This is a genomic window from Streptomyces sp. 549 (genome assembly GCF_030124175.1).
Lineage (GTDB): Bacteria > Actinomycetota > Actinomycetes > Streptomycetales > Streptomycetaceae > Streptomyces.
The window spans coordinates 113,601-170,299 of record NZ_JASKMT010000005.1; the positions used below are offsets into that span (position 1 = coordinate 113,601).

At 73.0% G+C, this 56,699-nt stretch carries 51 protein-coding genes and 7 tRNA genes (2 of these 58 cut by a window edge); 15 read left to right on the plus strand and 43 right to left on the minus strand.

All coding sequences use genetic code 11. The annotated features are described in order from the left end of the window. The 6 genes from QNO07_RS08175 to QNO07_RS08200 form a co-directional block, all read right to left on the minus strand. On the minus strand, positions 1-360 hold the beginning of the coding sequence (locus QNO07_RS08175) for a shikimate dehydrogenase (protein ID WP_283991008.1). 474 nt of this gene lie to the left of the window's left edge; 360 of the gene's 834 nt are visible here — the first part of the coding sequence; it begins with the start codon at positions 358-360; its stop codon lies off the left edge, out of view. Then, entirely contained in the window at positions 360-2,255 is a 1,896-nt protein-coding gene (gene mltG / locus QNO07_RS08180; RefSeq protein WP_283991009.1) for an endolytic transglycosylase MltG, read from the minus strand. Before mltG ends, QNO07_RS08175 begins: the two co-directional genes overlap by 1 nt. An 89-nt stretch (positions 2,256-2,344) precedes the next feature. Then, the gene (gene ruvX / locus QNO07_RS08185) at positions 2,345-2,809 is read right to left on the minus strand and encodes a Holliday junction resolvase RuvX (RefSeq protein WP_283991010.1); all 465 of its coding nucleotides are present in this window, start codon (positions 2,807-2,809) and stop codon (positions 2,345-2,347) included. Positions 2,810-2,855: 46 nt separating this feature from the next. After that, positions 2,856-5,525, minus strand: coding sequence for an alanine--tRNA ligase (alaS, locus tag QNO07_RS08190; RefSeq protein ID WP_283991011.1), 2,670 nt, complete (start codon positions 5,523-5,525; stop codon positions 2,856-2,858). Continuing rightward, a complete protein-coding gene (locus QNO07_RS08195; RefSeq protein WP_283991012.1) occupies positions 5,525-5,872 on the minus strand; it encodes a DUF6167 family protein in 348 nt (115 codons plus the stop codon). The genes alaS and QNO07_RS08195 overlap by 1 nt, the downstream gene beginning before the upstream one ends. A gap of 7 nt (positions 5,873-5,879) precedes the next feature. Then, positions 5,880-6,311 (minus strand): DUF948 domain-containing protein, encoded by a 432-nt coding sequence (locus tag QNO07_RS08200; protein WP_283991013.1) that lies wholly within the window; start codon positions 6,309-6,311, stop codon positions 5,880-5,882. A 222-nt stretch (positions 6,312-6,533) separates the two neighbouring features. Here QNO07_RS08200 and QNO07_RS08205 point away from each other — a divergent pair, with 222 nt between their 5' ends. Beyond that, the gene (locus QNO07_RS08205; protein WP_283991014.1) at positions 6,534-8,696 is read left to right on the plus strand and encodes an ATP-binding protein; all 2,163 of its coding nucleotides are present in this window, start codon (positions 6,534-6,536) and stop codon (positions 8,694-8,696) included. Positions 8,697-8,733: 37 nt separating this feature from the next. Here QNO07_RS08205 and rpsD read toward each other — a convergent pair whose 3' ends face one another. Further along, positions 8,734-9,345 carry a 30S ribosomal protein S4 gene (rpsD, locus tag QNO07_RS08210; RefSeq protein ID WP_283991015.1) on the minus strand — a complete coding sequence of 204 codons (612 nt, stop codon included), beginning with the start codon at positions 9,343-9,345 and terminating at the stop codon, positions 8,734-8,736. Between the two features lie 275 nt (positions 9,346-9,620). Here rpsD and QNO07_RS08215 point away from each other — a divergent pair, with 275 nt between their 5' ends. Next, positions 9,621-10,232: a DUF2470 domain-containing protein gene (locus QNO07_RS08215; RefSeq protein WP_349636816.1), complete on the plus strand. Its 612-nt coding sequence runs from the start codon at positions 9,621-9,623 to the stop codon at positions 10,230-10,232. Positions 10,233-10,278: 46 nt separating this feature from the next. Here QNO07_RS08215 and QNO07_RS08220 read toward each other — a convergent pair whose 3' ends face one another. The 4 genes from QNO07_RS08220 to QNO07_RS08235 all read right to left on the minus strand — a co-directional run bounded on the left by QNO07_RS08220 (position 10,279) and on the right by QNO07_RS08235 (position 14,451). Then, a complete protein-coding gene (locus QNO07_RS08220; RefSeq protein ID WP_283991017.1) occupies positions 10,279-11,643 on the minus strand; it encodes a replication-associated recombination protein A in 1,365 nt (454 codons plus the stop codon). 107 nt (positions 11,644-11,750) lie between these two features. Then, positions 11,751-12,398, minus strand: a complete 648-nt coding sequence (locus QNO07_RS08225; protein WP_502961799.1) for a vitamin K epoxide reductase family protein — start codon at positions 12,396-12,398, stop codon at positions 11,751-11,753. A 51-nt stretch (positions 12,399-12,449) separates the two neighbouring features. Then, the gene (gene hisS / locus QNO07_RS08230) at positions 12,450-13,724 is read right to left on the minus strand and encodes a histidine--tRNA ligase (protein ID WP_283991018.1); all 1,275 of its coding nucleotides are present in this window, start codon (positions 13,722-13,724) and stop codon (positions 12,450-12,452) included. Positions 13,725-13,737: 13 nt separating this feature from the next. Further along, positions 13,738-14,451, minus strand: coding sequence for an MBL fold metallo-hydrolase (locus tag QNO07_RS08235; RefSeq protein ID WP_283991019.1), 714 nt, complete (start codon positions 14,449-14,451; stop codon positions 13,738-13,740). A 228-nt stretch (positions 14,452-14,679) separates the two neighbouring features. On the opposite strand from QNO07_RS08235, the gene QNO07_RS08240 reads away from it, so the two are divergent. Next, a complete protein-coding gene (locus QNO07_RS08240) occupies positions 14,680-15,510 on the plus strand; it encodes a peptidylprolyl isomerase (RefSeq protein ID WP_283991020.1) in 831 nt (276 codons plus the stop codon). 238 nt (positions 15,511-15,748) lie between these two features. Next, positions 15,749-16,978 (plus strand): DUF349 domain-containing protein, encoded by a 1,230-nt coding sequence (locus QNO07_RS08245; RefSeq protein ID WP_283991021.1) that lies wholly within the window; start codon positions 15,749-15,751, stop codon positions 16,976-16,978. Positions 16,979-17,062: 84 nt separating this feature from the next. Here QNO07_RS08245 and QNO07_RS08250 read toward each other — a convergent pair whose 3' ends face one another. The 15 genes from QNO07_RS08250 to pgsA form a co-directional block, all read right to left on the minus strand. Next, entirely contained in the window at positions 17,063-19,687 is a 2,625-nt protein-coding gene (locus QNO07_RS08250) for a RelA/SpoT family protein (protein ID WP_283991022.1), read from the minus strand. A gap of 162 nt (positions 19,688-19,849) precedes the next feature. After that, on the minus strand, positions 19,850-20,410 hold the full coding sequence (locus QNO07_RS08255) for an adenine phosphoribosyltransferase (protein WP_283991023.1): 561 nt from the start codon (positions 20,408-20,410) through the stop codon (positions 19,850-19,852). A 4-nt stretch (positions 20,411-20,414) separates the two neighbouring features. Next, positions 20,415-21,575 (minus strand): protein translocase subunit SecF, encoded by a 1,161-nt coding sequence (gene secF / locus QNO07_RS08260; protein WP_283991024.1) that lies wholly within the window; start codon positions 21,573-21,575, stop codon positions 20,415-20,417. A gap of 1 nt (position 21,576) precedes the next feature. Continuing rightward, positions 21,577-23,376, minus strand: a complete 1,800-nt coding sequence (gene secD, locus QNO07_RS08265) for a protein translocase subunit SecD (protein WP_283991025.1) — start codon at positions 23,374-23,376, stop codon at positions 21,577-21,579. A gap of 115 nt (positions 23,377-23,491) precedes the next feature. Then, positions 23,492-23,950 (minus strand): preprotein translocase subunit YajC, encoded by a 459-nt coding sequence (gene yajC / locus QNO07_RS08270; protein WP_283991026.1) that lies wholly within the window; start codon positions 23,948-23,950, stop codon positions 23,492-23,494. Positions 23,951-24,111: 161 nt separating this feature from the next. Then, positions 24,112-25,176: a Holliday junction branch migration DNA helicase RuvB gene (gene ruvB / locus QNO07_RS08275; RefSeq protein ID WP_283991027.1), complete on the minus strand. Its 1,065-nt coding sequence runs from the start codon at positions 25,174-25,176 to the stop codon at positions 24,112-24,114. Between the two features lie 70 nt (positions 25,177-25,246). After that, complete coding sequence (gene ruvA / locus QNO07_RS08280) at positions 25,247-25,873, minus strand: Holliday junction branch migration protein RuvA (protein ID WP_283991028.1); 627 nt, start codon at positions 25,871-25,873, stop codon at positions 25,247-25,249. Then, positions 25,870-26,436 (minus strand): crossover junction endodeoxyribonuclease RuvC, encoded by a 567-nt coding sequence (ruvC, locus tag QNO07_RS08285; RefSeq protein WP_283991029.1) that lies wholly within the window; start codon positions 26,434-26,436, stop codon positions 25,870-25,872. Before ruvC ends, ruvA begins: the two co-directional genes overlap by 4 nt. A 262-nt stretch (positions 26,437-26,698) precedes the next feature. Next, positions 26,699-27,451, minus strand: coding sequence for a YebC/PmpR family DNA-binding transcriptional regulator (locus QNO07_RS08290; RefSeq protein WP_283991030.1), 753 nt, complete (start codon positions 27,449-27,451; stop codon positions 26,699-26,701). A gap of 84 nt (positions 27,452-27,535) precedes the next feature. Continuing rightward, complete coding sequence (gene pdxT, locus QNO07_RS08295; RefSeq protein ID WP_283991032.1) at positions 27,536-28,144, minus strand: pyridoxal 5'-phosphate synthase glutaminase subunit PdxT; 609 nt, start codon at positions 28,142-28,144, stop codon at positions 27,536-27,538. Between the two features lie 73 nt (positions 28,145-28,217). Further along, a complete protein-coding gene (gene pdxS / locus QNO07_RS08300; protein ID WP_502961803.1) occupies positions 28,218-29,066 on the minus strand; it encodes a pyridoxal 5'-phosphate synthase lyase subunit PdxS in 849 nt (282 codons plus the stop codon). A gap of 239 nt (positions 29,067-29,305) precedes the next feature. Next, positions 29,306-29,872, minus strand: a complete 567-nt coding sequence (locus QNO07_RS08305) for a hypothetical protein (protein ID WP_283991034.1) — start codon at positions 29,870-29,872, stop codon at positions 29,306-29,308. A 55-nt stretch (positions 29,873-29,927) separates the two neighbouring features. Continuing rightward, on the minus strand, positions 29,928-31,085 hold the full coding sequence (locus QNO07_RS08310; RefSeq protein WP_283991035.1) for a glycosyltransferase family 4 protein: 1,158 nt from the start codon (positions 31,083-31,085) through the stop codon (positions 29,928-29,930). After that, positions 31,082-32,104, minus strand: a complete 1,023-nt coding sequence (locus QNO07_RS08315) for a phosphatidylinositol mannoside acyltransferase (RefSeq protein ID WP_283991036.1) — start codon at positions 32,102-32,104, stop codon at positions 31,082-31,084. The genes QNO07_RS08310 and QNO07_RS08315 overlap by 4 nt, the downstream gene beginning before the upstream one ends. Beyond that, positions 32,101-32,907: a phosphatidylinositol phosphate synthase gene (gene pgsA, locus QNO07_RS08320; protein WP_283991037.1), complete on the minus strand. Its 807-nt coding sequence runs from the start codon at positions 32,905-32,907 to the stop codon at positions 32,101-32,103. Before pgsA ends, QNO07_RS08315 begins: the two co-directional genes overlap by 4 nt. 227 nt (positions 32,908-33,134) lie before the next feature. On the opposite strand from pgsA, the gene QNO07_RS08325 reads away from it, so the two are divergent. Together QNO07_RS08325 and QNO07_RS08330 are read left to right on the plus strand one after the other, a co-directional pair. Next, positions 33,135-35,333 (plus strand): elongation factor G-like protein EF-G2, encoded by a 2,199-nt coding sequence (locus tag QNO07_RS08325; protein ID WP_283991038.1) that lies wholly within the window; start codon positions 33,135-33,137, stop codon positions 35,331-35,333. 115 nt (positions 35,334-35,448) lie between these two features. After that, complete coding sequence (locus QNO07_RS08330) at positions 35,449-37,092, plus strand: AbeC-like domain-containing protein (protein WP_283991188.1); 1,644 nt, start codon at positions 35,449-35,451, stop codon at positions 37,090-37,092. A gap of 40 nt (positions 37,093-37,132) precedes the next feature. Here the strand turns inward: QNO07_RS08330 and QNO07_RS08335 are convergent, their stop codons facing one another. The 5 genes from QNO07_RS08335 to QNO07_RS08355 form a co-directional block, all read right to left on the minus strand. Further along, complete coding sequence (locus QNO07_RS08335) at positions 37,133-37,693, minus strand: HIT family protein (RefSeq protein WP_283991039.1); 561 nt, start codon at positions 37,691-37,693, stop codon at positions 37,133-37,135. 99 nt (positions 37,694-37,792) lie between these two features. Further along, positions 37,793-39,772: a threonine--tRNA ligase gene (thrS, locus tag QNO07_RS08340; protein ID WP_283991040.1), complete on the minus strand. Its 1,980-nt coding sequence runs from the start codon at positions 39,770-39,772 to the stop codon at positions 37,793-37,795. A gap of 191 nt (positions 39,773-39,963) precedes the next feature. Then, a tRNA-Val gene (locus tag QNO07_RS08345) sits at positions 39,964-40,035 on the minus strand. A gap of 39 nt (positions 40,036-40,074) precedes the next feature. Beyond that, positions 40,075-40,533 carry an SRPBCC family protein gene (locus QNO07_RS08350; protein WP_283991041.1) on the minus strand — a complete coding sequence of 153 codons (459 nt, stop codon included), beginning with the start codon at positions 40,531-40,533 and terminating at the stop codon, positions 40,075-40,077. Between the two features lie 78 nt (positions 40,534-40,611). Beyond that, positions 40,612-40,683 (minus strand) — tRNA-Val (locus QNO07_RS08355). 275 nt (positions 40,684-40,958) lie between these two features. Here QNO07_RS08355 and QNO07_RS08360 point away from each other — a divergent pair. Beyond that, positions 40,959-41,372, plus strand: a complete 414-nt coding sequence (locus tag QNO07_RS08360; protein WP_003959770.1) for an SsgA family sporulation/cell division regulator — start codon at positions 40,959-40,961, stop codon at positions 41,370-41,372. Positions 41,373-41,575: 203 nt separating this feature from the next. Continuing rightward, positions 41,576-42,136 carry a CGNR zinc finger domain-containing protein gene (locus QNO07_RS08365; protein ID WP_283991042.1) on the plus strand — a complete coding sequence of 187 codons (561 nt, stop codon included), beginning with the start codon at positions 41,576-41,578 and terminating at the stop codon, positions 42,134-42,136. 14 nt (positions 42,137-42,150) lie between these two features. Here QNO07_RS08365 and QNO07_RS08370 read toward each other — a convergent pair whose 3' ends face one another. Both QNO07_RS08370 and QNO07_RS08375 read right to left on the minus strand, forming a co-directional pair. Next, positions 42,151-42,339, minus strand: coding sequence for a hypothetical protein (locus QNO07_RS08370; RefSeq protein ID WP_283991043.1), 189 nt, complete (start codon positions 42,337-42,339; stop codon positions 42,151-42,153). A gap of 69 nt (positions 42,340-42,408) precedes the next feature. Further along, positions 42,409-42,891: a hypothetical protein gene (locus tag QNO07_RS08375; protein WP_283991044.1), complete on the minus strand. Its 483-nt coding sequence runs from the start codon at positions 42,889-42,891 to the stop codon at positions 42,409-42,411. Positions 42,892-43,073: 182 nt separating this feature from the next. Here QNO07_RS08375 and QNO07_RS08380 point away from each other — a divergent pair, with 182 nt between their 5' ends. Beyond that, complete coding sequence (locus QNO07_RS08380; protein WP_283991045.1) at positions 43,074-43,583, plus strand: DsbA family protein; 510 nt, start codon at positions 43,074-43,076, stop codon at positions 43,581-43,583. A gap of 54 nt (positions 43,584-43,637) precedes the next feature. Here the strand turns inward: QNO07_RS08380 and QNO07_RS08385 are convergent, their stop codons facing one another. The 3 genes from QNO07_RS08385 to QNO07_RS08395 all read right to left on the minus strand — a co-directional run bounded on the left by QNO07_RS08385 (position 43,638) and on the right by QNO07_RS08395 (position 46,435). Next, a complete protein-coding gene (locus tag QNO07_RS08385) occupies positions 43,638-44,468 on the minus strand; it encodes a GNAT family N-acetyltransferase (protein ID WP_283991046.1) in 831 nt (276 codons plus the stop codon). Positions 44,469-44,543: 75 nt separating this feature from the next. Continuing rightward, a complete protein-coding gene (locus tag QNO07_RS08390) occupies positions 44,544-45,353 on the minus strand; it encodes an aminotransferase class IV (protein ID WP_283991201.1) in 810 nt (269 codons plus the stop codon). A gap of 11 nt (positions 45,354-45,364) precedes the next feature. Continuing rightward, on the minus strand, positions 45,365-46,435 hold the full coding sequence (locus QNO07_RS08395) for a chorismate-binding protein (RefSeq protein WP_283991047.1): 1,071 nt from the start codon (positions 46,433-46,435) through the stop codon (positions 45,365-45,367). Between the two features lie 113 nt (positions 46,436-46,548). Between QNO07_RS08395 and QNO07_RS08400 the strand changes: the two genes are divergently transcribed. The 5 genes from QNO07_RS08400 to QNO07_RS08420 all read left to right on the plus strand — a co-directional run bounded on the left by QNO07_RS08400 (position 46,549) and on the right by QNO07_RS08420 (position 46,997). Further along, positions 46,549-46,621: transfer RNA gene (locus tag QNO07_RS08400), tRNA-Gly, on the plus strand. Between the two features lie 35 nt (positions 46,622-46,656). Further along, positions 46,657-46,730 (plus strand) — tRNA-Cys (locus tag QNO07_RS08405). Position 46,731: 1 nt separating this feature from the next. Further along, positions 46,732-46,803 (plus strand) — tRNA-Val (locus tag QNO07_RS08410). A gap of 20 nt (positions 46,804-46,823) precedes the next feature. After that, a tRNA-Val gene (locus QNO07_RS08415) sits at positions 46,824-46,895 on the plus strand. Between the two features lie 30 nt (positions 46,896-46,925). Next, positions 46,926-46,997, plus strand: a tRNA-Val gene (locus QNO07_RS08420). Between the two features lie 62 nt (positions 46,998-47,059). Here the strand turns inward: QNO07_RS08420 and QNO07_RS08425 are convergent. The 4 genes from QNO07_RS08425 to QNO07_RS08440 all read right to left on the minus strand — a co-directional run bounded on the left by QNO07_RS08425 (position 47,060) and on the right by QNO07_RS08440 (position 49,434). After that, complete coding sequence (locus tag QNO07_RS08425; protein ID WP_283991048.1) at positions 47,060-47,407, minus strand: TFIIB-type zinc ribbon-containing protein; 348 nt, start codon at positions 47,405-47,407, stop codon at positions 47,060-47,062. 51 nt (positions 47,408-47,458) lie between these two features. Continuing rightward, a complete protein-coding gene (locus QNO07_RS08430) occupies positions 47,459-48,475 on the minus strand; it encodes a phosphotransferase (protein ID WP_283991049.1) in 1,017 nt (338 codons plus the stop codon). A gap of 231 nt (positions 48,476-48,706) precedes the next feature. Continuing rightward, on the minus strand, positions 48,707-48,937 hold the full coding sequence (locus QNO07_RS08435) for a hypothetical protein (protein ID WP_283991050.1): 231 nt from the start codon (positions 48,935-48,937) through the stop codon (positions 48,707-48,709). A gap of 254 nt (positions 48,938-49,191) precedes the next feature. Then, the gene (locus QNO07_RS08440) at positions 49,192-49,434 is read right to left on the minus strand and encodes a DUF8836 family protein (RefSeq protein ID WP_283991051.1); all 243 of its coding nucleotides are present in this window, start codon (positions 49,432-49,434) and stop codon (positions 49,192-49,194) included. 237 nt (positions 49,435-49,671) lie between these two features. On the opposite strand from QNO07_RS08440, the gene QNO07_RS08445 reads away from it, so the two are divergent. Continuing rightward, entirely contained in the window at positions 49,672-50,892 is a 1,221-nt protein-coding gene (locus QNO07_RS08445) for a serine/threonine-protein kinase (RefSeq protein ID WP_283991052.1), read from the plus strand. Between the two features lie 85 nt (positions 50,893-50,977). Here QNO07_RS08445 and QNO07_RS08450 read toward each other — a convergent pair whose 3' ends face one another. The 3 genes from QNO07_RS08450 to cobT all read right to left on the minus strand — a co-directional run. Further along, positions 50,978-51,847, minus strand: a complete 870-nt coding sequence (locus tag QNO07_RS08450; RefSeq protein ID WP_283991053.1) for a TrmH family RNA methyltransferase — start codon at positions 51,845-51,847, stop codon at positions 50,978-50,980. A 65-nt stretch (positions 51,848-51,912) separates the two neighbouring features. Then, positions 51,913-53,136 carry a uroporphyrinogen-III C-methyltransferase gene (gene cobA / locus QNO07_RS08455; RefSeq protein ID WP_283991054.1) on the minus strand — a complete coding sequence of 408 codons (1,224 nt, stop codon included), beginning with the start codon at positions 53,134-53,136 and terminating at the stop codon, positions 51,913-51,915. Positions 53,137-53,216: 80 nt separating this feature from the next. Further along, positions 53,217-56,699, minus strand: the 3' portion of a protein-coding gene (cobT, locus tag QNO07_RS08460; RefSeq protein WP_283991055.1) for a nicotinate-nucleotide--dimethylbenzimidazole phosphoribosyltransferase. It continues 408 nt past the right edge of the window; 3,483 of the gene's 3,891 nt are visible here — the last part of the coding sequence; its start codon lies off the right edge, out of view — the gene reads right to left on this strand; the stop codon is at positions 53,217-53,219.

Here is a 56,699-nt window from a genome sequence, read left to right on the forward strand (position 1 = left end):
CCGCTCCACGCCGTGTTCACCCAGCGCGGCGAGGATGCCGGGCACGTCGGTGTTGTCGCCGACCCGGCGGCCGTCCTCGGTGAACACCACGGTGTTCACCGCCTCGACGGACGCCGCGGTCGCGCTCACCTCGTCCAGCAGCGGCAGCACGGCCCGCTTGAGCGGCATGGTGAGCGACAGGCCGGCCCAGGTCCCGTCCAGGCCGCCGAGGAAGGGCCCGATCCCGGACTCGTCCACCTCGAACCGCTCGTACGTCCAGTCGGCGAGGCCCAGCTCCCGGTAGGCGGCCCGGTGCAGTGCCGGGGAGAGCGAGTGGGCGATGGGTGAGCCGAGCACGGCGGCCCGGTGGCGCGCGGGCATCAGTCGCCGCTCCCCTGCGACTCCTCGCGCTTCTTGCGCTGCTCGGCGTTGAAGTCCGCCACGTGCCGCTCGTGCTCCTTGAAGGTGGTGCTGAAGCGGGTGTCGCCCGGCTTGACCGTGACGAAGTACAGCCAGTCGCCCTCGGTCGGGTTGAGAGCCGCGGTGATCGCCTGGTGCCCGGGGTTGTCGATGGGACCGGGAGGCAGTCCGGCGTTGACGTAGGTGTTGTACGGCGAGTCGAACCGGGTGTCGTCGACCGACACGTCCAGCGTCGAGCGGCCCATCGCGTAGTTGATGGTGGAGTCGAAGTCGAGCCGGCCGTTGGTCTCGGAGTTGCCCGGCTTCAGGCGGTTGTAGATCACCTGGGAGACCTTGCCGAACTCGTCCTTCTCCTGCGCCTCGGCCTGGATCAGCGAGGCGATGGTGAGGACCTCGTACGGGGTGCGTCCGACCTTCTCGGCGTCGGACTCCATGTCCACCTTGGTGAACTCGGCGTTGGCCCGCTTGACCATCTCCTTGAGAACGGCCTCCGGCTCGGAGTTCTTGGTGACGCTGTACTTGGAGGGGAAGAGGAAACCCTCCACCTTGCCCTCGGCCCACGGAGGCAGACCGAGGTCGGCGGACTCGGCGGCCTTCTCGGTGGTGCCCTTCGGGGACTCGGTGCGCTCGTCGATCATCTCGAAGATCTTCGACGCCCGCAGGCCCTCGGGAATGATCAGGCCGGACTGGCTCTTGGGGTCGAGCAGCAGCGCGATGGCCGACGACGCCGACATCTCCTTGCGGAGCGTGTAGCTGCCGGCCTGGATGGTCTGCGCCTTGCTGTCGCTGCCGGCCGCCGCCGCCACGAAGGCGTCGTGGCTCTTGACCACGCCGGCCTTCCTGAGGATGTTGCCCATGTCGGACACCGACGAGCCCTGCGGGATCTCCACCTGCACCTCGCCGCTGCCCTGGCCCTCGAAGTCCGGGGCAGCGGCGAAGCGGCTCTGGTAGAAGCCGTAGCCGTAGTAGGTGACGGCGCCGCCGCCGCCGAGCAGCACCGCGGCGACCACCAGGCAGGCGAAACCGTTCTTCCGCTTGGCGCTGCCGCGCCGGGACCTGCCGCCGCCTCCGTCGTCGCCCCTGCCGCCTCCGGCCGCGCCCTCGGGGTCGTCGCTGAAGAAGGCGGACTCGCCCTGGTCGGGGCCGGGATCCCAGTCGGTGTCGGCCTCCGCGCCGCCCTGCTCGTCGTCGCGGTCCGGCCGCCGCTGCGGCCGCTCCGGCTTCGGAGGCGGGTAGGCCTCGGGCGTGCCGTAGTAGTCGGGCGGCTGCTGCCCGTACGCGTCCGGCGGCAGCTGGTCGCCGTAGGGGTCGCCCGCGGCGGCGTAGGGCTGCTCCGGCTGCCCTACGCCTGGGGGGCCGCCCGTCGGGTCCGCGTAGGGCTGCTGCCGGTACTGCCCGCTGTCCTGGCCGCCGTAGTGCTGCTCTCCGTAGGAGGGCGGCGCGCCCTGCTGCTGGTTGCCGTAGGGCTGCTGCGGCGCCTGGGGGTCCTGGTAGCGCTGCGCGGGTCCGCCCTGGTACTGCTGCTGGCCGGCGGAGGGGTCGGGGTGCTGACCGTACTGCTGGGGCTGGTCCTGGCCCTCGTACTGGCCCTGACCGGGGTACTGGTACTGCTGCTGGGCGTAGCCCGCGTAGGGGTCCTGCCCGGCGGGCGCACCGTACGGACTCTGGCCGCCGGGCGCGCCGTACGGGTCCTGGGTACCGGAACCGTTCTGCTGCGACCAGTCGGACCGACCCGGCTGGGCGGTGCCGCTTCCGTCCCAGTCGCCCTGCTGCGCTCCCTGGAAGTCCCGGTCGCCGTACAGCGGATCCTCGGGATGCCATGGTTGGGAGCCGTGACCTCGGCCGTACTCGCTCATCGATCCCCTAAGCCGCGCTTCGGCAACCTGCCCTTACCCGTACAACGTTCGAACGGCTGCCGTTCGCGCGAGACGTTACCGTACTGCGATCAGACAACCACTTCGACGCACTGGCCCGGCGGTTCTCCCGACACCCGTTCGGTCTCCAGGGCACTCTGCAGAATCACCACAGCCGCTGCCTGGTCGATACGGGCGCGGCCCTTCTTCGCGTTCACTCCGGACGCGCGCATCGACCGCGCAGCGCTGACCGTACTCATGCGCTCATCGACCAGGCGGACCGGCACCGGTGCGATGCGGCGGGCGGTGACCTGCGCGAACGCGCGCACCTTGGCGGCTGCCGGCCCCTCCCGTCCGTCGAGCGAGCGGGGCAGGCCGACAACGACCTCCAACGGCTCGTACTCGGCGACGAGCTCGGCCAGCCGGCGCTGGGCGGCAGGCACGTCCCGGCCGCGAACCGTCTCGACGGGCGTGGCGAGCAGCCCGTCGGGGTCGCTGGACGCGACCCCGATCCGGGCGTCACCGACGTCCACCGCGAGCCGTCGGCCGCGCCGCATCAGGCGGCCCGGCCGGACCGCGGCCGCGGGACACGGCAGGCGGGACTCATGCGGACGCCGCCACCAGCCGCTCCACGGCGGCCAGCGCCTCGTCCACGGCGTCGGCGTCCTGGCCGCCGCCCTGCGCGACGTCCGGCTTGCCGCCGCCACCGCCGCCGAGCGCCTTCGCCGCGGCGCGCACCAGCTCGCCGGCCTTCAGGCCGCGCTCGCGGGCGGCCTCGTTGGTGGCGATGACCGTCACCGGGCGGTCCTTGACGACGCTGAACAGGGCCACGACCGAGGCGCGGTCCCCGGGGATCCGGCCGCGCACGTCGAGCACCAGCTTGCGCAGGTCGTCGGCGCCGGTGCCGTCCGGCACCCGGGCCGCGACGAGCGCGACGCCGTGCACGTCGCGGGCGTCGGCGGCCAGGCCGCCGGCGGCCTGGAGCACCTTCTCGGCGCGGAAGCGCTCGATCTCCTTCTCGGCGTCCTTCAGCTTGGCGAGCATGCCGGAGATCTTCTCCGGCAGTTCCTCCGGGCGGCCCTTCACCAGGTCGGTGAGCTGCGCGACCACGGTGTGCTCCTTGGCCAGGAACCGGTAGGCGTCCGTGCCCACCAGCGCCTCGACCCGGCGCACGCCGGACCCGATGGAGGACTCGCCGAGCAGCTTCACCAGTCCCAACTGGGCGGTGTTGTGCACGTGGGTGCCGCCGCACAGCTCCTTGGAGAAGTCGCCGATGGTGACGACCCGCACGCGCTCGCCGTACTTCTCGCCGAACTCGGCGATGGCGCCCTGCTTGCGGGCCTCGTCCATGCTCATGACCTCGGCGTGCACGTCCAGCTCACGCCCGAGCACCTCGTTGATCTGCTGCTCCACGTCGGCGAGCACCGAGCCGGGAACGGCGGCGGGCGAGCCGAAGTCGAAACGGAACCTGCCCGGTGAGTTCTCCGAACCGGCCTGGGCGGCGGTGGGGCCGAGAGCGTCCCGCAGCGCCTGGTGGGTGAGGTGGGTGGCGCTGTGCGCGCGGGCGATGGCCCGGCGGCGGGAGACGTCGATGGAGCAGAAGGCGGGGGCACCGACCGTGACCTCGCCGACCTGCACGACGCCCTTGTGGACCGTCACCCCGGCGACGGGCTGCTGCACGTCCCTGACCTCGACCACCGCGCCGCTGTCGAGCCGGATGCGGCCGGTGTCGGCGAGCTGACCGCCGCCCTCGGCGTAGAAGGGGGTGCGGTCGAGCACGATCTCGACCTCGTCGCCCTCCTGCGCGGCGGGCGAGGTGACGCCGTTGCGCAGCAGGCCGACGACGGTGGCCTCGCCGTCGGTGTGCACGTAGCCGGTGAACTCGGTGCCGCCGGCGGTGTCGGCGACCTCGCGGTAGGCGGAGAGGTCGGCGTGGCCGGTCTTCTTCGCCTGGGCGTCGGCCTTGGCCCGCTCGCGCTGCTCCCGCATCAGCCGCCGGAAGCCGTCCTCGTCGACGCTCAGACCCTGCTCGGCGGCCATCTCCAGGGTGAGGTCGATCGGGAAGCCCCACGTGTCGTGCAGCAGGAAGGCCTTCTCACCGGAGAGCCGGTCGCTGCCGGCGGACCGGGTCTCCGAGACGGCCGTGTCGAGGATGTTGGTGCCGGCCCGCAGCGTCTTGAGGAAGGCGGCCTCCTCGGCGAGTGCGACCGTCTCGATCCGCTTGCGGTCGGTGAGCAGCTCCGGGTACTGCTGGCCCATCGTCTTCAGCACCGTGTCGACCAGGTCGCCGACGACGGGCTCGGTGGCGCCCAGCAGGCGCATGTTGCGGATGGCGCGGCGCATGATGCGGCGCAGCACGTAGCCGCGCCCCTCGTTGCCCGGGGTGACGCCGTCACCGATCAGCATGACGGAGGTGCGCAGGTGGTCGGCGACCACGCGCAGCGACACGTCCGACTCCCCGGCGGCGCCGTAGCGCACCCCGGTCAGCTCGGTGGCCTTGTCCATGACGACACGCAGCGTGTCGGTCTCGTACATGTTGTGCACGCCCTGCAGGATCATCGCCAGGCGTTCCAGGCCGAGGCCGGTGTCGATGTTCTTGCTCGGCAGCTCACCGAGGATCGGGAAGTCCTCCTTGCCACCGCCGGCGCCGCGCTCGTACTGCATGAAGACCAGGTTCCAGATCTCCACGTAGCGCTCGTCGTTGACGGCCGGGCCGCCCTCCTCGCCGAACTCCGGGCCCCGGTCGTAGTTGATCTCCGAGCAGGGGCCGCAGGGTCCGGGCACCCCCATCGACCAGTAGTTGGGGCCCATGCCCAGGCGCTGGATGCGCTCGGCGGGCACTCCGATGACGTCGCGCCAGATGCGCTCGGCCTCGTCGTCCTGCTCGTAGACGGTGATCCACAGCTTGGACGGCTCCAGGCCGTAGCCGCCGTCGGCGACGGAGGAGGTGAGCAGGTCCCAGGCGTACCGGATGGCTCCCTCCTTGAAGTAGTCGCCGAAGGAGAAGTTGCCGCACATCTGGAAGAAGGTGCCGTGCCGGGTGGTGCGGCCGACCTCCTCGATGTCGGGCGTGCGCACGCACTTCTGCACGCTGGTGGCCCGCGCGTAGGGCGGCTTGACCTCACCGAGGAAGTACGGCTTGAACGGGACCATGCCGGCCGGCACCAGCAGCAGCGTCGGGTCGTCCGCGATCAGCGACGCCGACGGCACGACGGTGTGCCCGCGCTCCTCGAAGAAGCTCAGCCAGCGGCGGCGGATTTCAGCCGACTCCATCAGTGGTCCTCATTTCGGGTCGTTCGGTGGGTCGGGCCCAGCGCGTTCCGCGGCGGGGCGGAGGTGGTGCGGGGCAGTGCGGGGCTCGGCGCGGGGCGGCCGAGCGCGGGGGCGTCGGGGTCGGCGGCGAGTCCGAGCGCGTCGTTCAGTTCGTCCTCGCGCTGCACCATGCCAGAGCGTACGTCGGCGGCGAACTCCTTGAGCCGGTGGCCCGCGTCGACCGCCTTGTCCGCGGCCCGGGCCGCGAGCGACTCGGGGGTGAGGCTGCGCAGCTTGCGGTTGACCTTGGTGGTGGCCCAGACGCCTGCGGCGGCGCCGGCGCTGAACCAGAAGGCACGGCGGATCATGGGCTGATCAGTCCTTTCCCCGGCTGCGCCAACCGCCGCGACGAGCCTGCGGCACGGTCCGGCTGACGACCACGGCCGGGCGGCGCGGGGTTGTGTTGCGGCGGCCCAGGGCCCGGCGGACGCCGTACCCGAAGGCCGCGACCTTGACGAGCGGGCCGCCGAAGGCGGTGGAGACGGTGGAGGAGAGCGCCGACGCGTTCGCGGTGACCTCCTGGACGTCGGAGGCGATGGAGTCGACGCGCGCCAGCTGGTCCTGCGCGGAACGCACCGTCGCCGAGGCCTCGCCCAGCAGGGGGACCGCCTGCTCGGTCACTCCCGTCACCAGTTTGGTGGCGGCCTTGAGCGTCTGGGCCAGCCTCACCAGGACCACGGCGAGGAACGAGACCAGGATCGCCCAGAAGACAGCCACCAGGAGGCCGGCCACCTCTCCACCGGACACACTGCACCGCTTCCGTCGGTTGTTGTCGTCTTCCTGCGTTGATGCGCGACGCCACGCGCGGGTGCCGGCACGCCGGCTCACCGACTGCGACGGCGAGTCACGACCTTATCGCGCCGGGCGGCGGCCGCCGTAACGGTTAGTTCCGCGCCGCGGCCGCGGTCGCCGGGGCGGTGCCCGGCGCGGTTGTACGTTCCGCTCCACTCTCAGTACGCTCCGTGTCCCATGCGCCACTTCCCGGACTTCCCGGACTTCCCGGCCGACCCCCCACCGGCCCGGCTTCCCGGTCACGCCTGGGGCAACCTCCCCGCCGAGTTCAACGAGTTCGTCGGCCGCGGCCCCGAGCTCGCAGCGCTCGCAGACCGGTTGCGGCAGTGCCGGCTGGTGACCGTCACCGGGACGGGCGGGGTCGGCAAGAGCAGGCTGGCCGTCCGAGCGGCTCGCGATCAGCAGGATCGCTTCTGCGACGGCGTCTGGCTGGTGGACGCCTCCACCGTGCTGGACTCCGGCCTGCTCCCGCAGGCGGTCGCCGACACCCTGGGACTCACCGACGGCACTGACCGGCCGGTGCTCACCGTGCTCGGCGAGCACCTCGCGGGCCGGCGGGCGCTGCTGCTCCTGGACGGGGTCGAGCACCTGGTCGAGGAGTGCGCGGCCCTGGTCCACCACCTGCTGCGCGCGGCCCCCGAGCTGCGGGTGCTCGCCACCGGGCGGCGTCCGCTGGAGCTACCCGGTGAGCAGGTGCTGCCGCTCGACCCGCTTCCCGTTCCGGGCGAGGACGCCGTGGAACTGTTCACCCGTCGCGCGGCCGCGGTGGTTCCCGGGTTCCCCGCCGACGCGGGCGAACAGGCCGCGGCGGTCAGCGTCTGCCGGCACCTGGACGGCATCCCGCTGGCCCTGGAGCTGGCAGCGGGCCGGATGCGGGCGCTGTCGGTGACGCAGCTGCTGCACCGCCTCGACGACCGGTTCCAGGTGCTGACCGGGTCCGGCCGCGGGGTCCCGGCCCGGCACCGGACGCTGCGCACGGCCGTCGGCTGGAGCCACGAGCTGTGCACGCCGCAGGAACGGCTGCTGTGGGCACGGCTGTCCGTCTTCACCGGGCACTTCGGCCTGGAGGCGGCCGAGTACGTCTGCGTCGGACCCGACCTGGCGGAGGAGGACGTCTTCGAGCTGCTGGCCGAACTGGTCACCCAGTCCGTGGTGGTCCGCGAGCGCCACGCGGACGAGGTGCGCTACCGGATGCTCGACACCGTGCGGGAGTACGGCGCCGACTGGCTGGACGCCCTCGGCGGCACCGAGCGGATGCGCCGCCGGCACCGCGACTGGTACCTGGGACTGGCCACCTGGTGCGAGCTGGACTGGTTCGGTCCCCGGCAGCTGTCGATCAAGAAGCAGATCGACGCGGAGCTGCCGAACCTGCGGGCCGCGATGGAGTTCAGCCTCGACTGCGGGGAGGAGGCCCATCTCGGGCAGCACCTGGCGTCGTCCCTGTGGTTCTACTGGGTCGGCTGCGGGCGGCTGACCGAGGGCCGGCACTGGCTCGACCGGGCGCTGGAGGTGAGCTCCGCACGTCCCGGTTCCCGCCTCAAGACGCTGTGGGTGACGGGTTACGCCGCCGTACTGCAGGGCGACACGGCGGGAGCGGTGGCGGCGCTCATGGAGTGCCGGGAGGGCGCGGAGGCGGCCGGTGACAGCCTGGCCGCGGCGTACGCGGGGCACCGGACGGGCTGCATGGCGCTGCTGTCCGACGACATGCCGCGGGCCGAGCGGCTGTTCCGCGAGGCGCTGGAGAGGTACCGGGAGGCCGGCGAGCTCAACAGCAACGTGCTGATGGGGCAGGTGGAACTGGCGATGACGCTGGCCCACCAGGGCGATCTGGCGGGCGCGGTGGACCTCTGCGAGGACGTGGTGGAGGTGTGCGGCCGGTTCGGGGAGCGCTGGGCGCTGGCCTACGCGCTGCACGTGCTGGCCTGGGCGGCGTGGGCGGACGGCGAGGCCCGCCGGGCGTCGGACCTGCTGACCGAGTGCCTGGCCATCCACCACACGTTCGGCGACCTGCTGGGGCTCGCACTGAGCCTGGAGCTGTTCGCACTGGTGACGGCCGGGCTGGGCGACCCGGGCGAGGCGGCGCTGCTCCAGGGTGCGGCGGGGCGGCTGTGGCCGTCGGTCGGCCCGAAGCTGTTCGGTTCGCGCTACTTCCACGTCCCCCACCTGCGGTGCGAGGAACTGGCCAGGGCAGCCCTGGGCGACGCGGGCTACGAGCTGCGGCGCCGGGAGGGCGAGGGCCTGGACCTGCCGGCCGTGGTGCGCCGGGTGCTTCCCGGTGCGGCTCCGGAGGCGGAGACGTGCGGCAACCGAATGCAGGACTCCCCCGCCGCCCCGCGATGAGGCGGGGTGACGGGGGAGCCTGGAGAGCCGCTGAGCGTCAGCGGGCGTAGTACTCGACGACGAGCTGCTCGTCGCAGATCACCGGGATCTCCTTGCGGTTGGGGTCCCGGTCGAGCCGGAACGCCAGCGCCTGGAGGTTGACCTCAAGGTAGCGCGGGGTCTCACCGTCGAGGGCGTAGCCACCCTCGCGGGCGACCTGGAAGGGGTGCTTCGCGCGGCTGCGCTCGCGCACCATCACCACGTCGTCCGGGCGGACCCGGAAGGAGGGCTTGTCGACCTTGCGGCCGTTGACCTCGATGTGGCCGTGCACCACCATCTGGCGGGCCTGGTAGATCGTCCGGGCGATGCCCGAACGCAGGACGAGCGCGTCCAGGCGGCGCTCAAGCTCGATGATGAGGGCTTCGCCCGTCTTGCCGTCGACCTTCCGAGCGCGGTCGTAGGCACGGGCCATCTGCTTCTCGCTGATGTCGTACTGCGCGCGCAGGCGCTGCTTCTCCAGCAGACGGACCTTGTAGTCACTGTTCTGCTTGCGGCCCCGGCCGTGCTCACCCGGCGGGTAGGGGCGCTGCTCGAAGTACTTGACTGCCTTCGGGGTCAGCGCGATGCCGAGTGCACGCGACTTCTTGACCTTGGGACGCGACTGGTTCACGTGGAACGGACCTCCATGTAGGTTAGGTTAGGCTTACCTTAGCGGAGGAGAAACGCATGCTTCGACCGGGGATCCCCCTGCCCAGCACCGACCACGATGCCGGGACGGGTCAGCCGCGTCCCGTGGAAGAAAGCCCTCGGCAGCCGACCGCCGCCGAGCGTGTGCGTACCCTCGCGGAGTCCAGCCTATCGGCAACCCTGTCGATTTCGGGAATCGAGGTCGCGGAGACGGCCTTCTCGGGCCCACGGGTCCGCGCCGTGGATTCCGCCGGGGACGTGTTGCTGCAGGTCGCAGCCGACTCCCCGGCTGCCAGAGCCGCCACCCACGCCCAGGACGACGACCTGCCCGCCGTGATCGGGATCACCGACGTGGCGCCCGTCGCCGTGCCCCACCGCGTCCGCGGCACGGCCCGCGTCAGCGGCTGGCTCACCCCCGTGCGCGGTGAGGCGAGGGTACGCGCCGCCCGGCTGCTCGCGAACACCGACCCGGACGCCCCGCCCGCCCACGGGGCGGGCTGGACCGTGCTGCGCCTGGAGGTCGGCGGCGCGGAGATCGACGACCTGTGGGGCGCCGCGGCGGTGGAGCCGGACGACTTCGCCGACGCGCGCCCGGACCCGCTCGCCGCGCACGAGGCCGAACTGCTCCAGCACCTTTCCGCCGCCCACAGCGACCAGGTGCACGGCCTCGGCACGCTGCTCGACGCCGACGACGAGGGACTCACCGACGGCCGACGGGCCGTTCCGCTCGCCCTCGACCGGCACGGCCTGCGGGTGCGCTTCTGCGGCGAGCGCGACGGCTTCGACATCAGGTTCGAGTTCCCCGACCCCGTCGAGGACGTCTGCGGGCTGCGCCAGGCCATGCACCGCCTCTTCCAGGCGGCGGGCTGACCGCGCACGCCCTGCCTCCGGCACCGCGCGGACGCCCGGCGGGCGCTCAGCGCTCGTCGGGCTGCTCGCCGCGCAGCCGGGCGCGCACCCGCTCGGCCACCTCGGCGTACCGCGCCTCGGCGCCGTAGCGGGTGGGACGGTAGTAGCGCTTCCCCCGCACGTCGTCCGGCGCGTACTGCTGCGCGGCGATGCCGCCCGGCAGGTCGTGCGGGTACTGGTAGCCCTGGCCGTGGCCGAGTTTCTGCGCGCCCTTGTAGTGGCTGTCCCGCAGGTGGCCGGGCACCGGCCCGGCCAGGCCGGCCCGCACGTCGGCCAGCGCCGCGTCGATCGCCAGGTACGCGGCGTTGGACTTGGGCGCGAGAGCCAGGGCCACCACCGCCTGACCCAGGATGATGCGGGCCTCCGGGAAACCGATCAGCGCCACCGCCTGGGCCGCGGCGACCGCGGTCTGCAGTGCCGCCGGGTCGGCCAGGCCCACGTCCTCGCTCGCGGAGATCATCAGCCGCCGCGCGATGAAGCGCGGGTCCTCGCCCGCCTCGATCATGCGGGCAAGGTAGTGCAGGGCCGCGTCGACGTCCGAGCCGCGGATCGACTTGATGAGGGCGCTGGAGACGTCGTAGTGCTGGTCGCCGTCCCGGTCGTACTTCACCGCCGCCCGGTCGACGGCCTGCTCCAGGGTCTCCAGCGTCAGCGCGCTCTCGCCCTTCGACAGCGCCGCGCCCGCGCCCGCCTCCAGCGCGGTGAGCGCCCGCCGGGCGTCACCCCCGGCGATCCGCAGCAGGTGCCGTTCGGCGTCCGCCTCCAGCACGACGGAACCGTCCAGGCCGCGCGGATCGGCGACGGCCCGGCGGACCAGGCCGCTGAGGTCCTCGTCGGTGAGCGGTTCCAGGGTGAGCAGCAGCGACCGGGACAGCAGCGGCGAGATGACGGAGAAGTAGGGGTTCTCCGTGGTCGCGGCGACCAGGGTCACCCAGCGGTTCTCCACCGCCGGCAGCAGCGAGTCCTGCTGGGCCTTGCTGAAGCGGTGGATCTCGTCCAGGAACAGCACGGTGTCCTTGCCGTACGCGCCCGAGGAGCGCCGGGCGCCCTCGATGACGGCGCGGACCTCCTTGACGCCGGCGGTGATGGCCGACAGTTCCACGAAGCGCTTCTCGGTGGCGAGGCTGACCACGTAGGCGAGCGTGGTCTTGCCCGTGCCGGGCGGGCCCCAGAGGATCACCGAGGACGGACCGGCCGGCCCGCCGCCGCTCTCGCCCACCAGCCGCCGCAGCGGCGAGCCGGGACGCAGCAGGTGCTGCTGGCCGACCACCTCGTCCAGGGTGCGCGGACGCATCCGCACCGCCAGCGGGCTGGCGGACGGCTCCTGCGCCTGGCGTTCCTCGGCGGCGGCGGTGAACAGGTCGGGCTCCACGAGACCCAACCCTAGGTCACGGCACCGACAGTGCCCGGCGCGCGGTCGGCGGCCGGGCACTTCCGGGGGGCGCGTCCCGGCGGTCGGCCGGTCGGCTCACCGGTCGGTCAGCTGGTCCAGAAGTCCCACCAGCGGGTCAGGATCAGCATGCCGATGATCGCGACGTGCATCGTCGGCAGCAGCCAGTGGAACTCCAGCAGCCCGCGGCGCAGGCCTTCGGGCGCCGGCAGCAGCCGGTGCTTCAGGTTGTGCACGAGCGTGTACCAGAACATGAAGATCGTGCCGACCCAGGCCAGGCAGCACCACAGGCACAGCGCGCCGATGACGTACAGCGACTGGTACATCAGCCAGGTGCAGAAGACCACGCCGAACAGCGTGCCGCCCTGCAGGCCGAGCCAGAACCAGGGCCGGTAGCGCGCGCCCGCCAGCAGGCCCACGCCGATGGCGACGACCATGCCGTAGGTGACCAGGCCCAGCATCGGGTTCGGGAAGCCGAACACCGAGGCCTGCTTGCTCTCCATGATGTTGCCGCACGCCACGACCGGGTTGAAGCTGCACCCCAGCTCGTAGGTCTCGCCGTCGACCTTGGCCTGGAGCAGCATGAACTTGTCGTAGGTGATCACCCACGCCGCCACCAGGCCGGCCAGCGCGCTGACGATGAGCATCCAGGCGAGCGGCCGTCCGGCCCCGATCGCGCCGGACGCCGGATCGTCCGTGTCGGAGCCTGCCGTGTCGCTGGGAGCCGTGGTCGTCATGGCGTCTGATGTCCTCATCGTCCAGGGGGTGGCCTCATCCGGCATTCTGCCTCAACGAGCGGAGGGGCAGTTGAGTTTCGCCCGCACCGCCGAGGCCGCCTCGGCCACCGGCACCGCGGTCTGCTCCCCGCTCTCCAGATCCTTCAGCTGGACGACGCCCTCGGCGAGGTCCCGCTCCCCCGCGACCAGCGCGAACCGGGCTCCGGAGCGGTTGGCGGACTTCATCGCGTTCTTCATGCCCTTGCCGCCGTACGCGAAGTCGGCGGCCACCCCGTGCCGGCGCAGTTCGGTGACCGCGGCGAACAGGGTGCGGCGGGCCTCCTCCCCGACCGGCACGGCGAACACGTCGGTGCCCGAGGGCACGTCCAGCGCGACACCCTCTGCGCGCAGCGCGAGCACCGTGCGGTCCACGCCGAGCGCCCAGCCCACCGACGGCAGCGCCGGGCCGCCGATCATCTCGGACAGGCCGTCGTACCGGCCGCCGCCGCCCACCGCGGACTGCGCGCCGAGACCGTCGTGCACGAACTCGAAGGTGGTCCGGGTGTAGTAGTCCAGGCCGCGGACCAGGCGCGGGTCGTCCTCGAACGGCACCTCGGCGGCGAGCAGCAGCTCCCGCACCTGCTCGTGGTAGCTCTTGCAGCCCTGGCAGAGGTGGTCGCGCATCAGCGGCGCGTCGGCCAGCTGGGCCTGGACGTGCTCCCGCTTGTCGTCGAGCACCCGCAGCGGGTTGATGTCGATGCGGGCCCGGGTGTCCTCGTCGAGGTCGAGGCCGCGCAGGAACTCCTGCAGCGCACTCCGGTACGCCGGGCGGCACTCCGCGTCGCCGAGGGAGTTCAGCAGCAGCCGGAAGCGCCGCAGGCCCAGCGTGCGGTAGGCGTCGGCGGCCAGGATGACCAGCTCGGCGTCCAGCGCCGGGTCCTCCGCGCCGAGCGCCTCGGCGCCCACCTGTGAGAAGTGCCGGTAGCGGCCGGCCTGCGGGCGCTCGTACCGGTAGTAGGAACCGGAGTACCACAGCTTCACCGGCAGCGCGCCGCGGTGCAGGTTGGCCTGGAGCGCGGCGCGCAGCACCGACGCGGTGCCCTCAGGGCGCAGCGCCAGCTCGTCACCGCCCTTGGTGGTGAGGGTGTACATCTCCTTGGTCACGATGTCGGTGGAGGCGCCCACGCCGCGGGCGAACAGCTCCACCTGCTCGAAGCCGGGAGTCTCGACGTAGCCGTAGCCGGCCCGCCGCAGCGGCGCGGAGATCGCCTCGCGCACCGCCAGGAAGTCCGCCGAGTCCGGCGGGATCAGGTCGTACGTGCCCTTGGGGGCGGAGAAGCTGCTCATCGCGGTGGTGTCGTCACATTCCTCGTCGTGGTGCCGACAGTCCGTCGGCACCGCCGCCGGCGGCCACCTCCCGCAGGAACGGGTTGGCGGCGCGCTCACGGCCGATGGTCGTCTGGGCGCCGTGCCCGGAGAGCACCACGGTGGAGTCGTCCAGCGGCAGGCACACGCGTGCCAGCGAGCGCAGGATCTCCTGGTGGTCGCCTCCGGGCAGGTCGGTTCGGCCGATGGAGCCGGCGAACAGCAGGTCGCCCGAGAACAGGACCGGCGGGATGTCGGCCTGCTCGGGCATCCGGAAGGTCACCGACCCCCTGGTATGGCCCGGGGCGTGCGCGACGTGCAGCTCCATACCGGCGAGGTCCAGCCGGGCGCCGTCGGTGAGCTCGTGGACGTCGTCGGGTTCCCCGACGGTCAGCTCCCCCATCAGCGGCTGCCCGATGACCCGGCCCAGGCCCTTCTCGGGGTCGCTCATCATGTACCGGTCGTCAGGGTGGATCCAGGCGGGGACGTCGTGGGCCCCGCAGACCGGGACCACGGAGGCGACGTGGTCGATGTGCCCGTGGGTGAGGACCACCGCGACCGGCTTGAGCCGGTGCTTGGCGACGGCCTCCTCGACGCCTGCGGCGGCCTGGTGGCCGGGGTCGATGATCACGCACTCCTCGCCGGCGGCGGGGGCGACCAGATAACAATTGGTCCCCCAGGCCCCGGCGGGGAACCCGGCAATGAGCACGATCGTCCTTCAGTCAGTCCGTCAGCGGGCTGCGGCGGGCGGGCCGCCACGGGAGCGAGCCTACCGGCGGCGACGTGCCCGCCGCGAACCCGTATACCGTACGGGTCAGTCGGCGGGTGGCACGTGTGTTCCACGAGCCGCCCCGCCCGGTGGGCGCCCGCAGCCGGCCGGCACTGAAGAACGCGCATGGATGTGCCCGAGCGGGCACGGCTCCTAAGGAGAAGTCTCGTGGTGACGAGTGAGCAGCGGCGCAAGCAGCTCGCGCGGCAGAAACATCTGCGCCAGCAGCAGCGGCGGTCGGCGGCACGCCGCCGGCACCGGGTCCGCAACGCGGTGATCGCCGGCGGTCTGGTGCTGGCACTCGCCGGCGGGGCGGTCTACGCCGCGGTGGGTCTCAGCGGCGGCGACGGCGGCGCGGGGACGGTCGACAACGCGGAGGCCTCGCCGACGCCCGCACCCGACCCGTGCGAGAAGCCGGCGGCCGGCAAGCCGAACGGCAAGCAGTGGAAGAAGGAGCCGAAGATGGCGATCGACGCCTCGGCCTCCTACACGATGAAGCTCGCCACGACCTGCGGGGACATCGGCATCGAGCTGGACGCGGAGAACGCGCCGCGCACGGTCAACTCGTTCAGCTTCCTGGCCGGTGAGGGCTTCTTCGACCACACCAGGTGCCACCGGCTGGTCGAGGAGGGCATTTACGTCCTGCAGTGCGGCGATCCGACCGGCACCGGCCAGGGCGGGCCCGGCTACAGCATCCCGGACGAGAACCTCAAGGCGGAGACCGTCGCGGGCGGCACCTACCCGGCGGGCACGGTCGCCATGGCCAACACCTACAACGCCCAGGCGGACGAGGGCAGGGACACCGGCGGCAGCCAGTTCTTCCTCGTCTACCAGGACAGTCCGCTGCCGCCGGACTACACGCCCTTCGGCACGATCACCGAGGGCATGGACGTGCTGGAGAGGATCGCCGAGGCCGGCTCGTCCCAGGACCCGCAGATCCAGGCGACCGTGCCGAACGCGACGGTGGTGATCAACAAGGCCGAGGTGACCGAGGGCTGAGGAGCCCCCGCCCCGCGGTCGGCGAGCAGGCGCACGCCGGCTGCGGGGCCCACGCGGCCCGGGACATGTCCTCGCGCGGGATGCGGACAGCCCGGCCGCCGGTCGCCTATGTTGGCGGTGTGCACAGCTGCCCGCTCCGGCCGGGCGACCGGCACCCGCGTGGAACTGACTGCCGGACGACAACTGTGGACGACGCCGGGGGCGGGACGCCCCGTCGGTGTCATGTGGAGGAGGCGCTGTGAGCAGCGACCCGTGGGGCCGAGTCGATGAGACGGGCACCGTGTACGTGCGTACCGCCGAGGGCGAGAAGGTCGTCGGCTCCTGGCAGGCGGGCTCGCCCGACGAGGCCCTTGCCTACTTCGAGCGCAAGTACGAGGGACTGGTCGTGGAGATCGGCCTCCTGGAGCGCCGGGTGCGCACGACGGACCTGTCGGCCAAGGACGCCAACGCCGCGATCGCGCACCTGAGGGAGCAGGTCGACGCCCACCACGCGGTCGGCGACCTCCAGGCGCTGAGCGAGCGGCTGGACAAGCTGGCGGAGACGGTGGAGAGCCGCCGCGAGGAGCGCAGGGCGGCGAAGGCCAAACAGTCCGAGGAGGCGAAGAGCGCCAAGGTGGCGCTGGTCGCGGAGGCCGAGGAGCTGGCCGGCAGCGAGCAGTGGCGGTCGGCCGGTGAGCGCCTGCGCGCCCTCGTCGACACCTGGAAGGGTCTGCCGCGGCTGGACCGCAAGACCGACGACGAGCTGTGGCACCGCTTCTCGCACGCCCGGTCGGCGTTCTCCAAGCGCCGCAAGGCGCACTTCGCCGCGCTCGACGCGCAGCGCGAGGACGCCAGGAAGCGCAAGGAGAAGCTGGTCGCGGAGGCCGAGGCGCTGTCCGCCTCGCGCGACTGGGGCCCCACCGCGGCGAAGTACCGCGACCTGATGACGGAGTGGAAGGCGGTCGGGCGGGCCCAGCGCGAGCACGAGGACGGCCTGTGGCAGCGCTTCAGGGGCGCCCAGGACGTCTTCTTCCAGGCCCGCGGTGAGGTGTTCGCCGAGCGGGACGCGGAGCAGCGGGACAACCTGCACACGAAGGAGCAGCTGGCCGAGGAGGCGGAGAAGCTGCTGCCCGTCACCGACCTGAAGGCCGCGCGGGCGGCGTTCCGTTCGGTGAACGAGCGGTGGGACGCCGTCGGCCATGTGCCGCGCGACGCCCGGCCGAAGATCGAGGGCCGGATGCAGGCCGTGGAGCGCGCCCTGCAGGAGGCGGAGGAAGCCGAGTGGCGCCGCACCAACCCTGAGGCGCGCGCCCGGGCCGCCGGTCTGACCGGCCAGTTGCAGGACGCGGTCGACAAGCTGCGCGGCCAGGCCGAGAGCGCCCGTGCCTCGGGCAACACGGCCAAGGCGGAGAAGCTGGAGAAGGAGCTGGCCGGCCGGCAGGCCCTGCTGGACCAGGCCCTGCGCGGCCTCCAGGAGTTCGGCGGCTGACCGTGACGGCTTCGGCCTGAGCCCGGCACGGCGCCGTACGGCCCCGGTACCTCGGAAGTCGCGAGGTACCGGGGCCGTCCGGCGTCAGGGGCGGCGGGTGGAGGTGACGCGGTAGACGTCGTAGACGCCCTCCACGCTGCGCACCGCCTTCAGGACGTGCCCCAGGTGCTTGGGGTCGCCCATCTCGAAGGTGAAGCGGGAGACCGCCACCCGGTCGCGCGAGGTCTGCACGGCCGCCGAGAGGATGTTGACGTGCTGGTCGGACAGCACCCGGGTGACGTCCGACAGCAGCCGCGAGCGGTCCAGTGCCTCCACCTGGATGGCGACCAGGAACACCGACGACTGGGTGGGTGCCCACTCCACGTCGAGGATGCGCTCCGGCTCGCGTGAGAGCGACTCGATGTTGAGGCAGTCCGCCCGGTGCACCGAGACGCCGCTGCCGCGGGTGACGAACCCGATGATCGGGTCGCCCGGGACGGGCGTGCAGCAGCGCGCGAGCTTCACCCAGACGTCCTCGACGCCCTTGACGATGACCCCGGGGTCGGAGCCGGCGCGCCGCTTGCTGCGGCCCGTCATCGGCGGCGCGGTCTCCGCGATGTCCTCGCTGGCGGCCTCTTCGCCGCCGAGCGCCTGCACCAGCTTCTGCACGACGTTCTGCGCGGCCACGTGGCCCTCGCCGATCGCGGCGTACAGCGAGGAGATGTCGGGGTAGCGCATCTCGTGGGCGAGGGTGACCAGCGAGTCGCCGGTGAGGATGCGCTGGATCGGCAGGTTCTGCTTGCGCATGGCCCGCACGATGGCGTCCTTGCCCTGCTCGATGGCCTCGTCGCGGCGCTCTCTGGAGAACCACGCCCGGATCTTGTTGCGGGCCCGGGGCGACTTGACGAAGCCCAGCCAGTCGCGGGACGGGCCGGCGCCGGCGGACTTGGAGGTGAAGACCTCGACCGTGTCGCCGTTGTCGAGCGTGGACTCCAGTGGCACCAGCCGGCCGTTCACCCGGGCGCCGATGGTCCGGTAGCCGACCTCGGTGTGCACCGCGAAGGCGAAGTCGACGGGCGTCGCCCCGGCGGGAAGCGCGATGACGTCGCCCTTCGGGGTGAACACGAAGACCTCGTTGCGGGAGAGGTCGAAGCGCAGCGACTCCAGGAACTCGCTGGGGTCCTCGGTCTCCTTCTGCCAGTCCAGCAGCTGCCGCAACCACGCCATGTCGTTGACGGTGTCCTGGCCGGCGCCCTTGCCGGTGTGCCGGGGCACGTCGGTGCGGACCTTGGAAGCTCCGGCGACGGCCTCCTGCTTGTACTTCCAGTGCGCGGCGATGCCGTACTCGGCCCTGCGGTGCATGTCGAAGGTGCGGATCTGCAGCTCGACGGGCTTGCCGCCGGGGCCGATGACCGTCGTGTGCAGCGACTGGTACATGTTGAACTTGGGCATCGCGATGTAGTCCTTGAACCGCCCGGGCACCGGGTTCCACCGTGCGTGCACGGTGCCCAGCGCGGCGTAGCAGTCGCGGACGGTGTCGACGAGGACCCGGATGCCCACCAGGTCGTAGATCTCCGCGAAGTCCCGGCCGCGGACGATCATCTTCTGGTACACGGAGTAGTAGTGCTTGGGCCGCCCGGTGACGGTGGCCTTGATGCGGGCGCCGCGCAGGTCCGACTGGACCTCGTCGGTGACGATCGCCAGGTACTCGTCCCGCTTGGGCGCGCGCTCGGCGACCAGCCGCACGATCTCGTCGTACATCTTGGGGTAGAGGATCGCGAAGGCGAGGTCCTCCAGCTCCCACTTGATGGTGTTCATGCCCAGCCGGTGGGCGAGCGGCGCGTAGATCTCCAGGGTCTCGCGCGCCTTCTGCTCCTGCTTCTCCCGCCGCAGGAAGCGCATGGTGCGCATGTTGTGCAGCCGGTCGGCGAGCTTGATGACCAGGACCCGGGGGTCCTTGGCCATGGCGACGACCATCTTGCGGACCGTCTCGGCCTGCGCCGCCTCACCGAACTTGACCTTGTCCAGCTTGGTGACGCCGTCCACCAGCAGCGCCACCTGGTCGCCGAAGTCGCGGCGCAGCGTCTCCAGGCCGTACTCGGTGTCCTCGACGGTGTCGTGCAGCAGCCCGGCCATCAGCGTCGCCGGGTCCATCCCCAGCTCGGCCAGGATCGTGGTGACGGCGAGCGGGTGCGTGATGTACGGGTCGCCGCTCTTGCGCTTCTGGCCCCGGTGCCAGCGCTCGGCGACCTGGTAGGCCCGCTCGATCTGGCGCAGCGTGGCGGTGTCGGCCTTCGGGTCGTGGCTGCGCACTATCCGCAGCAGCGGCTCCAGGACCGGGTTGTACGGGCTGGAGCGCTGCACACCCAGGCGGGCGAGCCGGGCCCTGACCCGGTTGGAGGAACCGGAGCGGCCCGAGACCCCGGACACGGCGCGGGCGGTGGGACCGGCTGCGGGCTGGGCGTCGCCGGACTTGCCGGCGCCGCCGTCCTTGGCGGGCTTGCCCTGCTTCCCGGGCTTGCCCTGCTTCCCGGCGGGCCGCGCGGCCGGCGCGGACTCCCTCTGGGGCGGCTGCTTCCTGTCGGGCGCACCGGTCTCGCCGCCTGGCTGCGGCGCGGCGTCGCCCTCGGCGGAGGGCCGAGCGGCGGGCTGCCGCTCGCCGCTCCGGCCGGTGGCCGCGGCGTCGTCCTGGGGCTGGGCGGCGGTGAGCGGCTGGGCCTCGTCTGGCAAGAGCACTCCTCGAGCAGGTCCGGCGCTGGAGAGGCCGGAGTGCCATGGTATCGACCCGGGCCGCAGGTGGCGGCTCCGGCCGTCAGGTGAGATCCACGGCACGCAGCCGGGCGGGCCGCCGGAAACCTCTCCGCCGGCCCGCCCGGGTGTGGTGCGCAAGGGTCAGACGGTGATCAGGGCCTCCAGCGGGGCGCCGTCGAGCGCTTTCGCCAGCCGCGCCCGGCCCTGGAGGAATCCCAGCTCCAGGAGTACCGCCACGCCCGCGACCTCGGCGCCGGAGCGCCGTATGAGTTCCAGTGACGCCTCCGCCGTGCCGCCGGTGGCGAGCACGTCGTCGATGATCAGTACCCGGTCCTCGGCGCTGAGGTCCTCGGCGTGGATCTCGATCTCGGCGCTGCCGTACTCCAGGTCGTAGGACTGCGCCAGGGTCGCCCCGGGCAGCTTGCCGGCCTTGCGGACCGGCACGAAGCCCAGCCCGGCGCGGACCGCGACGGGGGCGGCCAGGATGAAGCCGCGCGCCTCAAGCCCGACGACCTTGGTGGCGCCGTGGGCCGCACAGGAGGCGACCAGCGCGTCGGTGAGCGCGCCGAACGCCTCCGGGTCGGCCAGCAGCGGCGTGATGTCCTTGAACATCACGCCCGGCTTCGGGTAGTCGGCGACGTCCCGGATTCTGCTGAGCAGCAGGTCGGTGAGCGCGTCGGAACCGGGTGCCGTGGTGCTCACCGGCTCACCTCCGCTTTCCGGGGGTACCGCGGCCACGGCTGCGGTTGCCGCTCTGCCGCCGCGGCGCCGGGGCGCCCGCGCCCGCAGGGGTGGCGTCCTCGATCTCCTCGTCGGCGACCTCGACCTTGACCTCGTCGCGCGGCGCGTCGGCCCGCCCGGTACCCGCCGAGGGCTCCTCGTCGGCCGACTCGTCGTCCGCACCGCTCCTGACCCGCTTGAGCACCCGGCGGTCGTGTGCCCTGACGTCGGCGTCGCTCTTCTTGAGGTCCACGACCACCGGGGTGGCGATCATGATCGACGAGTAGGTTCCCGCAGTAAGACCCACGAACAGCGACAGGGCGATGTCCTTGAGCATGCCGCCGCCCAGCAGGCCGGCGCCGATGAACAGCAGGCCCGCGACGGGCAGCAGCGCCACGATCGAGGTGTTGATCGAACGCACCAGGGTGGCGTTGAGGCCGAGGTTGGCCAGCTCCGCGAAGGTGCGGCGGTTCTGCTTGTCCAGGGTCGCGGTGTTCTCCTTGACCTTGTCGAACACCACCACCGTGTCGTAGAGCGAGTAGCCGAGAATGGTCAGCACACCGACCACCGTTCCCGGCGTCACCTCGAACCCGACCAGCGCGTAGACGCCGACGGTGATCACCAGGTCGTGCAGCAGCGCGACCAGGGCGGCCACCGCCATCCGCCACTCGAAGGCGATGGCGAGGTACACGCTCACCAGCACCAGGAAGATGACCATGCCGGTGAGGGCCTTGCCGGTCATCTGCTCGCCCCAGCTCGGACCGACCAGTTCCGCGTCCAGGTCGGCGGCGGGAATGCCCAGCTCCTGGGCCAGCGCCTCGCGGGTGGTGTTGGAGGTCTCGGTGTCCAGCCCGGTGACGGTGATGCGCAGGGCGTCACTGCCCAGGCGCTGCACCCGGGCGTCCGCGCCGGAGGCCGACTCGGCCTGCTCCCTGGCCTCCTCGACGGTCAGCTGGGTGGGCGGCGTGGTGAAGACCGCTCCGCCCTGGAACTCGACGCCCATGGACAGGCCCTTGCCGAAGAGCCCGCCGAGCGAGATGAGGATCAGCAGGCCGGAGACGGCGTACCAGATCTTGCGGCGGCTGATGAAGTCGAACGCGGCGTCACCGCGGAACAGCTTGCCGCCGAGTTCACCGATGCGTGACATCTCAGGCCTCCTTCGGTTCGGCGGTGGCGGGGGTGACGGCCGAACGGCGGCCCCGCACCGGCGGCCGGGCTCCCAGCCGCTTGGGGTCAAGACCGGACCAGGGGTGGCCCTCGGAGAAGAACTTCCGGCTGGCCAGCAGGCTGGTGAGCGGCTTCGTCATGAGGAAGACCACGACCACGTCGAGCAGGGTGGTGAGGCCCAGCACGAAGGCGAAGCCCTGGACCGAGCCGACCGCGGCGAAGAACAGCACCACGGCGGCGAGGAAGGACACCACGTCCGAGATGATGATGGTGTGCCGGGCCCGCGGCCAGGCACGTTCGATGGCGGGCCGGATGGAGCGGCCCTCGCGGACCTCGTCGCGGATTCTCTCGAAGTACACGATGAAGGAGTCCGCGGTGATACCGATCGCCACGATGGCACCGCACACCGCCGGCAGGCTGAGCGCGAAGCCGATACCCGGCCCGAGCAGCGTCATGATGACGTAGGTGAGGCCACCCATGATCAGCAGACTGGCGATGGCCACGAGCGCGAGCGCCCGGTAGTAGAAGAACAGGTACACCACCACCAGCGCCAGGCCGATCGCGCCGGCGATGAGGCCGGCCTTCAGCTGCTCGCCGCCGAGCGACGGCGAGATGGTGACGACGTTGGACTCCTCGAAGCTGATCGGCAGCGCGCCGAACTTCAGGATGTTGGCCAGCTCGGCCGAGGAGTCCTGGTCGAAGCTGCCGGTGATCTCGGCGCTGCCGGAGATGCGGGTGCTGACGCTGGGCGCGGAGACGACCTCGCCGTCCAGGGTGATGGCGAACTGGTTCTGCGGGCTGGGCAGCTGAGCGATTCGGCTGGTGACGTCCGCGAACTGCTTGGATCCGGCGGAGGTGAACTCCATCTGGACGATCCACATCGTGCGCTGCTGGTCGAAGACCGAGCTGGCACTTTCGACACCGGTTCCGGGCACCTCGACCTTACCGAGCGCGTACTTCACCTCGCCGTCCCGGTCACAGGCGACGACGGACTCGGAAGCACCGGCGGCGACCACGTCCTGGTTGGCCTTGGCGCGGGCCTCCTCGGTGCTGCAGTCCAGCGCCTGGAGCTCCTTCGCCAGCTCGGCGGGCACACCCTGCTGCTCGGGCAGGCCGGGCTCCTCCGGCTCGGCGGGCGGCGACGCGTCGTCGGCGGGCGGCGCGGGCGACTCGGTCTCGGCCGTCAGCGCGTCGGTGAGCGCCCTGCCCTGGGTGGTGGCGCCGGGCGAGGGAGAGGCGGTCGGTGAGGCGTCGCCCTCCTCGGCCTTCTCGCCCTCCTCGCCGTTCTCCGCGTCACCGGAGCCGTCGGCGTCGTCGCCCCCGGCTTCCTCGGAGGGGCTGGGCGTGGGGCCGTCCGGCGTCGGTGGCCCGACCGGGGCGACCGTCAGAACCGTGCGGAAGCCGAGTTCGGCGGTGGTGCCGACCTGCTCGCGGGCCTGCGCCTCGTCCGTCCCCCGCGGGATGTTGACGATGATGTTGCGTTCGCCCTGGGTCGCGACCTCGGCCTCGGACACGCCGAGGCCGTTGACACGCCGGTCGATGATCGACACGGCGGTCTTCATGTTCTCCTCGTTGACCGCGTCCTTCTTGCCCGGCTCGTTCTTGGCTGTGAGCGTGATGCTCGTGCCGCCCGCGAGGTCGATGCCCAGCCGCGGCGTGTTCGCGCCGGTGAGCAGCATGCCGCCGGTGAGAACGACGATCAGCAGGATCATGGCCGTCAGCGCGCGCCACGGCTTTCCTGGCGCCCCCGGTGACCTGCGGCGCTTCTTCGGTGTCGCCACCTTCTCGTTTCTCCCTGTCCAGCCGCCCGCGCGCGGTGGTCACCGCGCGGCACGCGAAGTGGTGTGCGGAACGTGCGACGCCGCCGGCACCTGTGGGTTCCGGCGGCGGATGCGGCTACTTGGGGCCGTCTTCGCCGTCCCGCTTGGTGTCCTTGGGCTCCCCGTCGTCGGCGACCGTGTCCGCGGAGTCGCCGCCCTTGCCCAGGTCGATCTTCTTCTCGTCCTCGGTCTCCCCGGTGACGGTCAGCGAGGAGGCGTCGTCCGGAACGACCGGGGCCTCCTCGACAGCCGTCTCACCGCTGATGATGCGTTCGAACTCCTCGTCCTCCAGCACGGCGCCCACGGCGTTCTTGGCGTAGAGGGCGTGCAGGCCGGGGGCGACCTCCAGCAGGACCGTGTCGTCGCCCACCTCCTTGACGCGGGCGTACATGCCGCCGATCGTCCGGACGCCGGTGCCGGGCTGCATCTGGTCGCGCATCTGCACGGCCTGCTGCTGCTTCTTCTTGGCCGACCGGGTCATCAGGAACATGGCGCCGATGAGCACGATGAAGGGGAGGAGAATTGCGATATCCACGGCGGAGGATTTTCCTTCGTATGACCGCGGGGAGCGGCCTGGGGTAGGGGGATGGGCTCGCCGAACATGACGCACGGCGTCGGCGGAGTCTAAGCGACCCGCACCTGTGGAACAACGTCCAGCATGGCACTGGGGTTCCGGTCGGTGCGAGCACCGGTAGGTCACGCTCCGAACAGCCCCGCCTGCCCCGGTGCGCCGCCGCTCTGCGGGGGCGGGGTGAGACCGAGGTGGGCCCACGCCGCCGGGGTCGCCACCCGGCCGCGCGGGGTGCGGGCCAGCAGTCCCTCCCTGACCAGGAACGGCTCGGCCACCTCCTCAACCGTCTCGCGCTCCTCCCCCACCGCGACGGCCAGCGTGGACAGGCCCACCGGGCCGCCGCCGAACAGCTTCAGCAGGGCCTCCAGCACACCCCGGTCGAGCCGGTCCAGGCCGCGCTCGTCCACCTCGTAGACCGCCAGCGCCTGCTGTGCGATCTGCCGGGTGATGGCGCCGTCCGCCTTGACCTGGGCGTAGTCGCGCACCCGGCGCAGCAGCCGGTTGGCGATGCGCGGCGTGCCGCGGGAGCGGCCGGCGATCTCCGCCGCCCCTTCCACGTCGGTGGAGACGTCCAGCAGGCCGGCCGACCGGTGGAGCACCCGTTCCAGCTCGGCCGGCTCGTAGAACTCCATGTGCGCGGTGAAGCCGAAGCGGTCCCGCAGCGGCGGCGGCAGCAGTCCGGCCCGGGTGGTGGCGCCGACCAGGGTGAACGGCGGCAGTTCCAGCGGGATGGCGGTGGCGCCGGGACCCTTGCCGACGATGACGTCGACCCGGAAGTCCTCCATCGCCATGTAGAGCATCTCCTCGGCGGGCCGGGACATGCGGTGGATCTCGTCGAGGAAGAGCACCTCGCCCTCCTGGAGCGAGGACAGGATCGCGGCGAGGTCCCCGGCGTGCTGGATCGCCGGTCCCGAGGTGATGCGGATGGGCGCGCCCATCTCGGCGGCGATGATCATCGACAGGGTGGTCTTGCCGAGGCCCGGGGCCCCGGACAGCAGGACGTGGTCGGCGGTGGCGCCGCGCTGCCGGGCGGCCCGCAGCACCAGGTCGAGCTGCTCGCGCACCTTCGTCTGGCCGACGAACTCGCTGAGGTCCTTCGGCCGCAGGGCGGCTTCCACCGCGGTGTCCTCGTTGTCGGCACGCGCGCCGACCAGCCGTTCGGCGTCGGCTGCTTCGTCGTCCCAGGTCATGGCCGGATCTCTCGTGTGGTGGCGGGCGCCGCCGCGCCGGGCGCAGCCGGGTGCCGGCGGCGCCCGGGCGTCAGCGGGTGCGGTTGAGGGTCTGCAGCGCGGAACGCAGCAGCTGCGGCACCGGCGGCGCGGCGCCTTCGGCGGCGGCGGCCTCCGCCTGCGGGGCGACGGCCTCCACCGCCTCCTCCGCCTCGCGGGGCTGGTAGCCGAGGCCGATGAGCGCGGTGTGCAACTGGTCCCGCCACCCGGCGGGCGCGAGCGCGGCGGTCCCGGTGGAGGGGCGGCCGGTACCGGTGGGCGCGCCGAGTCGGTCCTTCAGCTCCAGCAGCAGCTTCTGGGCACCCTTCTTGCCGATGCCGGGCACAGCGGTCAGCGCCTTCTCGTCCCCGGTCGCGACCGCCTGCCGCAGCCCGTCGGGGGTGTGCACGGCGAGCATGGCCTGGGCCAGCCGCGGCCCGACGCCGCTCGCGGTCTGCAGGAGCTGGAAGACCTGCCGCTCGTCGTCGTCGGCGAACCCGTAGAGGGTGAGGGAGTCCTCCCGCACGACCAGCGCGGTGGCCAGGCGGGCGGGCTCGCCGAGCCGCAGTGCGGCCAGCGTGCCGGGGGTGCACTGCACGGACATGCCGATACCGCCCACCTCCACCACCGCGGAGTCCGGGGCGAGTGCGGCGACCGGGCCGGAGACGAAGGCGATCATGCCAGCGGGCCTTTCTTCGGGTGGGCGGCCGGGGAGGCCGCGGGCACGGGACGGCGGGCGGCGGCCTGCGCCTGCTGGAGGCGGTTCTGGGCAGGTGCCCGCCAGATGTGGCAGATGGCCAGGGCCAGCGCGTCGGCGGCGTCGGCCGGGCGGGGCGGGGCGTCGAGCCGCAGCAGCCGGGTGACCATCGCGCCGACCTGCGCCTTCTCGGCGCGGCCCGAGCCGGTGACGGCTGCCTTGACCTCGCTGGGCGTGTGCAGGGCGACGGGCAGGCCGCGGCGCGCCGCGCACAGCATGGCTACGGCGCTGGCCTGGGCGGTCCCCATCACGGTGCGCACGTTGTGCTGGCTGAAGACACGCTCGACCGCGACCGCGTGCGGGCGGTGCTCGTCGAGCCACAGCTCCAGACCGCGTTCGATCTCCACCAGGCGCAGTGCGGTATCGCAGTCGGCGGGGGTGCGGACCACACCGACGCCGACCAGACGCAGCGGGCGGCCGGCTTCGCCCTCGACGACGCCGATCCCGCATCGGGTGAGTCCCGGGTCCACGCCCAGCACACGCAACGTGCCCCTCCCTCTGTGCCGTTGGCACGCTGTCCTCCTGAACACCGCGCCGTGCCGCCCGCCTCCGCGTTGCAACCGGGGCCGACCGCCGCGCGGTGTTCGGTCACCTGTTCCGGCAGGTTATCGGCAGGTACCGACAACAGCGGCGGGCCGGCGGGGTGTGTCCCCCGCCGGCCCGCCGTCGCCGAGCCCGCCGCGCGGTGGCGGCGCCGCTCGGTGGGCAACCGCCCGGTGGCTGCGCAGCCGTGTCACCGTGCTGCCGTCAGGCGTCGACCTTCGCCATGACGTCGTCGGACACGTCGAAGTTGGCGAAGACGTTCTGCACGTCGTCGCTGTCCTCCAGCGCGTCGATCAACTTGAAGATCTTGCGCGCGCCGTCCTCGTCCAGCTCTACCTGCATGGTCGGAACGAAGTTGGCGTCCGCCGAGTCGTAGTCGATGCCCGCCTCCTGCAGCGCGGTGCGGACCGCGACCAGGTCGGTCGCCTCGCTGAGCACCTCGAAGGACTCACCGAGGTCGTTGACCTCCTCGACGCCCGCGTCGAGCACCGCACCGAGCACGTCGTCCTCGGACAGCTCGCCCTTGGGCACGATCACGACGCCCTTGCGGTGGAAGAGGTAGGACACCGAGCCCGGGTCGGCCATCGAGCCGCCGTTGCGGGTCATGGCGACCCGCACGTCGGACGCGGCCCGGTTGCGGTTGTCGGTGAGGCACTCGATGAGGACGGCCACGCCGTTGGGGCCGTAGCCCTCGTACATGATCGTCTCGTAGTCGGCACCGCCGGCTTCGAGTCCGGCACCGCGCTTGACGGCGCTGTCGATGTTCTTGTTCGGCACCGAGCTCTTCTTCGCCTTCTGGATGGCGTCGTAGAGCGTGGGGTTGCCGTCCGGGTCGGCCCCACCGGTGCGGGCCGCGACCTCGACGTTCTTGATCAGTTTGGCGAAGAGCTTGCCGCGCTTGGCATCGATCACGGCCTTCTTGTGCTTGGTGGTTGCCCACTTAGAGTGGCCGGACACAGCCTCGCTCCTTCGATGTCACCAACGATGAACCAACGCGCAGATCCTACCGCCAGCGGCCCCGCGCGCTGAGCCCGCGCCGGATCACGCCCCGGTTCCGGCCACCAGGGCGTCACGCACCATCGCGGTGAACAGCCGGTGCACACGGTGGTCGCCGGTCAGCTCGGGGTGGAAGGAGGTGGCCAGCAGACCGTCCTGGCGCACCGCCACCGGGTGCCCGTCGACCTCGGCGAGCACCTCGACGCGGGCCCCCGTCGACTCCACCCAGGGCGCCCTGATGAAGACGCCCTCGACGGCGCCGCCCTCGACGCCGATCATCTCCACGGCCGCCTCGAAGGACTCGTTCTGCCGCCCGAACGCGTTGCGCCGCACGATCATGTCGATGCCGCCGACCGTCTCCTGGCCGGAGCGCGGGTCGAGGATCTTGTCGGCCAGCATGATCATGCCGGCGCAGGATCCGTAGACGGGCAGGCCGGCCGCGACCCGGGCGCGCAGCGGCTCCATCAGGCCGAAGGCGACGGCCAGCTTGGAGATGGTGGTGGACTCGCCGCCGGGTATGACCAGGCCGTCGACCCCGGCCAACTCCTCGGGTCGGCGCACCTGCCGGGCCTGCGCACCGGCGCCCTCCAGGGCGGCCAGGTGCTCGCGGACGTCGCCCTGGAGGGCGAGGACGCCGATGACGGGTGTGGTCACGGTACTTCTGCCTCTCGGGAAACGTTCGGGGGCGGCCCGCACGGATGCGGACCGCCCACCGGGGAACGGGATGTCACCAGCCGCGGCTGGCGTACCGCTCGGACTCGGGGAGGGTGTCGCAGTTGATGCCCACCATGGCCTCGCCCAGGTTGCGGGAGGCGTCCGCGACGACCTTGGGGTCGTCGAAGAAGGTGGTGGCCTTCACGATGGCCGCGGCGCGCTTGGCCGGGTCGCCGGACTTGAAGATGCCCGAGCCGACGAACACGCCCTCGGCGCCGAGCTGCCGCATCAGGGCCGCGTCCGCGGGGGTCGCGACGCCGCCGGCGGAGAACAGCACGACGGGCAGCTTGCCCAGCTCGGCGACCTCCTTGACCAGCTCGTACGGCGCGCGCAGCTCCTTGGCCGCGGCGTACAGCTCGTGGTTGTCGAAGCTGCGCAGGCGGGCGATCTCACCCTTGATCTGGCGCATGTGGCGGACCGCCTCGACGACGTTGCCGGTACCGGCCTCGCCCTTGGAGCGGATCATGGCCGCGCCCTCGGTGATCCGGCGCAGCGCCTCGCCCAGGTTGGTGGCCCCGCACACGAAGGGAGTGGTGAAGGACCACTTGTCGCTGTGGTTGACCTCGTCGGCCGGGGTGAGCACCTCGGACTCGTCGATGTAGTCCACACCGAGCGCCTGGAGGACCTGGGCCTCGACAAAGTGGCCGATGCGGGACTTGGCCATCACGGGGATGGAGACGGCACCGATGATGCCTTCGATCATGTCCGGGTCGGACATGCGGGCGACGCCGCCGTCCTTGCGGATGTCGGCCGGGACCCGCTCGAGGGCCATGACGGCGACCGCACCGGCGTCCTCGGCGATCTTCGCCTGCTCCGGCGTGACGACGTCCATGATCACGCCGCCCTTGAGCTGCTCGGCCATACCGCGCTTGACACGCGCGGTGCCGGTCTCGGGGCTCTGGGCGGTGGCGGCGTCGGCCGCGCTGGGGGACGTGCTGGACACGGTTTGACCTCACTCGACGAAGAAACGTGCGACGGGGACCATCGTAGGCCCGTTCGGTTCGGCACCCGGACCAGCCACCGCGTCCACATGGCGGCAGGCCGTACTGCACCACTGATAAAACCAGCAGGCCACCGAGGACGGAAAGGTCCAATCAGCGGTCAGTGGCCCCCGTCTGCGAGGGTGGCGCGGTCCACCAGCGCCGCCGGCGGCTCGTCGTCCATCTCGAACGCCTGCGGTGTCGAGGCGCGCCCCGCGAGCCGGAACCAACGCGCCGCCCGGTGGCCGCGCAGCGCCCGCGCGGCCCGTACCGAGTCGTTGTGGAACCGCCGGGCCATCGGCACCCGCCGTACCGCCGCGGCCAGTTCGGCCGCGGCCTCCGCGCCGCCGGGCACCGCGCGGACCGCCTCCACCTGCTCGGGGTCGGCGAGCACCGCGCGCAGCGACTGGCTGAGTTCGCTCTCGGCGACCTCGCGCTGCTCCTCCTCGGCGAGCCGGGCGTCGTGCGCCGCCTGGTACAGCAGCATCGACGCGGCCGGGTCGAGCACCTTGGCGGTGGCCAGTTCCTGGGCGACGGAGGCGCGCCGCAGCAGCTGCGCGTCCAGCGCCGCCCGGGAAGCGTCGATCCGGGCGTGCAGCCGGTCCAGGCGGCCCGCGGTCCAGCTGAGGTAGACGCCGGTGAGGAGCACCGCCAGCGTGATCCAGATGATCCAGTAGAACGTGGTCACGCCCGGTCACCGTGCCTTCCGCGGCCGACCGGCCGCCCGTGGGTGTGCATCGCGGTCAGGCCCACGGGCGGAGCCGGCTCACCGGGCGGACCCGGTCGTCGGCCGCCACCGTGGACGCGCCCTCGGCGACCGTCTCGTACACGGCCAGGATGTCGGCGCCCACCGTCGACCAGTCGAAGCGGCGTACGTGCCGGGCGGCCAGTTCGCGCAGTTCCTTGCGCCGCCTGGGGTCGCCGAGCAGCCGCAGCGCCGCGTCGGCGAGCGCGTCCGCGTCCTCGTTGGGGAACAGCTCGCCGGCCCTGCCGCCGTCGAGCACCTGGGCGAAGGCGTCCAGGTCGCTGGCGAGCACCGGGGCGCCCGCCGACATGGCCTCGACCAGGATGATGCCGAAGCTCTCCCCGCCGAGGTTCGGTGCGACGTACACGTCGACGCTGCGCAGCAGCCGTGCCTTGTCCTCGTCGCTGACCATGCCGAGGAACTCGACCCGGTCGCGCATCTCGGCGGGCAGGGCGGCGACCGCCTCCCGCTCGTCGCCGCGGCCCGCGACGAGCAGCCGGGTCTGCGGCCGTTCGGCCAGGATCCTGGGCAAGGCCCGCACCAGCACCTGCAGGCCCTTGCGCGACTCGTCGATGCGGCCGATGAAGCCGATGGTGTCGCCCTGCCACTCGGGGCGGGGCTCGGCGTCGGCGAAGAAGGCCACGTCGACGCCGTTGGGGATGACCACAGCGTCACCGCCGAGGTGCTCCACGAGGGTGCGCCTGGCGTACTCGCTCACCGCGATGCGGGCGCTGATCTTCTCCAGGGCGGGCTGGAGGATGGGATAGGCGGCGATCATCGCGCGGGAGCGGGGGTTGGAGGTGTGGAAGGTCGCCACGATCGGCCCGCTCGTCGTCCAGCAGGCGAGCAGGGCGAGTGAGGGCGCGACCGGTTCGTGGACGTGCAGCACGTCGAAGTCGCCGTCGTTGACCCAGCGACGGACCCGGGCGGCGGACAGCGGCCCGAAGTTCAGCCGCGCCACCGAGCCGTTGTAGGGGACGGCCATGGCCCGCCCGGCGGACTCCACATACGGCGGCAGCGGTGTGTCGTCCTCGGCGGGGGCCAGCACGGAGACCTCGTGGCCGAGGCGCAGCAGGTGCTCGGCGAGGTCACGGATGTGGAACTGGACGCCGCCGGGCACGTCCCAGGAGTAGGGGCAGACGACGCCGATCCTCACGGCTGCTCCGAACCGGGACGGGCCGTCTGCGGCTGCCCCTGGGTCGGCTGTACGTCGGACGGCTGCGCCTCGGGCAGCCGCCCGTCCGGTGGGGCGGCGCCGATGTCGGTCGGCGCGCGGTCGCGGGCGGAGCCGGGTTCCAGGTCGGCGAGCCACAGCCGCTGCAGCATGTGCCAGTCCTGCGGGTGGGCGGCGATGCCGGCGGCGAAGCCGTCCGCCATGCGCTGGGTCATGGCGGCGGTGCGCTCCTTGCGGGTGCCGGTCTGCGGCACCTCCACGGGCGGGTGCACCAGCCCCTTCATCACGGGCGTGTCGTCGAACCACAGGTTGACGGGCAGTAGCAGGGCGCCGGTCTGCTGGGCGAGCAGCGCGGGTCCGCCGGGCATCCGGGTGGGCTCGCCGAAGAACGACACCTCCACGCCGGACGCGGACAGGTCGCGGTCGGCGACGAGGGCGACGACGCCGCCGGCCCTGAGCCGGCGGGCGAGCGTGCCGAAGGTGGTGGCGCCGGTGTGCGGCAGCACCTCCATACCCAGCCCCTCGCGGTAGGCGACGAAGCGGTCGTAGAGCGTCTCGGGCTTGAGCCGTTCGGCGACGGTGGTGAAGGGGATGTTGAGGTGGCCGGCGAGCCAGGCTCCGGCCAGGTCCCAGTTGGCCATGTGCGGCAGGGCGAGGACCACTCCGCGGCCGGCTGCGACGCTGTCGGTCATGCGGTGGATGTCGGTGATCTCCACACTGCGGGACAACCGGTGCGGGTCCCAGGCTGGGAGCCGGAAGGACTCCATCCAGTAGCGCAGGTAGGAGCGCATGCCGGCCTTCGACAGTTCGGCGAGCTGCGCCGCGGAGGCGTCCGGCACGACCCGTGCCAGGTTCGCCTCCAGTTGCCGCACGCCCGCGCCGCGGCGCTTCCACGCCCGGTCGGCGATCGCCCGGCCCAGCCGGACCGAGCTGCGTTCCGGCAGCCGCCGCACGGCGGTCCAGCCGAGTCCGTAGAGGCTGCCCGTGAGTCGTTCCCTCATGCCTGTCCGCTCCCCTGTCCGGTCTGCGGGTCGGTCGCCGGGCCGGACTCCGGCAGGTCCCGCACCGGCCCACCCGGTTTCTGCCTCCCGGACCCGGACCTCCCGGTCCCGGACTCCGCGGAGCCGGCGGGTCCCGCGGGAGTCGCGGGCGCCGTCGGTGCCGTCGGTGCCGCGGCGTCGGCCTCGGCGGCCTCCCGGCGGACCGTGACAACCCGCTGCCCGAGCGTCACCAGACTGCCGACCGCGACCACCCACAGGGCGACCGGTAGCAGCACCTCGATATGGGGCACGCCGAAGATGGTGAACCCGGCGAGTCCGGTGCACACCAGCGTGATGACCAGGCGCTCGGCCCGCTCCACCAGGCCGTTGACCCGCACCGGCAGCCCGATGCTCTCGCCGCGCGCCTTGGTGTAGGAGACGATCTGCCCGCTGGCGAGGCAGAACAGCGTCACCGCGCAGAGCAGCACGTCGTCGCCACGGCCCGCGTACCACAGGGCGATGCCGCCGAAGACGGCCGCGTCGGCCACCCGGTCGAGGGTGGAGTCGAGGAACGCACCCCAGCGGGTGGACTTGCCGGACTGCCGCGCCATCGTGCCGTCGACGAGGTCGGAGAACACGAACAGGGTGATGACGACGGTGCCCCAGAAGAAGTGGCCCTGCGGGTAGAACACCAGCGCGCCGGCGACGACTCCGCCGGTGCCGATCAGGGTGACCGTGTCGGGACTGACCCCCAGTCGCAGCAGCAGAGCGGCGAACGGGGAGAGGACACGCGTGAAGAAAGCACGCGCGTACTTGTTCAGCATGGCCGTCCCGGGGGTCGATACGAGCCGGGTGGCGTTCGGCCACCGGCTGGCCCATCGTAGCCAGCGCCCCGCAGCCGGGCACGGACGGCACGGGGCACCGGACGGCCGGATACCGGACCCGGGCGGTCGTGCCGCGTGTGGACGCCGCGCGGTACCGGTGCCAAGCTCGACATACTCGGCATACTCGACATACGTACCAGGGTGCCGACCACGTGAGGCGGGACGTCATGGGAGACAGGGCGAGTGCGGTACTGGGAGCCGCCGGCAGGGTCGAGGCGGCCGAGCACCCCTCCGCGTTGCGGAACGTGGTGCTGGTGGGGAGCAGCGGGGCGGGCAAGACGACCCTGGTGGAGGCGCTGGCGCTGGCCTGCGGGGCGGTGAGCCGGGCGGGCCGGGTCGAGGACGGCGGCAGCGTGTCGGACCACGACGAGATCGAGCAGCGCCAGCACCGCTCGGTGCAGCTGTCCCTGGTCCCGGTGGACTGGGGCGGTGTGCGGGTCAACGTGCTGGACACACCGGGCTGTGCCGACTTCGTCGGCGAGCTGAGGGCCGGTCTGCGGGCGGCGGACGCGGCCCTCTTCGTCGTCTCGGCGGCGGACGGCGTGGACGCCGGGACCCGCGCGGTGTGGCAGGAGTGCGCCGCCGTGCGGATGCCGCGCGCGATCGTGCTGACCCATCTGGACGCGCCGCGCGCCGACTTCGACGAGGTGGTGGCCGACTGCCGGCGTGAACTGGGCGGTGACGCCCCGGAGGCCGTACTGCCGCTGTACCTGCCGCTGCGCGGCACGCCGGACCGGGAAGGACACGCCCCGCTGGCGGGCCTGGTCGGGCTGCTGCCGCAGCGGGTGTTCGACTACTCCTCCGGTGCGCGCGAGGAGCACGAGCCCGGCCCCGACCGGGCGGCGGAGCTGCGGGAGGCACGCGGGCGGCTCATCGAGGGCATCATCGCCGAGAGCGAGGACGAGTCCCTGATGGACCACTACCTCGGCGGGGACGAGCTGGACCCCGGCGTGCTCGTCGCGGACCTGGAGAAGGCCGTGGCCCGGGGCTCGTTCCATCCGGTGCTCGCCGCCGCCCCGGCCGCCGAGGGCGCCCGGCAGGGCGTGGGCACGGTGGAGTTGCTGGATCTGGTGACGGGCGGCTTCCCCACCCCGCTGGAGCGGGACATCCCGCCGGTGACGTCCCCGCAGGGAGCGCCCCGGCCGGGGCTGCGCTGCGATCCCGAGGGACCGCTGGTCGCCGAGGTGGTGAAGACGTCCTCCGATCCGTACACCGGCCGTCTCTCGCTGGTGCGGGTGTTCTCCGGGACGCTGCGCCCGGACCGGACTGTGCACGTCTCCGGGCACGGCCTCGCCGACCGCGGGCACGAGGACCACGACGTGGACGAGCGGATCGGCGCGCTGACGCTGCCCTTCGGCCGCCGTCAGCGCCCGCTGAGCCGGGCGGTGGCCGGGGACCTGGCGTGCGTGGCGAAGCTGGCCCGCGCGGAGACCGGCGACACCCTCTCCGACCGCGAGCAGCCGCTGCTGATGCGGCCGTGGACGATGCCCGACCCGCTGCTGCCGGTTGCGGTGCGGGCGCACGGCAGGGCGGACGAGGACAAGCTGTCCCACGGGCTCGCCCGGCTGGTCGCGGAGGACCCGACGATGCGGCTGGAGCAGCACCGCGAGACCGGGCAGGTCGTGCTGTGGTGCCTCGGGGAGGCGCACCGTGACGTGGCGCTCGAACGGCTCCGGTCGCGGTACGGCGTCCGGGTCGACGAGGAGCCGCACCGCGTCGCGCTGCGGGAGACGTTCGCGGCCGCGGCCGCCGGGCGCGGACGGCACGTCAAGCAGTCGGGCGGGCACGGCCAGTTCGCGGTGTGCGCGATCGAGGTGGAGCCGCTGCCGGGCGGGTCGGGCATCGAGTTCGTGGACCGGGTGGTCGGCGGCGCGGTGCCGCGCCAGTTCGTGCCCTCGGTGGAGAAGGGCGTACGGGCCCAGGCCGCCCGCGGTGTGTCCCCCGGCTGCCCGCTGGTGGACGTGCGGGTGACGCTCGTCGACGGCCGTGCGCACCCGGTGGACTCCTCGGACGCCGCGTTCCAGACGGCGGGCGCGCTGGCACTGCGCGAGGCCGCCGCGGCTGCCTCACTGCACCTGCTTGAGCCGGTCGCGGAGGTGACGGTGGCGGTCGCCGACGGGCATGTGGGGGCCGTGCTGGGGGACCTGTCGGCGAGGCGGGGCCGGGTGGTCGGCACCGAGCAGCAGACGGCGGGCACCACCGTGGTCCGGGCGGAGGTCCCGGAGGCGGAGATCGGGCGCTACGCGGTGGACCTGCGCGCGCTGGCGCACGGCAGCGGGCAGTTCACGCGGGCGCACGCGCGGTACGAGGCGGTACCGCCGCAGGTGGCGGCCCGGATCCGGCAACAGACGGAGGCGACGGGCTGACGGCCGATACGCTGACGGGTCGGCAGAGGTGTGCCGCCCGTCGAGGCGGGGAACGGCAAGTGCAGCGGGGCTGAGGGAAGGTGGGGGCGGCGTGGCGGGTTTCGACGACCAGAAGATGGGTGTGGAGGTCGACTTCAGCCCCGGGGCACAGGTCCCCCTGGCCGGCGGCTCCGGGCAGACCGCGGCGACCCAGGCGCTCGCGTCGGCCGCCTACCGCGACACGGCGGTGGAGAGCCTGGTGAAGGCGAACGGCGAGGCGGTCGTCAAACCGCCGAAGCTGTCGCTGTTCGAACCCAATCTCGGTGAGGCGTTCTCCCGGGCCGTGCAGGTGCGCATGCTGGGCGGCGGCCGCAAGCCGCTGGTGCAGTCCTTCGGCACGGACCCGCAGACGGTCGTCGACCACTGCCTGGCGGCCAACCGGTTCCGCAAGGCCCGCGACCGCAGGCTGACCATCGTGATGCTGGTGTCCGGCGTGTTGTTCCTGCCGGGTGTGCTGATCTGGCTGGGCGGATTCCAGCTGCGGCGCTCGCTGGCCGGGTCCAAGGACAAGCGGGCGGGCGCGGTGGGTGTCGCGGCGCTGGTCGGCCTGGCCGGCCTGGTGCTGTTCGCCGCGGTGCAGCTTCCGGTGGACGGGCTGCTCGCGCTGTACCTGCGCGCCATGCTGGTGGCGCCCGTGGTGGGCTGGCTGTGGGCCAAGCAGATCGCCGAACGCTGCGCGAAGGACCTGCGGGCCAACTGGCAGGGGCTGCTGGGCGGCGGCACGGTCGGCGCGCGCATCCCCGAGGCCGTGCCGCAGAACCCGGGGGACGCGGAGGCGGAACGGCTGCGGAAGGCACTGACCGAGCTGGCCGCCGAGCAGAGCAGCAACGTGGTCTTCTACGCCGGCCCCAAGGGCATACTCGGCATGGGCACCCGGTGGGGAAGCTGGCACCTCGCCGAGGAACTCGTGCCTCGCAAGGGCACGGAGGACATCAACCCGTTCCGCAGCTGGGACGTCATACGGGCCATCCACGACCAGTTGCGCATGCTGGAGCGCGGGCCGCTGCACACCGGCGGGTTCCCCAAGCCGTCCATCCGGCACTGGATCGTCTCGCCGGTCGGCGAGGGCGCCAAGGAGGTCTCCCGGCCGGACGGCCAAGAGGTGGAGTCCTTCCAGGTCCGCGACTTCGAGATCCAGCGCATCTGCAACGAGCAGCAGTTCGGCAGCGGCAGCCGCCACTACCTGGGTGTGCAGTTCGTGCTGTGGGACGGCCAGCTGGTCCTCACCATGATGATCACCGTCACCGTGCTGCACCACACGCTGCGCATCGAGGTGACGGGCCACGCGCTGGGCCCGGTCAACCCGCTGTTCACCACCAAGCCCTCGCCGAAGGAGAAGGAGGTCTCCAAGAGCATCAAGTTCTGGGAGACCCGCAAGGTGCCGCTGCCGCTGGTAGAGACGCCCGAGGTGGTCCGGCTGGCGGTCCGTGCGCCGCTGACCTGGTTCCCGCCGGTGCTGGACTTCCTCGGCGGCAAGCTGGTCCTGCCCGAGCCGTTCGGGCTGCGCCACACCTGGGCGGACAAGCCGTGGCGGCACCGCTTCATGGCCGACGACGCGCTGCGTGCGGCGACCCCGGTGCTGCGGGTCGTGCACGCGGCGGCGTTCCGCGTGCTGGAGGAGAACGGCGTGGACACCGAGAAGTTCGGCGCCCGCTCGCAGTTCCTCAGCGGCGCAGTACAGGCAGCCGCCCCCGACAACGTCGACAACTACGGCGCCTGAGGTCGCACGCTCAGGACGAGGGGTGGCCCGTCCGGCGGCTTCAGCCGGCGGGCCACGCCTCGGCGAGCATGCGCCGGGTGTCGGCGAGCAGCTGCGGCAGGATCTTGGTGTGGCCGACGACGGGCATGAAGTTGGTGTCGCCGCCCCACCGGGGCACCACGTGCTGGTGCAGGTGCGCGGCGATGCCCGCACCCGCCACCGAGCCCTGGTTCATGCCGATGTTGAACCCGTGCGCGCCGGAGGCGGCCCGCAGCGCCGCCATTGCGCGCTTGGTGAACAGCGCCAGTTCCGACGTCTCCGCCTCGTCCAGCTCGGTGTAGTCCGCGACGTGGCGGAAGGGCACCACCATCAGGTGACCGCCGTTGTACGGGTAGAGGTTGAGCACGGCGTACACGCCGGAGCCGCGCGCGATGATGAGGCCGTCCTCGTCGCTCTTGGCGGGCAGGGAGCAGAACGGGCAACCGTCCGCCGCTCCCGGGCCGGTCGGCTTGTTCTCTCCCTGGATGTAGGCCATCCGGTGCGGCGTCCACAGGCGCTGGAAGGCGTCCGCGGTGCCCACCCCGATCTGCTGCTCCGGCTCGCTGCTCATGCGGATCAGCATACGACCCGGCCACGGCGCCCCCTCGTCCCGTGCCGAAGGGCCCGGCGATCAGCTCGCCAGGCCTCTTCGGCACGGGACACCGCACGTCGTACCGGCCGGTCAGACCCCGGTTCGCTGCTCGACGACGCGGAGGATCTCGGCCAGGGCCTCGTCCTTGGGGATGCCGTTCTTCTGGGTGCCGTCGCGGTAGCGGAAGCTGACCGCGCCGGCCGCGATGTCCTCGTCGCCCGCGATGACCATGAACGGCACCTTGGACTTCTGGGCGTTGCGGATCTTCTTCTGCATCCGGTCGGAGGAGGCGTCCACCTCGACCCGCAGTCCCTTGGCGCGGGCGGCGGCGGCGAACTCCCGCAGGTACGGCACGTGGTCGTCACCGATCGGGATGCCGACCGCCTGGACCGGGGCGAGCCAGGCGGGGAAGGCGCCCGCGTAGTGCTCCAGCAGGACGGCAAAGAAGCGCTCGATGGAGCCGAACAGCGCGCGGTGGATCATCACCGGCCGCTGGCGGGACCCGTCGGCGGCGGTGTACTCCAGGTCGAACCGGTCGGGCAGGTTGAAGTCGACCTGGATGGTGGACATCTGCCAGGTGCGGCCGATCGCGTCCTTGGCCTGCACGGAGATCTTCGGGCCGTAGAAGGCGGCGCCGCCCGGGTCCATGACCAGTTCCAGTCCCTGCTTGCCGGCCGCCTGCCGCAGTGCCTCGGTGGCCTGCTCCCAGTTCTCGTCCGTGCCGATGGACTTCTGCGGGTCGCGGGTGGACAGCTCCAGGTAGAAGTCCTCCAGCCCGTAGTCGCGCAGCAGGTTCAGCACGAAGGTGAGCAGCGAGTCCAGCTCGTCGGCCATCTGCTCGCGGGTGCAGTAGATGTGCGCGTCGTCCTGGGTGAAGCCGCGGGCGCGGGTCAGGCCGTGCACCACGCCGGACTTCTCGTAGCGGTAGACGGTGCCGAACTCGAACAGTCGCAGCGGCAGTTCGCGGTAGGAGCGGCCCCGCGCGTCGAAGATCAGGTTGTGCATGGGGCAGTTCATGGGCTTCAGGTAGTAGTCCTGGCCCTCGTCGAGCTGCATGGGCGGGTACATGCCGTCGGCGTACCAGTCCAGGTGGCCGGACTTCTCGAACAGGGTGCCCTTGGTGGCGTGCGGGGTGTAGACGAACTCGTAGTCCGCCTCCTCGTGCCGGCGCCGGGAGTAGTCCTCCATGACGCGGCGCACGATGCCGCCCTTGGGGTGGAACACCGCCAAGCCGGAGCCGATCTCCTCGGGAACGGAGAACAGGTCGAGTTCCGAGCCGAGCTTGCGGTGGTCGCGCTTCTCGGCCTCGGCCAGGAACTCCAGGTGCGCCTTCAGCTCGTCCTTGGTGGGCCATGCGGTGCCGTAGATGCGCTGGAGCTGCTTGTTCTTCTCACTGCCGCGCCAGTAGGCGGCGGCCGAGCGCATCAGTTTGAACGCCGGGACCGCCCGGGTGGTGGGCAGGTGCGGGCCGCGGCACAGGTCCTTCCAGCACAGCTCGCCGGTCTTGGCGTCGAGGTTGTCGTAGATGGTCAGCTCGCCCGCGCCGACCTCGGCCGAGGCGCCCTCCGCGGCTTCCGCGGCGGAGCCCTTGAGGCCGATCAGCTCGAGCTTGTACGGCTCGCCCGCCAGTTCCTCGCGGGCGTCGTCGTCGCTGGTGACCCGGCGGGAGAAGCGCTGGCCCCGCTTGATGATCTCCTGCATCTTCTTCTCGATGCGCTTGAGGTCCTCCGGGTGGAAGGGCTCGGCGACGTCGAAGTCGTAGTAGAAGCCGTCCTTGATGGGCGGGCCGATGCCCAGCTTCGCCTCGGGGAACAGCTCCTGCACGGCCTGGGCCATGACGTGGGCGGTGGAGTGCCGCAGGATGTCGAGGCCGTCGGGGCTGGAGACCAGGACCGGCTCGACCTCCTCGCCGTCGGCGAGCGGGTGCGCGAGGTCCCGCAGCCGACCGTCGATCCGGGCGGCGACCACGGTGCGCTCCCCCTCGAACAGGGCGGCGGCCGTCGTGCCCGTGGCCACCACGCGCTCGTCCCGCTCGGAATCGCGTTGCACGGTCACACGGACGTCTGACACCGGATCGCTCCTGCCTGAAGGTTCTGGGGCACCGGCGAGCGCCGGGTACCGCGGGAATCGTACCGAGAGCGGCACCGTCTCCGCGAAACGATTGACGGGGTGCGGGGGCGGGCCTGACCCAGCGGGCACCGCACGCGAAGCCACCACGCGAAAGGCCGGCCCGTCAGTTGACGGACCGGCCTTCGTGGAGGTGGGCGATACTGGGTTCGAACCAGTGACCTCTTCGGTGTGAACGAAGCGCTCTCCCACTGAGCTAATCGCCCGCGGTGCCCTCGGGCACGGACAGAACCATACAGGGCGGCTCAGCGTTCGTTCAAACCACTTGCCAGCCACCGCCGCAGGCCGCGTCGCCCGCCGCGCATCATCCACGCGTGGTTGGCGACCAGCAGCGGGCGGACGGGCAGGGCGAGGGCCCGCAGCAGCGGGCGCCGCACCTCGACCTGCTGCTCGAAGAGCGCCGCGGTACCGGACGGGTGGGGCCGGACCGTCCACCGGGCCCAGCCGTGCAGGTCCCCCTCCAGGCCGATCTCCAGCACACCGGCCGACGGCTCCTGCCGGGTGGCTCGCGCCCGGACACGCAGCTCGTAGGGCAGCAGGGAGCGGAAGAGCGCCGTGCCGCTGCTGTCGTCGCCGGCACGGGCCTCGCGGACCTGCGGCCACCAGGCCGGATAGTCCTCCGGCCGGGACAGCACGTCGAAGACCTGCTCCGGTGGTGCGGACAGCAGCCACTCGCTGCGGAAGCGGTAGTGGTTCCACGGCATGTCCGTCACTCCGTCCCGGGCCGGTGGCGGCACACGAGAGCAGGGCCCGAGGAAAGCTCCTCGGGCCCTGATCCGCGGTGGGCGATACTGGGTTCGAACCAGTGACCTCTTCGGTGTGAACGAAGCGCTCTCCCACTGAGCTAATCGCCCGCGGTGCGACACGAACACTACCGCATTCCGAACGCCCGCCGTGACCGGCCGATGCCCCCCGTCACCGTCACACAGGGTGACATCGGAGCCACGCCGACCGCCGCGAGCGCCGTTCACCGGAACAGCCGTATACCGACATTCACCTATCGGCTGTACGAACGACATCGAGCCTCGCATATCCGTCAGAGGGGTTTACAACCGGCTGGTAGGTGGCATGTCGATTTCGCCGACGTGCGAATCCCCGAGCGCACACTGAGCGAAAGGCCATGGCGCTTATGAACACCACGGTCAGCTGCGAGCTGCACCTGCGCCTCGTTGTATCGAGCGAGTCCTCACTGCCTGTTCCCGCGGGCCTGCGGTATGACACGGCCGATCCCTACGCCGTGCACGCCACCTTCCACACCGGTGCCGAGGAGACGGTCGAGTGGGTTTTCGCCCGCGATCTCCTCGCCGAAGGGCTGCACCGCCCCACCGGCACCGGTGACGTCCGCGTCTGGCCCTCCCGAAGTCACGGGCAGGGCGTCGTCTGCATCGCCCTCAGCTCCCCGGAGGGCGAAGCGCTGCTGGAGGCCCCCGCGCGGGCTCTGGAGTCGTTCCTCAAGCGGACCGACGCCGCCGTACCCCCCGGCACCGAACACCGTCACTTCGACCTCGACACCGAGCTCTCCCACATCCTCGCGGAGAGCTGACACCTCACCGGGGCCACCCGCGCCGTCCGACTCGGGGCGACGGCTCGGGCCCGGTGACCGCCTGGCCGGACACGCACGCCGCTGCCGCGGAGCCACCACGGCAGCGGCGTCGCCGTGTCCGCACCGGCTAGAGTCTCTCCCCCAGCGGCATCCGCGACGTGATCCGCCGGGGAGCCGACCGACACACCGGCCAGGGAGCGACCGTGCTGATCAACCACGACACCCGGTGCGCGCTCGACAACGTGGTCGACCTGCTCAACACCTCGCCGGAGGAGGACACACCGGACGGGCTGAGCGACCTGGCGGCGCTGCGCGCCTACGTCGCCCGCAACAACGTGAGCGGCGTCGGCGAGCTGACCGAACGCGACCTGCGCGCGGTACGGGAGCTGCGCGGGCGGTTCGCCCGGGTGTTCGCCGCCGACGACACCCGCGCCGCGGCGGAGCTGGTGAACTCGCTGGTGGCGCGGGCCGGCACCACGCCGCAGCTCACCGACCACGACGGCTACGACTGGCACGTCCACTACTTCGCACCCGGCGCCTCGCTCGCCGACCACCTCGCGGCGGACGGCGGCATGGCCGTGGGCTTCCTCATCGTCGCCGGGGAGCTGGACCGTCTGCGGCGCTGCGCGGCCCCGGACTGCCGGAGGGCGTTCGTCGACCTCTCCCGCAACCGCTCCCGGCGCTACTGCGACAGCCGCACCTGCGGCAACCGGCTGCACGTCGCCGCCTACCGGGCCCGCCGGCGCCAAGCCGCGCGGGGCTGACGCACCGCACGCCGTCACAGCAGGTACAGGTCGTGGACGGCGGCGACCAGCAGCAGGGTGCCGATGAAGGCCAGGAAGAGCATCAGCGGCGGCTGCGACAGGGCGAAGAGGCACCCGCGGGGCTCGTCCCGGGCATCACCCAGGTCGGTGGCCGGCGGATCGTACGGAGGGTGCGGGGCGCGGTCCCCTGGCTGGTGCGGCATCTCGCCGCGATCATGGCGTACCGGGATAACACCCAGGGGCCCAATGGGGGAAAACGACCCCCGAGTTCATCAGATCCCGTGCTTTTTCAGAATCGCCTCGATGTCGGAGAAGTCTTCTGCTCCACCGCCGGCACCCGCCTGCGGCGAGCCCTTCCCGGCGGACCGCCCGGAGGCGACGGCGGGCGTGGCGGGGGCCGATCCGGCGGCCGGCCGCCGTACCCCGGCGGGCGCGGCGGCCCGGCTCTCGGTGCCGGCGCCGCCGGTGCTGCGGGCCTGGGCGAAGCGGGCGATCAGGTAGAGCACGACGGCCAGCGCGAGCACGGCGAAGCCGGCCCACACCGTCGGTTTGAGCACCAGGTCGGCGGCCCACGCCCCGATCGCGCGGATGATCCGCCCGCCCAGCCCCACCAGGCCGGCCATCGCCAGCCCGATGGGCAGCAGTGAGAAGGCGGCCAGGCGGGTGGCGGCGACGTAGCGGCGCCGGTAGGCCGTCAGGAACGAGACAGCCAGACCGGCTGCGGAGAGTGCGGCGCACACAGTCACGGTCAGCATGCCTCCATCCTGCCTCCTCGCCGTCCTTCCATGCCACGCCCGAACGAAAGTTCAGGGACATCTCGGGGTGAATGCCCGCGCCTCCGGCGTTCCGTCCCCGTCGTTCCCCGCCCGGGGGTGCGGGAAGAGCAGCGGCCGGGAGGTCCGGCCTACGCGCGGTGGGGCCCTGCCAGACTGTCGCCATGAGCGACGCACCCGCCCCCCGTCCCGTTCTCGACGTCTTCTTCGACCTGCAGTGCCCCGACTGCCACGCCGCCCAGGAGGACCTGCGGCTGCTGCGGGAGCGCTACCCGGACTCGCTGGAGATCCGGATCCGCCACTTCCCGCTGGCCAAGCACCGGCACGCCTACGCGGCGGCGCAGGCCGCGGAGGAGGCGTGGGCGCAGGGCCGGGGCGAGGAGTACACCGCGGCGCTCCTGGAACTGACGGCGGAGCTGGGCGCGCGGGGCGAGGCGGTGCTGGTGGAGGTGGCCAAGCGGGTCGGGATGGACAGCGACGAGGTGGAGACCGCGCTGATCGACGGCCGCCATCTGCTGGCGGTGGACGCAGACCAGGCCGAGGGCCAGGCGCTGGGCGTACACGGCACACCCACCTACCTGATCGACGGGCAGGTGCTCGACGGCTCCCGCAGCCAGGACGGGCTGCGGGAGAAGATCGAGCAGGTCGTCAACCGGCTGCCGGCCGACGGCTGACCGGTTGCGGCGCGGCTGCCGGCCGACGGCTGAGCGGGCCCGGCGGCGCACTCCTCACAGCGACTTGCACAGGTGCCGGGACCGGGTCCGGTAGCCGAGCGAGGTGTACAGGCGCAGCGCCGGAGTGTTGCCGGCGAACACGTTGAGGCCGATCTGCCGGGCCCCGGCGGCCAGCGCCTCCCGCTCGGCCAGGCCCATCAGCACCCGGCCGTGACCCTGCCGGCGGTGGCGCTCGGGCACACCGACGTCGAAGACGTACGCACCCGAGCGGCCGGACGTCGGCAGCGCCACCCACAGGGTGCCCACGTCGGCACCGGCATGGCTGAGCACCCGCAGGGCGGTGCCGCGGGTCGACGCGCCGTCCGGCAGGCGGGTGGCGTGGTCGGCCTCCGCCTTGGCGGTGGCGGCCCCGGGCGCCAGGCCGCGGTCGGCCCACACTCTTGCGTGCACGGGTACGGCCGCGGCGTGCCAGCGGGCGAAGTCCGCGTCGTCCATCGACCGCGCCCGGTAGCCGGGCGGCAGGTCCGGTGGCGGCGGGAGAAGGTCCTTGGCCATGGTGCTGCTGCGCTCGACGTAGCCCAGTGCGGTCGCCAGGCCCAGCGCGGCGTCGGCCGCGTCGGGCACCTCCACCTCGATCTGCCGGCAGCCCCAGCCGCGCAGCACCTCCTCCGCCGCCAGTGCCGCCACCGTGGCGCGGCCCCGGCGCCGGTCGGGCTGCTCGACGCTCAGGTCCTCGATGCGCCCCAGCCGCAGGCCGAGCGGCGACCCCGCGGCAAGGCGCACCGAGCCGACGGGGCGGCTGTTGACCATGATGTCGAAGCGGCGCGCCCGGGCACCGTCCGGCGTGCTCGCCTCGGGTCCTGCGGGTCGCAGAGTGGTCGTCATCGCCTCATCCCTACCCCGGGAGTCGCCGCGCCACGTCTGCGGCGCCGGCCGGATCGTGCGCGTTCCGGCCGTCCGTCAGGGGTCGAGGTCGGATGCGGCGCGCTCGGCGAACACCCGCATCGCCTTGGCAGTGACCGGGCCGGGCACCTCCGGTAGCTCCCGGCTGTCGACGCGGTGGACGGCCTGGACGTCGCGCAGGCTGGAGGTCAGGAATACCTCCTCGGCACGGTCGAGCACGTCCATGGGCAGCTCGGTCTCCACGGCCCCCGTCCACTCGGCGACCAGCGCCCTGGTGATACCGGCCAGGCATCCGGACGCCACCGGCGGGGTGCACAGCCGGCCGTCGAGCACCACGAACACGTTGGAGCCGGTGCCCTCGCACAGCCGGCCGGAGGTGTTGGAGAGCAGGGCCTCGCTCGCACCCTGCTCCCTCGCCCGGGCCAGGGCGACGACGTTCTCCGCGTAGGAGGTGGTCTTCAGCCCCACGAGCGCGCCGCGCTCGTTGCGGGTCCACGGCACGGTGACGACAGCCGTGGTGTCGGGGCGAGGGCTCGCCGCGCCCAGCGCGACGACCAGGGTCGGGGGTGCGTCACCGCGGTCCGAGCCGAGCGGCGACACGCCGCCGGTGAAGGTGACGCGAAGCCGCCCGAGCGGCACCGGGTGGGCGTCGAGGACCGCGGCGCAGGCCCGGCGCACCTCGTCGATGTCGGGCGCGGGCAGGCCCAGGCCGCGGGCGGACGCGGCCAGCCGGTCGAGGTGGCGGGTCAGCGCGAACGGCCTGCCGTGCACGGCCTTGACCGTCTCGAAGACACCGTCGCCCACGGTGAGTCCGTGGTCGAGCACCGAGACGCGGGCGGTGCCCGGATCGTGCAGTCGGCCGTCCATCCAGATCACCGTCACGTGTGCCGCCTCCCGGTAGTGCTCCGCGCGTACTCCCCCGACGCTACCCGCAGCAGCCGCTCGGCCTTGAGCTCCGTCTCCGCCCACTCGCGGTGCGGCTCGGAGCCCCAGGTGATGCCGGCCCCGGTGCCGAACCGCAGTTGCGGGCCGCCCGGCGCCGTCCGGTCTATCCAGAACGTGCGGATGCCGACGGCGAGCCGGCCGGTGCCGCGGTCGGCGTCCACCCAGCCCACTCCCCCGCAGTACGGGCCGCGCGGCGCCGTCTCCAGCGCGTCGATGATGCGCAGCGCGCTGGACTTGGGCGCGCCGGTGACCGATCCGGGCGGGAACGTCGCGGCGAACAGTTCGGCCCAGCCCGCGCCGGGCGCGAGTTCGCCGCGTACGGAGGACACCAGGTGGACCAGCCCCGGGTGCGGCTCGACCTCGCAGAGCCGGGGGACAGTGACGCTGCCGGGGGTGCACACGCGGCCCAGGTCGTTGCGGACCAGGTCGACGATCATCACGTTCTCGGCGTGGTCCTTCGGCAGCAGGTCCGCCTCGGTGCGTCCGGTGCCCTTGATGGGGCCGGACTCCACGGTGCGTCCGCCGCGCCGCAGGTACAGCTCGGGTGAGGCGGTGGCGACCTCCACTCCATGGCCGGGCAGCCGCACGGTGCCGGAGTAGGGAGCGGGGTTGCCGCCGGCCAGCAGGGCGGCGAGTTCGTCGACGTCGGCGGTGTCCGGTTCCGGCAGGCGGGCGCTGAGGACGCGGCAGAGATTGGCCTGGTAGACGTCGCCGGCGGCGATGTGCTCGCGGATCCGCCGCACTCCCGCCTCGTACCCGGCCCGGTCCAGCGAGGAGGTCCAGTCGTGCGCGGCGGGGCCCCGCCAGTGGTCACCCGCCGAGGGTGAACGCCGCTCCCCGACGGTCCTGACGTCGCCGAACCGGGCGCAGACCGTGCCGCCTTCGAAGTCGGCGACCACCGCCCACCAGCCCTTGGAGTCCAGGGCTGCGGGGTCGCGGGTGACGTCCCGCAGGTCGGAGGCGAGGAGGCCGCCGAAGCGGGCGAGGGGAGCCTGATCGAGCACGGTTTCGAGTCTATGGGGGGCGCCCCGCAACAACGGAATTTGAGCTGGCCCGGGAATCCGCTAAAGTTCAACACGTCGCCGGGCCGTGCAAGCGGGCCCGGGAAACGGCACCTGCGGACGTGGCTCAGCTGGTAGAGCATCACCTTGCCAAGGTGAGGGTCGCGAGTTCGAATCTCGTCGTCCGCTCGAGAACAGGGGATCTTCCCGACCCCCGCACTCCTGGTGGAGTGGCCGAGAGGCGAGGCAACGGCCTGCAAAGCCGTCTACACGGGTTCAAATCCCGTCTCCACCTCCATGGACGATTAGCTCAGCGGGAGAGCGCTTCCCTGACACGGAAGAGGTCACTGGTTCAATCCCAGTATCGTCCACTGGCCCGCGAGGGCCGCCCGCGCGATTAGCTCAGCGGGAGAGCGCTTCCCTGACACGGAAGAGGTCACTGGTTCAATCCCAGTATCGCGCACGCACGCCCGGTCACCGATGGTGACCGAACGGACGATTAGCTCAGCGGGAGAGCGCTTCCCTGACACGGAAGAGGTCACTGGTTCAATCCCAGTATCGTCCACACCTCACGCAGGAGCCCCCGGCCGGTCGGCCGGGGGCTCCTGCGGTGTGTGCGGCTACGGGCTACGAGGAGAACAGCATGCGGCCGAAGCCCTTCTTGTGCCGGTAGCCGCCGCGGCCGTGGTGCGGCGCTCCCCAGGCGGGCGCCGCCGGGTAGGGCTGCGCGGCGGGGTAGGGCTGCGCCACGGGGTGGGCCTGGGCCGGGTAGGGCTGGGCGCCGGGGTGCGGCTGCGCCGGCGGCGGGGCGGGCTGGGCGGGCGGCGCCTGCTGGTTCCACTGGGACTCCAGGCTGGTCAGCGCCTCCAGCTCACCGTAGTCGAGGAAGATCCCCCGGCAGCCGCTGCACTGCTCGATCTGCACCCCGCCGCGGTTGTACGTCTGCATCGGCGCCCGGCACTTGGGACACTGCATCGTCGGCTTCTCCTCGCGGGAACGGACCGGCCCCTCCGGCCCGCGACCAGACTACGGCGGACCGGCCGGCGCAATCCGGGCAATGCGCAAGCAGGCGTCCAGCAGTGCCTGTTCGACCTCGTCCGGCGGCCTGTCCTCGGCCAGGGCCCGGAGCAGGCCGGTGGCGGCGGTCTGTGCCGTGAGCGCGCGGGCCGGCACGTCCAGCACCGCCCAGGGGTCGTCCCCCGGCGGCAGCGCGGCGCCGCCCGCGGCGCGGTAGGCCCCGGTGAAAGCCGACCAGTCGTCGGGGTCGAGCAGGCCGGCGGCGAACCAGGCGGCCGGGCGGGCCAGGTCCCAGGCGGGCACACCACGGCCCAGGTCGTCGACGTCGATCAGGCGCCACCCGTCCTGCGTCGCGGGCAGCCGGACCAGCTGGCCCAGGTGCAGGTCGCCGTGACTCAGCGTGGCGTCCGGCCCCGGGCGGGCGGCCTCCGGCGCGCCCCGGGCCCAACCGGGCAGGCCGGCCCAGACGCGCTCCACCGGCTCCCGGTACCGCGAGGCGGCAGCGCTGCGGCGCATGCGCAGCACGGCACCGGCCGCCTTGGCCGGCCCGCGCGACACCGGTACCGGGCCGGGCAGCCGGTGCACGGGCACGGCGTGCAGCCGTGCGAGCAGCCGCCCCGCGGGTACCCACGGGGCCTCTTCGGGTGCGTCGGGTGCGACGGGCACGCCGTACGGCCAGCGGCTGACCGCCCGCCCGTCCGGCAGGGCACCGAGCAGTCCCGCGCCGGCGCGGGGCGGTTGTCCCGCGCCGAACGCCGGGCCGGGGGACGGCTGCGCCGGCACGGCAGCCGCCATCGGCAGCGGCAGGGGCGCGAGCAGGACTCCGCGCAGCAGGGGGTGGGCGGCGATGCGGAGGCGCTGCGCCAGCCGCACGAGGTCCGACCGCCCGTCGTGGACCTTGACGGCGACCGGGCCACAGCGTACGACGGTGCCGTCCGGACGGTCGGCGAGCACCTCGGGCGCCCGCCCGCCCGGTACCCCGGCCAGGGCCGCCAGCGACTCCAGCGTCGCCGCGTCCGTCGACATCGCGCCCCTCCCCCGTGGTCCAACGCCGTGCCGCCGCCCGTGGCTCGGGGCCGGCGCACCAACCGGCCGCGCGGAACGGGCCGTCGGGGAGCGTACCGCCCGCAGACGCGCGGAACCCGGGCGGTCCGCTGGACCGCCCGGGCTCTCGCACCGTCCCGTACCCCCGTCCCCACGGGGTTCATGGCTGAATGTTCCCGGTTCGGGCCGCTCTCCCGTTCCGGAAGCGCCTGTTCAGCGCCCCAGCATTCCCGCCACGGACGACGCCTGGGTGAGCACGGCCTCCACGCCGCCGAAGACCACGCCGAGGAGGACTGCCAACGGGAGCACCATCATGACCGCCACCAGCGGATGCCGCCGGCCGGCGGGGCGCAGGCCCACCGGCACCGAGGCGGAGAGGCCCGCCAGCAAGCCGGTCAGCCTTCCCTGTGCCCGGACCGCTGGGCGATCTGCCGTGTGCGCCATGGTGATGCTCCTGTCGTGTTCTGGGGCGGCGGGCGTCGAACCTCGGGGGACGAGTGCTGCGCCCGCCGCTTGACCTCAACGTTAGGCCTGCCCGGGGCCTGTGGCGTCATGCCCGCGTACCGGCTGCGGGGCATCCCGCAGGAGGACAAGGAGGGCCCGCAGGTACTCCCCAGGGTGGACAAGGGGCCCGCCGGTACCGGGGTCCTCCCGGAGGGGTCGGGGCGGGGCCGCCGGGCCCACGCCCCCGGCCCCGCTCATCCCGCCTCCGCCACGGGGCCGTCCGGGCGCGGCAGCGGGTGCTCGACCAGCGCGAGCACCCGGTTCGCCATGAAGCGCGCCGTACGGACGGCGGTGCCGCTGCGGGTGACTTCGCTCACTTCGACCACACCCCTGCGGACCTGCGTCTCCACCCGACGGCCCGCCTTCGTCGCCCTCACCTCGTATGTCCTGGTGGTGTCCCCGGCGTCCACCACTATCTCCACCCAGTCACCTTTCACAGCGTCACTCCCCGTTGCCTGAGGGTCTGTTGGGAAAGAAGGTGCGGCTCTGCGCCGGTACGGACGGCAGAAACCGCGTCCATTCACAGGATCCCACCCGGCACTGACATTCCGTCGGGTGCGGCACGCGCGGCCTCTCGGCGCGCGGCGACGGCAGTCCGTAAGCTGTGCTCGTCGGACGGCCGGTCGGTTCCGGTCAGCGAAGTGGGGCCTCCCCACCGGAGGTAGGGGAAGGACATGGCGATGATGCGGCTCCGGCGCGAGGACCCGCGCGTCGTCGGTTCGTTCAAGCTGCACCGCCGGTTGGGCGCGGGCGGCATGGGGGTCGTCTACCTCGGCTCGGACCGGCGCGGCCAGCGGGTGGCGCTGAAGGTGATCCGGCCCGACCTCGCGGAGGACCAGGAGTTCCGCTCCCGGTTCGCCCGCGAGGTGTCGGCGGCCCGGCGCATCCGGGGCGGCTGCACGGCCCGGCTGGTGGCTGCCGACCTCGACGCGGACCGCCCGTGGTTCGCCACCCAGTACGTGCCGGGCCCGTCCCTGCACGACAAGGTGAGCGAGGGCGGGCCGCTGCCGCCCGCCCAGGTGGCGGCGGTCGGAGCGGCGCTGGCCGAGGGGCTGCTGGCCGTGCACGAGGCGGGTGTCGTCCACCGCGACCTCAAGCCGTCGAACATCCTGCTCTCCCCCAAGGGCCCCCGCATCATCGACTTCGGCATCGCCTGGGCCACCGGCGCGAGCACCCTGACGCACGTGGGCACGGCGGTCGGCTCCCCCGGCTTCCTCGCTCCGGAGCAGGTCAGGGGCGCGGCGGTGACGCCGGCCACCGACGTGTTCTCCCTCGGCGCCACGCTCGCCTACGCGGCCACCGCCGATTCCCCGTTCGGACACGGCAGTTCCGAGGTCATGCTGTACCGCGTGGTGCACGAGGAGGCGTCGCTGCACGCCGTACCGGCCCCGCTGGCCCCCATCGTGCAGGCCTGCCTGGCGAAGAACCCGGAGGAGCGCCCGAGCACGCTGCAACTGTCCTTGCGGCTGAAGGAGATCGCCGCCCGGGAGGCGCGCGGGCTGCCCGAGGGCGGCGCCGCCGCGTCACGGCCGGACGGCTCCCGGCGGGCGGCGTCGGCCTCGGAGCGCACCGAGCGCGGGCAGGCCCCGGCGTCAGGTCCGTCGCCCTCGTCGCCGCGGGCGTCGACGCCCCGCCCGGCCCCCGCGTCAGGTCGGCGTCCGGCGCGGCCGCCGGTCAGGTCCGGGTCCCGGCCGTCCCGCACCGGGACGGGACGCGGCGCCCGGCGTCCGGCGTCCGGCGCGGACCGCCGGCTGCTGCGGCAGCGGCTGGTGGTCTTCGTGACGGTGACGCTGCTGGTCGCCCTCGGCATCGCGGCGGCCCAGGGGTGCGGCGGCCCGGACCGGGCCCTGCCCGCGCCGGGCCCGCCCGCCAGATCCGCCGCACCGGCCGGCTGAACCGCCCGCTCACGACCGCCACCGGGACGGCGCCCGGGCGGCATGCATCGCCGCGGCCGGTCGCGCCGACCCGCGTCCGGCCGCCTCAGTTACGCGTCGCGTAGAAGGCGAGTGCGGAGGTGGCGGCCACGTTGAGCGAGTCCACTCCGGCGTCCATCGGGATGCGCACCCGTACGTCGGCGGTGGCCAGGGCCTGCGGGGTGAGGCCGTCGCCCTCGGTGCCGAACATCAGGGCCAGCCGGGGAGGACGCCGGGCGGCCAGCTCGTCCAGGGTGATCGACTGCTCGCCGAGGCAGAACGCGGCGGTGGTGAAACCCGCCTCGCGCAGGATGCCGACGTCCCCCGGCCAGGACCGCAGCCGGGTCCAGGGCAGTTGCAGGACCGCGCCCATGGAGACCTTGACGGCCCGGCGGTAGAGCGGGTCGGCGCAGCGGGGGGTGAGCAGCACCGCGTCGACGCCCAGGGCCGCCGCGTTGCGGAACGCCGCGCCGAGGTTGGCGTGGTCGACCAGGTCCTCGAACACGGCGATCCGCCGGGCGGGCAGCCCGTCCGGGTCGCACGCCCCCGCGAGCGCGGCGGTCCGCGAGGGGTCGGCGCGGCGGGCGGTCGCCAGCAGGTCGGCGACCTCCGGCAGCGGGGCCCGCTGCATGGACGCCAGCGCGCCCCGGTGCACGTGGTAGCCGGTGACCTGCTCGGCGAGGTCCGCGGCGACCAGGTGGACGGGCGCGTCCACCGAGGCGATGACGTCGTCCATCACGTCCGCCCACTTGGCCGTGAGCATCATCGACCGCATCCGGTAACCGGCTTGCAGGGCACGGCGGATGACCTTCTCGCCCTCGGCGATGAACAGTCCCTCGGCGGGTTCCCGGCGGCGCCGCAGCTGTACGTCGGTCAGCCCGGTGTAGTCGGCCAGCCGGGGGTCGGCGGGGTCCTCGACGGTGCGGGGTTCAGCCACAGCGTGCCACTGCCTTGTTGTCGTCGGTCGGTCCGGAGCGGGGGCGCCGCCCCGCCACCAGGGGGTCAGGAGTGCCGGGCGGGCGGCCCGACGTGGACGACGTCGCCGACGACGATGACCGCGGGCGGGCGCACGCCCTCCGCCGCGACGGTCTCGGCGACGGTCTCCAGGGTGGCGTCGACGCGCCGCTGCGCGCTGGTGGTGCCCTCCTGGATGACGGCGACCGGGGTCCGCGGGTCCCTGCCGTGTTCGATCAGCGTGGCCGCGATCGCCCCGGCGCGCTCGACGGCCATCAGCATCACCAGGGTGCCGCGCAGCCTGGCCAGGGCGGGCCAGTCGACGAGCGACGCCGGGTCGTCGGGTGCGGCATGGCCGCTGACCACGGTGAACTCGTGGGCTACGCCGCGGTGGGTGACGGGGATACCGGCGGCGCCGGGCACGCTGATGGAGCTGGAGATGCCGGGCACGACGGTCACCGGGATGCCGGCCTCGGTGAGCGCCTCGACCTCCTCCATACCGCGGCCGAAGACGTACGGGTCGCCGCCCTTGAGGCGCACGACGAGCTTGCCGGCCTTGGCGTGCTCCATCAGCGCGTCGTTGATGGCCTCCTGCGCCATGGCCCGCCCGTACGGGATCTTCGCCGCGTCGATCACCTCGACGTGCGGCGGCAGTTCGTCGAGCAGGTCGCGCGGGCCGAGGCGGTCGGCGATGACCACGTCGGCCTCGGCGAGCAGGCGGCGTCCGCGCACGGTGATCAGGTCCGGGTCACCGGGGCCGCCGCCGACCAGCGCGACGCCCGCGGTGCGGGACCGGTGCTGGCGGGCGGGCAGGCTGCCGTCGCGCAGACCCTCGATCACCGCGTCCCGCACGGCCGCCGAGCGGCGCGGGTCGCTTCCGGTCATGACCGCGACGGTCACGCCCTCGCTGCGGCCGGTGGCCGGGGTCCAGGCGGTGGCGGCCTCCGCGTCGTCGCTGCGCACGCACCACACCCGGCGGGCCTCGCCCTCGGCGGAGGCCGCGGTGTTGGCGTCGGGGTCACTGGTGGCGATCAGCGCGTACCAGGCCTCGGCGAGGTCGCCGTCGCGGTAGCCACGGCGCTCCCAGCGGATCTCGCCAGTGGAGGCCATGACCTCCACCGACGGGGTGGCCTCCGGTGAGATCAGCAGCACGTCCGCGCCCGCCGCCACCAGGGCGGGCAGCCGGCGCTGGGCGACGCTGCCGCCACCGAGCACCACGACACGACGGCCCTCCAGGCGCAGTCCTACGGGGTATGCGGGCATGTCCGGCATGGTGCAGCGGCTCCTCGGGCGGTGTTGCTGGGCCGCTGCGGCGGTGGAGCGGCGAATACGAGCACTGTAAGGGGCGTGGATCAGTTCTTCTCTGTGACGCCCGCCGCATCGAAGGTGGCCACCTCGTGCATGGCACGGGCCGCGCTCTGCACCACGGGCAGCGCGAGCAGGGCGCCCGTGCCCTCACCGAGCCGCAGGTCGAGGTCGACCAGGGGCCGCAGGCCCAGCTTCGTCAGGGCCGCCATGTGGCCGGGTTCGGCGCTGCGGTGGCCCGCGATGCAGGCGGCCAGCGCCTCCGGCGCGATGGCCCGCGCCACCAGGGCGGCGGCACCGGCGCTGACCCCGTCGAGGATGACAGGAGTGCGCAGGGACGCACCGCCCAGGATCAGCCCGACGAGAGCCGCGTGCTCCAGCCCGCCCACGGCGGCGAGCACGCCGAGCGGATCGGCCGGGTCCGGGCGGTGCAGCTCCAGCGCCCGGCGCACCACCTCGATCTTCCGGGCGTGCATCTCGTCGTTGACGCCGGTGCCGCGGCCGGTGACCTCGGCTGCGTCCACGCCGGTGAAGACGGAGATCAGCGCGGCTGAGACGGTCGTGTTGGCGATCCCCATCTCTCCGGTGAGGAGCACCTTGTTGCCGGCGGTGACCAGGTCGCGGGCGGTCTCGATGCCGACCTCGACGGCACGCAGGGCCTCCTCGCGGGTCAGTGCGGGACCGGCGGTGAAGTCGGCGGTGCCCGCCCGCACCTTGCGCGGCAGCAGACCCGGGGTGCTGGGCAGGTCGCCGGCGACACCGACGTCCACCACGCACACCTCCGCGCCCACCTGGTTGGCGAAGGCGTTGCAGACGGCCCCGCCGCCGAGGAAGTTGGCCACCATCTGCGCGGTGACCTCCTGCGGCCAGGCGGTGACGCCCTGGGCGTGCACGCCGTGGTCCCCGGCGAAGATCGCCACCGCGGCGGGCTCGGGGATCGGCGGCGGGCACTTGCGGGACAGGCCGCACAGCTGCGCGGAGATGATCTCCAGCATGCCCAGCGCGCCGGACGGCTTGGTCATGCGCTTCTGCCGCTCCCACGCCTCGCCGAGCGCCTTGGCGTCGAGCGGGCGGATGCCCTCCAGCGTCTCCGACAGCAGGTCGTGGGGTTCGGAGCCGGGCAGCACGCGGCGGCCGTAGGACTCCTCGTGCACGACCCAGGACAGCGGGCGGCGCTTGGACCAGCCCGACTGGACCAGTTCGGGCTCGTCGGGGAAGGCGTCGACATAACCGACGCAGAGGTAGGCGACCACTTCGAGGTGGTCGGGCAGGTCGAGTTCGCGGACCATCTCCCGCTCGTCGAAGAAGCTGACCCATCCCACGCCGAGGCCTTCGGCGCGGGCGGCGAGCCACAGGTTCTCCACGGCGAGCGCGGACGAGTAGGGCGCCATCTGCGGCTGGGTGTGGCGGCCGAGTGTGTGCCGGCCGCCACGGGTGGGGTCGGCGGTGACGACGATGTTGACCGGGGTGTCGAGAATGGCCTCGATCTTGAGTTCTCTGAACTGCTTCGCCCGGGCCTTCGGCAGCGACTTCGCGTACGCCTCCCGCTGGCGGGTGGCCAGCTCGTGCATCGCGCGCCGGGTGTCCTCGGACCGGATGATGACGAAGTCCCACGGCTGGGAGTGGCCGACGCTCGGAGCGGTGTGGGCCGCCTCGAGTACGCGCAGCAGCACCTCGTGCGGGATCGGGTCCGGCCGGAAGCCGTTGCGGATGTCGCGCCGCTCACGCATCACCCGGTGCAGGGCCTCGCGGTCGGCCTCGGAGTAGCCGGGGGCCGGCGGGCCCGTGGGAACGGGCCGGGGGGCGGACGGCGCCTCGTCGGGACCGGCCGCCTGGTCGGGGCCGGCCTGACCGTCCCCGTGCCCGGCTGCCGGGCGGGGGTCGTCCCCGGCGCGCGGGGCCGGCACGCTCTGCCCGCCGGGGGCGGGCCGGCTGTCCGGCGCGGCGTGCGGTGCGGGGACCGCGCCGCCCTCCGCGAGAGCGACGGCACCCGCCTGCTGGGCCTGCTCGGGGTGGTCGGGGGCGGCCGACGGCACACCCGCGGCCGGCGCGGGCGCCGGCTCCGGGTGCGTCTGGTCGGGGGCGGCGTGCGCGGCGACGGGCTCGCCGACCGGGTACAGGCCGGTGGGCTCCGCGCGCGGCATCGGTACCGCTTCAGCGGCGGGCGCCGGTGTCCGGCCGGCGTCCGGCCAACCGGTCGGATCGGCGGCGGGCACCTGCTCGGCGGAGGCCGGGGCGTCGGCGGGAGCGTGCCACACCTGCGGGGCGGGCTCGTCCAGGAACGCGGACGTGGACGTGCCGCCGGGGCGCGGCGCCTGCGGGGCGGGCTGCTCGGCGACGGGAACCGCCGGGGGCTGCTCGGCCTGCACGGGGGCGACCTGCTCGGGCGCGGCGGGAACGGGTTCGGCTTGAGCGGGCTCGGCTTGAGCGGGTTCGGGCGGCACGGACCCCTCCGGAGACGTCGGAACCTCGGTGCTCGGATCACCCTCGGCCAGCGGGGCAGCGGTGGGAGGCGTGTCCACCGGCGCGGTTCCCACGGCGGCGGCCACCTCAGCCGTATCAACCACCTCAGCCATCTCGGCCGCCTCCTGCTCGGGGTGGTCGGGGTGGTCGGGCTGTGCCTGGGCGTCGTCGGCCGGGAGGGCGTCCGCCTGGGCGGGGTGCGGCGCGTCCACAAGATCCGGACCGACGGTCTCGGGGGCGGGTGCCTCCGGGACAACGGCCTCGGGGGCGACGGGCTCCGCCGGTGCCTGGGGTTCCGGGGCGTCCGACGGGAGCGCGTCGACGGAGCGGGCCGGGTCTGCAGCGGGCTGTTCGGCCGCGTCCGGGTCAGCCGTTTCGGCGCTGCCGGACACGTCGGCCGCAGCGTCGGCGGGAGGCGGCACGGCGACCGGCGGCTGCGTCTGCTCGGCGGGCTCGGCCGGCTCCGTCACACCGGACGGCTCGGTCACCACGGCCGACTCGGTCACCACGGCCGACTCGGCATCCTGCGGGGTCTGGAGGTAGGCGTCGGCGGGTTCCGTCGCCGACACCGCGTGCTGCGGGGCCTCGGCTGTGGGCGGGGGCTGGTCCTGCGGCACCTCGTCGCCCTCGCCCGGAGTCCCGGGCTCTCCCTGCTCGGCTCCAGCCGCGGGCTCCTGCGACGGCACGGAATCGTCCGGGCCCAACGGCTCGGGCTGCGTTCCGTCGGGGACGGGCGGCTGCTCGGGAGCCGACGGGTCGCCCCCCTCGGCCGTCCCGGAGTCGGGCCCCACGGGCCCGGACTCGGCAGGCATCGGCTCGGCAGGCGCGGCCGGTTGCCCGGCGGGCGCGGGCTCGGCGTCCGCTGCGGGCTGCGGGGCGTCCCAGCCGCCGGGCTGCGGGGGCAGTTCACCGAGCTGCGGGCCGGGCAGTGGCTCCCCGGCGTGCGCGGTCGCCACGGCGGACGCCACCGACAGGGAGCGGTCGGCGGGCTCGGGCGCCGCGTCGAGGTACTCCGGCTGCGGGACCTGCTGCGGGTGGGGGGCCGGCATCGCGGCGCGGGCGGGGGC

Excerpts from the sequence above, each read along its gene's own strand:
- QNO07_RS08445 (WP_283991052.1), top strand. The coding sequence starts at position 49,672 with ATGGCGATGATGCGGCTCCGGCGCGAGGACCCGCGCGTCGTCGGTTCG.
- QNO07_RS08435 (WP_283991050.1), bottom strand. The coding sequence starts at position 48,937 with ATGGCGCACACGGCAGATCGCCCAGCGGTCCGGGCACAGGGAAGGCTG.
- QNO07_RS08385 (WP_283991046.1), bottom strand. The coding sequence starts at position 44,468 with ATGACGACCACTCTGCGACCCGCAGGACCCGAGGCGAGCACGCCGGAC.
- QNO07_RS08335 (WP_283991039.1), bottom strand. The coding sequence starts at position 37,693 with ATGCTGATCCGCATGAGCAGCGAGCCGGAGCAGCAGATCGGGGTGGGC.
- QNO07_RS08205 (WP_283991014.1), top strand. The coding sequence starts at position 6,534 with ATGCGCCACTTCCCGGACTTCCCGGACTTCCCGGCCGACCCCCCACCG.
- alaS (WP_283991011.1), bottom strand. The coding sequence starts at position 5,525 with ATGGAGTCGGCTGAAATCCGCCGCCGCTGGCTGAGCTTCTTCGAGGAG.
- cobA (WP_283991054.1), bottom strand. The coding sequence starts at position 53,136 with ATGCCGGACATGCCCGCATACCCCGTAGGACTGCGCCTGGAGGGCCGT.
- QNO07_RS08225 (WP_502961799.1), bottom strand. The coding sequence starts at position 12,398 with ATGACGACCACGGCTCCCAGCGACACGGCAGGCTCCGACACGGACGAT.
- hisS (WP_283991018.1), bottom strand. The coding sequence starts at position 13,724 with ATGAGCAGCTTCTCCGCCCCCAAGGGCACGTACGACCTGATCCCGCCG.
- QNO07_RS08360 (WP_003959770.1), top strand. The coding sequence starts at position 40,959 with ATGAACACCACGGTCAGCTGCGAGCTGCACCTGCGCCTCGTTGTATCG.
- ruvB (WP_283991027.1), bottom strand. The coding sequence starts at position 25,176 with ATGACCTGGGACGACGAAGCAGCCGACGCCGAACGGCTGGTCGGCGCG.
- QNO07_RS08380 (WP_283991045.1), top strand. The coding sequence starts at position 43,074 with ATGAGCGACGCACCCGCCCCCCGTCCCGTTCTCGACGTCTTCTTCGAC.
- QNO07_RS08370 (WP_283991043.1), bottom strand. The coding sequence starts at position 42,339 with ATGCCGCACCAGCCAGGGGACCGCGCCCCGCACCCTCCGTACGATCCG.
- QNO07_RS08330 (WP_283991188.1), top strand. The coding sequence starts at position 35,449 with ATGGGTGTGGAGGTCGACTTCAGCCCCGGGGCACAGGTCCCCCTGGCC.
- ruvX (WP_283991010.1), bottom strand. The coding sequence starts at position 2,809 with ATGCGGCGCGGCCGACGGCTCGCGGTGGACGTCGGTGACGCCCGGATC.
- QNO07_RS08195 (WP_283991012.1), bottom strand. The coding sequence starts at position 5,872 with ATGATCCGCCGTGCCTTCTGGTTCAGCGCCGGCGCCGCCGCAGGCGTC.
- QNO07_RS08430 (WP_283991049.1), bottom strand. The coding sequence starts at position 48,475 with ATGTCGACGGACGCGGCGACGCTGGAGTCGCTGGCGGCCCTGGCCGGG.
- QNO07_RS08350 (WP_283991041.1), bottom strand. The coding sequence starts at position 40,533 with ATGCCGTGGAACCACTACCGCTTCCGCAGCGAGTGGCTGCTGTCCGCA.
- pdxS (WP_502961803.1), bottom strand. The coding sequence starts at position 29,066 with ATGGCCGAGCAGCTCAAGGGCGGCGTGATCATGGACGTCGTCACGCCG.
- QNO07_RS08315 (WP_283991036.1), bottom strand. The coding sequence starts at position 32,104 with ATGAGGGAACGACTCACGGGCAGCCTCTACGGACTCGGCTGGACCGCC.
- QNO07_RS08425 (WP_283991048.1), bottom strand. The coding sequence starts at position 47,407 with ATGCAGTGTCCCAAGTGCCGGGCGCCGATGCAGACGTACAACCGCGGC.
- QNO07_RS08375 (WP_283991044.1), bottom strand. The coding sequence starts at position 42,891 with ATGCTGACCGTGACTGTGTGCGCCGCACTCTCCGCAGCCGGTCTGGCT.
- QNO07_RS08325 (WP_283991038.1), top strand. The coding sequence starts at position 33,135 with ATGGGAGACAGGGCGAGTGCGGTACTGGGAGCCGCCGGCAGGGTCGAG.
- ruvA (WP_283991028.1), bottom strand. The coding sequence starts at position 25,873 with ATGATCGCCTTCGTCTCCGGCCCGGTCGCCGCACTCGCCCCGGACTCC.
- pgsA (WP_283991037.1), bottom strand. The coding sequence starts at position 32,907 with ATGCTGAACAAGTACGCGCGTGCTTTCTTCACGCGTGTCCTCTCCCCG.
- secF (WP_283991024.1), bottom strand. The coding sequence starts at position 21,575 with ATGTCACGCATCGGTGAACTCGGCGGCAAGCTGTTCCGCGGTGACGCC.
- mltG (WP_283991009.1), bottom strand. The coding sequence starts at position 2,255 with ATGAGCGAGTACGGCCGAGGTCACGGCTCCCAACCATGGCATCCCGAG.
- QNO07_RS08390 (WP_283991201.1), bottom strand. The coding sequence starts at position 45,353 with ATGGACGGCCGACTGCACGATCCGGGCACCGCCCGCGTCTCGGTGCTC.